56 protein-coding genes and 1 riboswitch (2 of these 57 cut by a window edge) are annotated in these 56,493 nt (G+C 52.5%); of the genes, 35 read left to right on the top strand and 21 right to left on the bottom strand.

What is annotated here, in order from left to right:
• From Q9J79_RS02430 to Q9J79_RS02380, 11 genes are all read left to right on the top strand, one after another.
• Positions 1-1,003: the 3' portion of a PglL family O-oligosaccharyltransferase gene (locus tag Q9J79_RS02430; RefSeq protein WP_301912448.1), read on the top strand. 812 nt of this gene lie to the left of the window's left edge; 1,003 of the gene's 1,815 nt are visible here — the last part of the coding sequence; the start codon falls outside the window, past its left edge; it ends in the stop codon at positions 1,001-1,003.
• A 189-nt stretch (positions 1,004-1,192) separates the two neighbouring features.
• Positions 1,193-1,870 carry a two-component system response regulator MisR gene (misR, locus tag Q9J79_RS02425; protein WP_301912447.1) on the top strand — a complete coding sequence of 226 codons (678 nt, stop codon included), beginning with the start codon at positions 1,193-1,195 and terminating at the stop codon, positions 1,868-1,870.
• Positions 1,871-1,882: 12 nt separating this feature from the next.
• Positions 1,883-3,289 carry a two-component system sensor histidine kinase MisS gene (gene misS / locus Q9J79_RS02420; RefSeq protein WP_301912446.1) on the top strand — a complete coding sequence of 469 codons (1,407 nt, stop codon included), beginning with the start codon at positions 1,883-1,885 and terminating at the stop codon, positions 3,287-3,289.
• Between the two features lie 117 nt (positions 3,290-3,406).
• Positions 3,407-5,836 (top strand): bifunctional acetate--CoA ligase family protein/GNAT family N-acetyltransferase, encoded by a 2,430-nt coding sequence (locus Q9J79_RS02415; protein ID WP_301912445.1) that lies wholly within the window; start codon positions 3,407-3,409, stop codon positions 5,834-5,836.
• Between the two features lie 45 nt (positions 5,837-5,881).
• Entirely contained in the window at positions 5,882-6,127 is a 246-nt protein-coding gene (gene rpsP / locus Q9J79_RS02410; protein ID WP_096107917.1) for a 30S ribosomal protein S16, read from the top strand.
• 15 nt (positions 6,128-6,142) lie between these two features.
• The gene (gene rimM / locus Q9J79_RS02405; RefSeq protein WP_301673467.1) at positions 6,143-6,652 is read left to right on the top strand and encodes a ribosome maturation factor RimM; all 510 of its coding nucleotides are present in this window, start codon (positions 6,143-6,145) and stop codon (positions 6,650-6,652) included.
• A complete protein-coding gene (gene trmD / locus Q9J79_RS02400) occupies positions 6,652-7,401 on the top strand; it encodes a tRNA (guanosine(37)-N1)-methyltransferase TrmD (RefSeq protein WP_301912444.1) in 750 nt (249 codons plus the stop codon). The genes rimM and trmD overlap by 1 nt, the downstream gene beginning before the upstream one ends.
• 15 nt (positions 7,402-7,416) lie before the next feature.
• Positions 7,417-7,782 carry a 50S ribosomal protein L19 gene (gene rplS / locus Q9J79_RS02395; protein WP_002217809.1) on the top strand — a complete coding sequence of 122 codons (366 nt, stop codon included), beginning with the start codon at positions 7,417-7,419 and terminating at the stop codon, positions 7,780-7,782.
• 319 nt (positions 7,783-8,101) lie between these two features.
• Positions 8,102-8,827 (top strand): metal ABC transporter ATP-binding protein, encoded by a 726-nt coding sequence (locus Q9J79_RS02390; protein ID WP_301912514.1) that lies wholly within the window; start codon positions 8,102-8,104, stop codon positions 8,825-8,827.
• Positions 8,828-8,861: 34 nt separating this feature from the next.
• Entirely contained in the window at positions 8,862-9,737 is an 876-nt protein-coding gene (locus Q9J79_RS02385; RefSeq protein WP_301912443.1) for a metal ABC transporter permease, read from the top strand.
• A gap of 76 nt (positions 9,738-9,813) precedes the next feature.
• The gene (locus Q9J79_RS02380; protein WP_301912442.1) at positions 9,814-10,725 is read left to right on the top strand and encodes a metal ABC transporter substrate-binding protein; all 912 of its coding nucleotides are present in this window, start codon (positions 9,814-9,816) and stop codon (positions 10,723-10,725) included.
• Positions 10,726-10,831: 106 nt separating this feature from the next.
• Here Q9J79_RS02380 and Q9J79_RS02375 read toward each other — a convergent pair whose 3' ends face one another.
• On the bottom strand, positions 10,832-11,020 hold the full coding sequence (locus tag Q9J79_RS02375) for a hypothetical protein (RefSeq protein ID WP_304711353.1): 189 nt from the start codon (positions 11,018-11,020) through the stop codon (positions 10,832-10,834).
• Positions 11,021-11,032: 12 nt separating this feature from the next.
• Here Q9J79_RS02375 and Q9J79_RS02370 point away from each other — a divergent pair, with 12 nt between their 5' ends.
• A complete protein-coding gene (locus tag Q9J79_RS02370; protein WP_301912441.1) occupies positions 11,033-12,694 on the top strand; it encodes an electron transfer flavoprotein-ubiquinone oxidoreductase in 1,662 nt (553 codons plus the stop codon).
• Between the two features lie 238 nt (positions 12,695-12,932).
• On the opposite strand, the gene Q9J79_RS02360 is transcribed toward Q9J79_RS02370, so the two are convergent.
• The 10 genes from Q9J79_RS02360 to gcvT all read right to left on the bottom strand — a co-directional run bounded on the left by Q9J79_RS02360 (position 12,933) and on the right by gcvT (position 24,990).
• A complete protein-coding gene (locus Q9J79_RS02360) occupies positions 12,933-13,427 on the bottom strand; it encodes a nitrous oxide reductase accessory protein NosL (RefSeq protein ID WP_301912440.1) in 495 nt (164 codons plus the stop codon).
• Positions 13,424-14,254, bottom strand: a complete 831-nt coding sequence (locus tag Q9J79_RS02355; RefSeq protein WP_003709598.1) for an ABC transporter permease — start codon at positions 14,252-14,254, stop codon at positions 13,424-13,426. The genes Q9J79_RS02360 and Q9J79_RS02355 overlap by 4 nt, the downstream gene beginning before the upstream one ends.
• Positions 14,251-15,147, bottom strand: coding sequence for an ABC transporter ATP-binding protein (locus Q9J79_RS02350; protein ID WP_301912513.1), 897 nt, complete (start codon positions 15,145-15,147; stop codon positions 14,251-14,253). The genes Q9J79_RS02355 and Q9J79_RS02350 overlap by 4 nt, the downstream gene beginning before the upstream one ends.
• Positions 15,148-15,204: 57 nt before the next feature.
• Positions 15,205-16,560, bottom strand: a complete 1,356-nt coding sequence (locus Q9J79_RS02345) for a nitrous oxide reductase family maturation protein NosD (RefSeq protein ID WP_301912439.1) — start codon at positions 16,558-16,560, stop codon at positions 15,205-15,207.
• Between the two features lie 172 nt (positions 16,561-16,732).
• Positions 16,733-18,694, bottom strand: coding sequence for a TAT-dependent nitrous-oxide reductase (nosZ, locus tag Q9J79_RS02340; RefSeq protein ID WP_301912438.1), 1,962 nt, complete (start codon positions 18,692-18,694; stop codon positions 16,733-16,735).
• 123 nt (positions 18,695-18,817) lie between these two features.
• Positions 18,818-21,124 (bottom strand): NosR/NirI family protein, encoded by a 2,307-nt coding sequence (locus Q9J79_RS02335; protein ID WP_301912437.1) that lies wholly within the window; start codon positions 21,122-21,124, stop codon positions 18,818-18,820.
• A 247-nt stretch (positions 21,125-21,371) separates the two neighbouring features.
• Positions 21,372-22,619 (bottom strand): glutamyl-tRNA reductase, encoded by a 1,248-nt coding sequence (gene hemA / locus Q9J79_RS02330; RefSeq protein ID WP_002241216.1) that lies wholly within the window; start codon positions 22,617-22,619, stop codon positions 21,372-21,374.
• A 145-nt stretch (positions 22,620-22,764) separates the two neighbouring features.
• Positions 22,765-23,151, bottom strand: coding sequence for a glycine cleavage system protein GcvH (gene gcvH, locus Q9J79_RS02325; protein WP_002241215.1), 387 nt, complete (start codon positions 23,149-23,151; stop codon positions 22,765-22,767).
• A gap of 51 nt (positions 23,152-23,202) precedes the next feature.
• Positions 23,203-23,820 (bottom strand): hypothetical protein, encoded by a 618-nt coding sequence (locus Q9J79_RS02320; protein WP_301912512.1) that lies wholly within the window; start codon positions 23,818-23,820, stop codon positions 23,203-23,205.
• Between the two features lie 69 nt (positions 23,821-23,889).
• Positions 23,890-24,990 (bottom strand): glycine cleavage system aminomethyltransferase GcvT, encoded by a 1,101-nt coding sequence (gcvT, locus tag Q9J79_RS02315; protein WP_301912436.1) that lies wholly within the window; start codon positions 24,988-24,990, stop codon positions 23,890-23,892.
• Between the two features lie 214 nt (positions 24,991-25,204).
• Positions 25,205-25,301, bottom strand: a riboswitch (glycine riboswitch).
• A 202-nt stretch (positions 25,302-25,503) separates the two neighbouring features.
• On the opposite strand from gcvT, the gene Q9J79_RS02310 reads away from it, so the two are divergent.
• The 13 genes from Q9J79_RS02310 to nqrM all read left to right on the top strand — a co-directional run bounded on the left by Q9J79_RS02310 (position 25,504) and on the right by nqrM (position 36,250).
• A complete protein-coding gene (locus Q9J79_RS02310; protein WP_107818519.1) occupies positions 25,504-25,986 on the top strand; it encodes an Lrp/AsnC family transcriptional regulator in 483 nt (160 codons plus the stop codon).
• Positions 25,987-26,032: 46 nt separating this feature from the next.
• Positions 26,033-26,638 carry a DUF1415 domain-containing protein gene (locus tag Q9J79_RS02305; protein ID WP_301912435.1) on the top strand — a complete coding sequence of 202 codons (606 nt, stop codon included), beginning with the start codon at positions 26,033-26,035 and terminating at the stop codon, positions 26,636-26,638.
• Positions 26,635-26,994, top strand: coding sequence for a YbaN family protein (locus tag Q9J79_RS02300; protein WP_002233620.1), 360 nt, complete (start codon positions 26,635-26,637; stop codon positions 26,992-26,994). Before Q9J79_RS02305 ends, Q9J79_RS02300 begins: the two co-directional genes overlap by 4 nt.
• Positions 26,995-27,321 carry a C4-dicarboxylate ABC transporter gene (locus Q9J79_RS02295; RefSeq protein WP_301912434.1) on the top strand — a complete coding sequence of 109 codons (327 nt, stop codon included), beginning with the start codon at positions 26,995-26,997 and terminating at the stop codon, positions 27,319-27,321.
• Between the two features lie 14 nt (positions 27,322-27,335).
• A complete protein-coding gene (locus Q9J79_RS02290) occupies positions 27,336-28,757 on the top strand; it encodes a sodium:proton antiporter (RefSeq protein ID WP_301912433.1) in 1,422 nt (473 codons plus the stop codon).
• A 244-nt stretch (positions 28,758-29,001) separates the two neighbouring features.
• The gene (locus Q9J79_RS02285) at positions 29,002-30,345 is read left to right on the top strand and encodes a Na(+)-translocating NADH-quinone reductase subunit A (RefSeq protein WP_301912432.1); all 1,344 of its coding nucleotides are present in this window, start codon (positions 29,002-29,004) and stop codon (positions 30,343-30,345) included.
• Positions 30,346-30,347: 2 nt separating this feature from the next.
• A complete protein-coding gene (locus Q9J79_RS02280; protein ID WP_301912431.1) occupies positions 30,348-31,580 on the top strand; it encodes an NADH:ubiquinone reductase (Na(+)-transporting) subunit B in 1,233 nt (410 codons plus the stop codon).
• A complete protein-coding gene (locus Q9J79_RS02275) occupies positions 31,573-32,349 on the top strand; it encodes a Na(+)-translocating NADH-quinone reductase subunit C (protein ID WP_002233618.1) in 777 nt (258 codons plus the stop codon). The genes Q9J79_RS02280 and Q9J79_RS02275 overlap by 8 nt, the downstream gene beginning before the upstream one ends.
• On the top strand, positions 32,349-32,975 hold the full coding sequence (locus tag Q9J79_RS02270; RefSeq protein WP_003709559.1) for an NADH:ubiquinone reductase (Na(+)-transporting) subunit D: 627 nt from the start codon (positions 32,349-32,351) through the stop codon (positions 32,973-32,975). The genes Q9J79_RS02275 and Q9J79_RS02270 overlap by 1 nt, the downstream gene beginning before the upstream one ends.
• Before the next feature lie 3 nt (positions 32,976-32,978).
• A complete protein-coding gene (nqrE, locus tag Q9J79_RS02265; protein WP_002223986.1) occupies positions 32,979-33,572 on the top strand; it encodes an NADH:ubiquinone reductase (Na(+)-transporting) subunit E in 594 nt (197 codons plus the stop codon).
• A gap of 13 nt (positions 33,573-33,585) precedes the next feature.
• Positions 33,586-34,803, top strand: a complete 1,218-nt coding sequence (gene nqrF / locus Q9J79_RS02260) for an NADH:ubiquinone reductase (Na(+)-transporting) subunit F (RefSeq protein WP_301912430.1) — start codon at positions 33,586-33,588, stop codon at positions 34,801-34,803.
• Between the two features lie 152 nt (positions 34,804-34,955).
• Positions 34,956-36,011: an FAD:protein FMN transferase gene (locus Q9J79_RS02255; protein ID WP_301912429.1), complete on the top strand. Its 1,056-nt coding sequence runs from the start codon at positions 34,956-34,958 to the stop codon at positions 36,009-36,011.
• 23 nt (positions 36,012-36,034) lie between these two features.
• On the top strand, positions 36,035-36,250 hold the full coding sequence (gene nqrM / locus Q9J79_RS02250; RefSeq protein ID WP_025457876.1) for a (Na+)-NQR maturation NqrM: 216 nt from the start codon (positions 36,035-36,037) through the stop codon (positions 36,248-36,250).
• 277 nt (positions 36,251-36,527) lie between these two features.
• On the opposite strand, the gene grpE is transcribed toward nqrM, so the two are convergent.
• The gene (gene grpE, locus Q9J79_RS02245) at positions 36,528-37,106 is read right to left on the bottom strand and encodes a nucleotide exchange factor GrpE (protein ID WP_025457875.1); all 579 of its coding nucleotides are present in this window, start codon (positions 37,104-37,106) and stop codon (positions 36,528-36,530) included.
• A gap of 182 nt (positions 37,107-37,288) precedes the next feature.
• Here grpE and cysE point away from each other — a divergent pair, with 182 nt between their 5' ends.
• A complete protein-coding gene (cysE, locus tag Q9J79_RS02240) occupies positions 37,289-38,107 on the top strand; it encodes a serine O-acetyltransferase (protein ID WP_002231927.1) in 819 nt (272 codons plus the stop codon).
• 203 nt (positions 38,108-38,310) lie between these two features.
• Here the strand turns inward: cysE and ubiB are convergent, their stop codons facing one another.
• The 5 genes from ubiB to Q9J79_RS02215 all read right to left on the bottom strand — a co-directional run bounded on the left by ubiB (position 38,311) and on the right by Q9J79_RS02215 (position 41,636).
• The gene (ubiB, locus tag Q9J79_RS02235; RefSeq protein WP_301912427.1) at positions 38,311-39,822 is read right to left on the bottom strand and encodes a ubiquinone biosynthesis regulatory protein kinase UbiB; all 1,512 of its coding nucleotides are present in this window, start codon (positions 39,820-39,822) and stop codon (positions 38,311-38,313) included.
• Positions 39,823-39,856: 34 nt separating this feature from the next.
• Complete coding sequence (locus Q9J79_RS02230; protein WP_002231924.1) at positions 39,857-40,321, bottom strand: hypothetical protein; 465 nt, start codon at positions 40,319-40,321, stop codon at positions 39,857-39,859.
• Positions 40,318-40,464, bottom strand: coding sequence for a hypothetical protein (locus Q9J79_RS02225; protein ID WP_003709540.1), 147 nt, complete (start codon positions 40,462-40,464; stop codon positions 40,318-40,320). Before Q9J79_RS02225 ends, Q9J79_RS02230 begins: the two co-directional genes overlap by 4 nt.
• Positions 40,465-40,480: 16 nt before the next feature.
• Complete coding sequence (gene erpA / locus Q9J79_RS02220) at positions 40,481-40,819, bottom strand: iron-sulfur cluster insertion protein ErpA (protein WP_002233615.1); 339 nt, start codon at positions 40,817-40,819, stop codon at positions 40,481-40,483.
• 130 nt (positions 40,820-40,949) lie between these two features.
• Positions 40,950-41,636, bottom strand: coding sequence for a S24 family peptidase (locus tag Q9J79_RS02215; RefSeq protein WP_196428741.1), 687 nt, complete (start codon positions 41,634-41,636; stop codon positions 40,950-40,952).
• A gap of 186 nt (positions 41,637-41,822) precedes the next feature.
• Between Q9J79_RS02215 and Q9J79_RS02210 the strand changes: the two genes are divergently transcribed.
• The 4 genes from Q9J79_RS02210 (at position 41,823) to Q9J79_RS02195 (ending at position 47,553) form a co-directional block, all read left to right on the top strand.
• Complete coding sequence (locus Q9J79_RS02210; RefSeq protein ID WP_002225570.1) at positions 41,823-42,095, top strand: hypothetical protein; 273 nt, start codon at positions 41,823-41,825, stop codon at positions 42,093-42,095.
• Positions 42,096-42,302: 207 nt separating this feature from the next.
• Positions 42,303-44,231: a molecular chaperone DnaK gene (dnaK, locus tag Q9J79_RS02205; RefSeq protein ID WP_301912426.1), complete on the top strand. Its 1,929-nt coding sequence runs from the start codon at positions 42,303-42,305 to the stop codon at positions 44,229-44,231.
• Between the two features lie 367 nt (positions 44,232-44,598).
• The gene (locus tag Q9J79_RS02200; protein ID WP_301912425.1) at positions 44,599-46,518 is read left to right on the top strand and encodes a TonB-dependent receptor; all 1,920 of its coding nucleotides are present in this window, start codon (positions 44,599-44,601) and stop codon (positions 46,516-46,518) included.
• Between the two features lie 57 nt (positions 46,519-46,575).
• A complete protein-coding gene (locus Q9J79_RS02195) occupies positions 46,576-47,553 on the top strand; it encodes an ABC transporter substrate-binding protein (protein WP_301912424.1) in 978 nt (325 codons plus the stop codon).
• A 118-nt stretch (positions 47,554-47,671) separates the two neighbouring features.
• On the opposite strand, the gene Q9J79_RS02190 is transcribed toward Q9J79_RS02195, so the two are convergent.
• On the bottom strand, positions 47,672-48,172 hold the full coding sequence (locus Q9J79_RS02190) for an SRPBCC family protein (RefSeq protein ID WP_301912423.1): 501 nt from the start codon (positions 48,170-48,172) through the stop codon (positions 47,672-47,674).
• A gap of 122 nt (positions 48,173-48,294) precedes the next feature.
• Between Q9J79_RS02190 and Q9J79_RS02185 the strand changes: the two genes are divergently transcribed.
• The 4 genes from Q9J79_RS02185 to Q9J79_RS02170 all read left to right on the top strand — a co-directional run bounded on the left by Q9J79_RS02185 (position 48,295) and on the right by Q9J79_RS02170 (position 51,962).
• Positions 48,295-49,194 (top strand): LysR family transcriptional regulator, encoded by a 900-nt coding sequence (locus Q9J79_RS02185; RefSeq protein ID WP_301912422.1) that lies wholly within the window; start codon positions 48,295-48,297, stop codon positions 49,192-49,194.
• Between the two features lie 188 nt (positions 49,195-49,382).
• Positions 49,383-50,180 (top strand): ABC transporter permease, encoded by a 798-nt coding sequence (locus Q9J79_RS02180; protein ID WP_301912421.1) that lies wholly within the window; start codon positions 49,383-49,385, stop codon positions 50,178-50,180.
• A complete protein-coding gene (locus tag Q9J79_RS02175) occupies positions 50,180-50,872 on the top strand; it encodes an ATP-binding cassette domain-containing protein (protein ID WP_301912511.1) in 693 nt (230 codons plus the stop codon). Before Q9J79_RS02180 ends, Q9J79_RS02175 begins: the two co-directional genes overlap by 1 nt.
• Positions 50,865-51,962: an NnrS family protein gene (locus Q9J79_RS02170; RefSeq protein WP_301912420.1), complete on the top strand. Its 1,098-nt coding sequence runs from the start codon at positions 50,865-50,867 to the stop codon at positions 51,960-51,962. Before Q9J79_RS02175 ends, Q9J79_RS02170 begins: the two co-directional genes overlap by 8 nt.
• Before the next feature lie 46 nt (positions 51,963-52,008).
• Here the strand turns inward: Q9J79_RS02170 and Q9J79_RS02165 are convergent, their stop codons facing one another.
• Positions 52,009-54,198, bottom strand: coding sequence for a primosomal protein N' (locus Q9J79_RS02165; protein ID WP_301912419.1), 2,190 nt, complete (start codon positions 54,196-54,198; stop codon positions 52,009-52,011).
• Between the two features lie 45 nt (positions 54,199-54,243).
• Positions 54,244-54,909 carry a hypothetical protein gene (locus tag Q9J79_RS02160; protein WP_308446935.1) on the bottom strand — a complete coding sequence of 222 codons (666 nt, stop codon included), beginning with the start codon at positions 54,907-54,909 and terminating at the stop codon, positions 54,244-54,246.
• A gap of 256 nt (positions 54,910-55,165) precedes the next feature.
• Here Q9J79_RS02160 and Q9J79_RS02155 point away from each other — a divergent pair, with 256 nt between their 5' ends.
• The gene (locus Q9J79_RS02155; RefSeq protein WP_301912417.1) at positions 55,166-55,957 is read left to right on the top strand and encodes a DsbC family protein; all 792 of its coding nucleotides are present in this window, start codon (positions 55,166-55,168) and stop codon (positions 55,955-55,957) included.
• Between the two features lie 101 nt (positions 55,958-56,058).
• Here Q9J79_RS02155 and Q9J79_RS02150 read toward each other — a convergent pair whose 3' ends face one another.
• On the bottom strand, positions 56,059-56,493 hold the end of the coding sequence (locus Q9J79_RS02150; protein ID WP_301912416.1) for a MacB family efflux pump subunit. 1,500 nt of this gene lie beyond the right edge of the window; the window shows 435 of its 1,935 coding nt (coding positions 1,501-1,935); its start codon lies beyond the right edge, outside the window; its stop codon occupies positions 56,059-56,061.

The raw sequence follows: 56,493 nt of genomic DNA, 5'->3' as shown, positions 1-56,493 counted from the left end.
CATTCTGGAAACCTTTACCGGCATCCGCTACGAAACTGCCGTCGAACGCGTTGCCAACGGCGGTTTCACAGACTTGCCGCGCCAAATCGAATGGCGCAAAGCCCTTGCCGCCTTCCAGTCCGCCCCGATATTCGGGCACGGCTGGAACAGTTTTGCCCAACAAACCTTCCTCATCAATGCCGAACAGCACACCATACACGACAACCTCCTCAGCAACTTGTTCACCCATTCCCACAACATCGTCCTCCAACTCCTTGCAGAGATGGGAATCAGCGGCACGCTTCTGGTTGCCGCAACCCTGCTGACGGGCATTGCCGGGCTGCTGAAACGCCCCCTGACCCCCGCATCGCTTTTCCTGATCTGCACGCTTGCCGTCAGCATGTGCCACAGTATGCTCGAATATCCTTTGTGGTATGTCTATTTCCTCATCCCCTTCGGACTGATGCTCTTCCTGTCCCCCGCAGAGGCTTCAGACGGCATCGCCTTCAAAAAAGCCGCCAATCTCGGCATACTAACCGCCTCCGCCGCCATATTCGCAGGATTGCTGCACTTGGACTGGACATACACCCGGATGGTTAACGCCTTTTCCCCCGCCACTGACGACAGTGCCAAAACCCTCAACCGGAAAATCAACGAACTGCGCTATATTTCCGCAAACAGTCCGATGCTGTCCTTTTATGCCGACTTCTCCCTCGTAAACTTCGCCCTGCCGGAATACCCCGAAACCCAGACTTGGGTGGAAGAAGCAACCCTCAAAGCACTAAAATACCGCCCCTACTCCGCCACCTACCGCATCGCCCTCTACCTGATGCGGCAAGGCAAAGTTGCAGAAGCAAAACAATGGATGCGGGCGACGCAGTCCTATTACCCCTACCTGATGCCCCGATACGCCGACGAAATCCGCAAACTGCCCGTATGGGCGCCGCTGCTGCCCGAACTGCTCAAAGACTGCAAAGCCTTCGCCGCCGCGCCCGGTCATCCGGAAGCAAAACCCTGCAAATGACCCGCGCCGGCGGATGCGTATGCCGTCTGAAATATAAAGACCCTTGCAAAGCATTGCAAAAAACAGCAAACACGCAGAAAAATACGCTATCAAAAAACATTGCAGCCGTGTTAAGATAAACCGTTAGACACTTGTTTCATGCCCGTCCCAAACCTAGCGGGCGCATACCACCACGGAAAAGGAAACACCATGAGCCGCGTATTACTCGTAGATGACGATGCCCTGCTGACCGAACTGCTGACCGAATACCTGAGCGCCGAAGGTCTGAACGTCCACAGCGTTCCCGACGGCGAAGCAGGCGTACAGGAAATCCTGAGCGGGCAATACGATGTAGTCGTATTGGATTCCATGATGCCCAAAATGAACGGCTTGGATGTCTTGAAAAACGTACGCGCCCAAAGCACCGTCCCCATCATCATGCTGACCGCCAAAGGCGACGACATCGACCGCATCATCGGCTTGGAAATGGGTGCGGACGACTATGTCCCCAAACCCTGCACACCACGCGAACTCTTGGCACGCATCAATGCCATCCTCCGCCGTACACAACACAGCGGCGAACAAAACAACGCACCCAACAGCATCTCCGTCAGCGATGTCGTCCTGTACCCCGCCAAACGCCAGGCATCCGTCAAAGATACTCCGCTCGAACTGACCAGCACCGAATTCAACCTGCTCGAAGTCCTGATGCGCCATGCCGGACAGGTAGTCAGCAAAGAAACCCTGTCCGTCGAAGCACTCGACCGCAAGCTGGCAAAATTCGACCGCAGCATCGACGTGCACATTTCCAGCATCCGGCACAAGCTGGGCGATGCCTCCCTGATTCAAACCGTACGCGGCTTGGGCTACCTGTTTGTCAAAAACTGAAGCAGCGGGCAAATGAAACTGTTCCAACGCATTTTCGCCACATTTTGCGCGGTTATCGTCTGCGCAATCTTTGTGGCGAGTTTTTCTTTTTGGCTGGTGCAGAACACCCTTGCCGAAAACCAGTTCAACCAACGCCGCACCATCGAAACCACATTGATGGGCAGCATTATTTCCGCATTCAAGACACGGGGCGACAACGGCGCACGCGAAATCCTGACCGAATGGAAAGACAGCCCCGTCTCATCCGCCGTTTACGTCATACAGGGCGACGAGAAAAAAGACATCTTAAACCGCTATATCGACAATTACACCATAGAACGCGCCCGGCTGTTTGCCGCCAACAACCCCCATTCCAACCTTGTCCGCATCGAATACGACCGTTTCGGCGAAGAATACCTGTTCTTCATTAAAGGCTGGGACAACCGCCAGGCACAACGCCTGCCCAGCCCGCTGTTTATCCCGGGCCTGCCGCTTGCCCCGATTTGGCACGAATTCATCATCCTCTCCTTCATCATCATCGTCGGACTGCTGATGGCATATATCCTTGCCGGCAACATTGCCAAACCCATCAGAATCTTAGGCAACGGCATGGACAGGGTGGCAAACGGAGAACTTGAAACCCGCATCTCCCAACAGGTCGACGACCGTGATGACGAATTGTCCCATCTTGCCCTCCAATTCGACAAAATGGCGGAAAAACTCGAAAAACTTGTCGCCAAAGAACGCCACCTGCTCCACCACGTTTCCCATGAAATGCGTTCTCCCCTTGCACGCATGCAGGCAATTGTCGGATTAATTCAGGCACAACCCCAAAAACAGGAACAATACCTAAAACGACTCGAAGGCGAGCTGACCCGCATGGATACGCTGGTCGGCGAACTCTTAACCTTGTCCCGGCTCGAAACCTCCAATATGGCTTTGGAAAAAGAAAACCTGAAACTCCTACCCTTCCTAAGCAACCTTGTAGAAGACAACCAAAGCATTGCCCAGAAAAACGGGCAAACGGTTACCCTGTCTGCCGACGGGAAAATTCCCGAGAACGCCACCCTATATGCCAATGAAAGTTACCTGTACCGCGCCTTCGACAACGTTATCCGCAACGCTGTCAATTACAGCCCGGAAGGCAATACCATCCTGATCAACATCGGACAAGACCACAAACACTGGATTATCGACGTTACCGACAACGGACCGGGTGTAGACGAAATGCAGCTTCCCCACATATTTACCGCCTTCTACCGTGCCGACTCCAGTGCCAACAAGCCCGGAACGGGACTGGGGCTTGCATTGACCCAACATATTATTGAACAGCACTGCGGAAAAATCATCGCCGAAAACATCAAACCAAACGGGCTGCGGATGCGCTTCATCCTACCCAAGAAAAAAACCGGTTTCAAAACAGAAAAAAGTGCGAACTGACCATAATGCCGTCTGAACCCGCTTCAGACGGCATTGCACAAACAGTTACCCCAAAACAAACACACAGTGAGTGCATCTCCAACAATCACGCACATACCGTCCGCAAAGGAATATATCATGCCGACACAAACCGATCCCGGCTACTTCTTCATGCCCAACCACATCATCCTGATAGGCGCGAGCGAACGTCCGTACAGCCTGGGCGAACGCGTACTCAGCAACCTGCTGAGTACGCCCTTTCAAGGAAAAATTACCCCCGTAAACCCGCGCCACCACACCATAGCCGGACTGCCCGCCTACACCAGCCTCAACAAAATCCCCGGCAGTGCAGACCTGATTATTGCCGTTACCCCGCCCGACAGTTACGACACCCTCTTCAAAACCTGCCGCAAAAAGCAGCTCCGACACATCATCCTCATACAGGACTGGGACAGCCTGTCTACCTCAGAACTGCACACCGCCGAAACTGCCATCCGCAAACACCACGTCAACGGACTCAACATCACCGCCTGCACCACCGCAGGCATCCAACTGCCCTCACTCGGACTCAACATCAGCACCCAAGACGGATACGCCGCAGGCCATACCGCCATACTGACCGGCAATGCCGCCGTCAGCCGCCAAATCGACAACATCCTGAACAAACTCCGTCAAGGCACATCCCGCCACATCAGCCTGCATCCCGGCATCAGCCCCATCACATCCGCCGATTGGCTCAACCGCTTCGGACACAGCCTGCACACCAAAACCGCCGTCCTACACCACAACCCTGAAGAGGATCAGCGCAAACTGTTCAGCGCAATCCGCCAATTTACCCGCCATACGCCGCTGATTCTCCACATCACCTGCCGCACGACAGAAACCGACCGTGCCGTACTGCACTGCCTTGCCCGACACTGCAACTTCCTCATCAGTTTCAACGCCGACGACCTTGAAGCCGCACTGCGCGCCCAACTGTCCGACCTTCCACCCCTGTCCCGACTCGACATTCTGTCCGACACGCCTGCCGAATGGCTGAACGCGCACGCGCCAAAAAACCTCGCCCTCCACTTTCCCAACCTTCCCCATCACATCCGCAACGGACATCTGACCGGCACACCCACACCCTCAATCTGCCACGACATCGCCTCACGTCAGCTTGCCCGCCCCGACACCCAAGCCGTCCTGACCATCCTCAGCCCCTACGGACACGAGGATTACAAAAAAACAGCACGCGCCCTTATCCGCCTGTCCGAACAGACCGCCAAACCCCTGCTCGTCAGCAGCCCCTTTTCAGACGGCATAACCCATTTCGACACACCCACACAGGCAATCCGCACCCTTTCCTACAGCAACACCGCCGCCGCCCTGAAGCAGGCACAGCTCGACATTGCACCGCCGCAGCCATGCCGTCTGAAAACACCGCAACCCCAAAACATCAAAAAAGCCCTTACAGCGGCAAACCCTTCCCTGCTCGCCGAAGCCCTGCACCTTCCACCCTATCGCCCTTCCACCCACAACGCCGTACAATTCCAATTCGACAGCCATCCCCTCTATGGCGACATCCTGACCGCACACTGCAACGGACAAACCACTGCCGTACTCCCGCCGTTTACCACACTCGACAGCCGCCACCTTGCCCGCTTTGCCGAACTCGACGACACACAAACCCTCGATCAGTTCCTGCACACACTGACCGTCATTCCCGAATACCGCCAACACATTCTCGGCATCACCCTCAACCTCAACGGCGGACAATACAGCAGCGATTTCATCTTAAAGGCACCCGAAACACACGACACGCCCAAACGCAAGAACACAGGCAAAGCCGCCCAAACCCTCGAACATGCCGCCGCAAAAATGCAGAGTGCCGCCGCATACCTGAAACACAAAAACCCGACAGCCGCCGAATTTCTCCGCCACACAAGCGAAGCCGCCGCAGAACTGCTCGGCAGCAAAACCGAAACCGGAGCAGCCGTACCCAACGTACTTGCCCCCTATCCCGCAGCACACCCCAAAACACTGTCCCTAAAAAACAACACAACCGTTACCATTACCCCCCTTTTGCCCGAAGACGCAGAAGTCAAACAGCAGTTCGTCCGCAGCCTCAGCCCCGAAGCACGGTACACACGCTTCATGACCCACACCAACGAACTTCCTGAAGGTACATTGGCACGCTTATGCAACCCGGACTACTACTGCGAAGCCGCATGGACAGCAAAAGATAATAACGACAACATCGTCGCCGTCGTCCGCCACAGCCGCTTGAACCGCAACGAATGCGAGTTCGGCATCACATTGGCAGAAAATATGCGCGGCAGCGGGCTGGCACAGCAAATGATGAACCTCGCCATCCATACCGCAACACAACAAGGCTACCTGAGCATGAGTGCCGACATCCTCAAAACCAATACCCCCATGATCAAACTTGCTGAAAAATCAGGATTTACCCTCAAAGAATCAGACACCGAAAAAAACCTATACCGTGCATACCTTCACCTCGTGCCCGACAAAACAACAACAACAAAAACAAATAAAAACTTGCGCACCAACCACAAAATACCCTAAAATTAGCAGTTTCCATATATCCGATTTTCTCAAAAGGACCTAAAGATGGTAGTTATCCGTTTGGCACGCGGCGGCTCAAAACACCGCCCTTTCTACAACGTCATCGTTACTGACTCACGCAACCGCCGCGATGGCCGCTTCATTGAACGCGTAGGCTTCTACAATCCCGTAGCCAACGAAAAACAAGAGCGCGTACGCCTCAACGCAGACCGCCTGAACCACTGGATTGCACAAGGTGCGCAGGTTAGCGACTCTGTTGCAAAACTGATTAAAGAACAAAAAGCCGCCTAATCCGTATTTTCCGACATGACAGACACTCAAAACCGGGTAGCCATGGGCTACATCAAAGGTGTATTCGGCATAAAAGGCTGGCTAAAAATTGCTGCCAATACCGAGTATTCCGACAGCCTTTTGGATTACCCCGAGTGGCAATTGGTTAAAGACGGAAAAACTGTCGTCGTTACCCTTGAGGAGGGTAAAGTTGTCAACGGTGAGCTCCAAGTCAAATTTGAAGGCATAAACGACCGCGACTTGGCATTCTCATTGCGCGGTTACACCATCGAAATCCCCCGTGAAGCATTCGCACCGACGGAAGAAGGAGAATACTACTGGGCCGACTTGGTGGGCATGACCGTTACCAATAAAGACAATACCATCCTGGGTAAAGTCAGCAACCTGATGGAAACAGGTGCAAACGACGTATTAGTGGTTAATGGAAAATACGGGCAAATCCTGATTCCGTTCGTTTCCCAATATATCGAAACCGTCGATACCGGCAGCAAGACCATTACTGCCGACTGGGGTTTGGACTACTGATGCTTATCCAGGCAGTTACCATTTTCCCCGAAATGTTCGACAGCATTACCCACTACGGCGTAACGGGACGCGCAAACAGACAGGGAATCTGGCAGTTTGAAGCAGTCAATCCCCGAAAGTTTGCCGACAACAGATTGGGCTACATCGACGACCGCCCGTTCGGCGGCGGTCCGGGAATGATTATGATGGCTCCGCCGCTTCATGCGGCGATAGAACACGCCAAAGCACAATCTTCCCAAACCGCAAAAGTCATCTACCTCAGCCCGCAAGGGAAACCGCTGACACATAAAAAAGCGGTAGAACTGGCCAAGCTCCCGCATATGATTTTATTGTGCGGACGGTATGAGGGCATAGACGAAAGGCTGCTGCAAAGCAGCGTCGATGAAGAAATCAGCATCGGAGATTTTGTTGTTTCCGGCGGAGAGCTTCCCGCCATGATGCTGATGGATGCGGTATTGAGGCTCGTACCCGGTGTATTGGGCGATATGCAGTCTGCCGAACAGGATTCGTTCTCAAGCGGCATTTTGGACTGCCCACACTACACCAAACCCTTAGAATTTCAAGGCATGGCTGTTCCGGAAGTATTGCGTTCCGGCAATCATGGCTTGATAGCGGAATGGCGGTTGGAACAATCGCTGCGCCGCACCTTGGAGCGCAGACCCGATCTTTTGGAAAAGCGCGTTTTAATCCCAAAGGAATCCCGCCTCTTGGAAACTATCCGGCAAGAGCAACGGGAAATCCAATCATAATTTAGGAAAAAAACAATGAACCTGATTCAACAGCTCGAGCAAGAAGAAATTGCCCGCCTGAACAAAGAAATCCCCGAATTCGCACCGGGCGACACCGTAGTCGTATCCGTACGCGTCGTAGAGGGTACACGCAGCCGCCTGCAAGCCTACGAAGGCGTGGTTATCGCCCGCCGCAACCGTGGTTTGAACAGCAACTTCATCGTCCGTAAAATTTCCAGCGGCGAAGGTGTGGAACGTACTTTCCAACTGTACTCTCCGACCGTCGAAAAAATCGAAGTCAAACGCCGTGGTGACGTACGCCGTGCCAAACTTTACTACCTGCGCGGCCTGACCGGCAAAGCTGCACGCATCAAAGAAAAACTGCCTGCACGCAAAGGTTGATTCAAACCGTTTTCCCCAATGCCGTCTGAACCTTCAGACGGCATTTCTTATTGCCGCGATGCCGGCAAGGCAGCGATATGCCTGACCCTCATCCACCTTGATTAACAATCACTCCCACCTATTCAAGCAGAATTTACAGACCAAACGTTATACAGTATCATATCAGCCATATAACGATAAACGCTTTACCGCCTTCCCTTTTAAAACCGCAAATCATCATGACACCTTCTCTTTTACTATCAGGATTGACCTTCCGCCTCATCCTTGCCCTGATTGCCGTATCCCTTTTATGGGGCGTTTACTTTTGGGCAGTATCCGCATGAGCATCATTGTCGAAAACCTGACCGTCAGCTACCGCCGCCGTCCTGCCGTACACCACGTTGACATTACTTTTGAAGAACATAGTATGTGGGCGGTTTTCGGGCCGAACGGCGCGGGGAAATCCACCTTTCTTAAATCCCTAATGGGATTGCAGCCTATCGATACGGGCAGCATCCGGTTGGACGGATTGACCCGTCAAAACATCGCCTACCTCCCCCAACAGTCCGACATCGACCGCTCCCAGCCTATGACTGTTTTCGACTTGGCGGCAATGGGGCTGTGGTATGAAATCGGTTTTTTCAAAGGGATAAATACCGCTCAAAAACAACGCGTTCACGAAGCCTTGGAGCGTGTAGGAATGCGGCAGTTTGCACGCCGCCAAATCGCCCACCTCTCAAACGGACAATTTCAGCGTGTCCTTTTTGCCCGAATGCTGGTTCAAAACGCCAAATTCCTACTTCTGGACGAACCCTTCAATGCCGTTGATGCACGGACAACCTACGAGCTTCTCGACGTATTGCAAAAATGTCATTGCAACGGACACGCTATCATTGCCGTTTTGCACGATTACGAACAAGTCCGCGCCTACTTTCCCAATACCCTGCTGCTCGCCCGCGAAAAAATTGCGGCAGGTGCAACCGAGACCATTCTGACAGAACCCTACCTCGCCCAAGCCAACGCCAAAATGCAGCAACAGGAAAGCCCCGACTGGTGCGCCTCATAAATACTGCCCGAAACCACGCCCCACACCAGACACCATGAACCTCTACGACCTGCTCCTTGCCCCCTTTGCAGAATTCGACTTCATGCGCTATGCCCTCGCATCCGTCTTCTGCCTGTCCCTCAGTGCCGCACCCGTCGGCGTATTCCTCGTCATGCGCCGTATGAGCCTGATAGGCGACGCATTGAGCCACGCCGTCCTGCCCGGCGCCGCCGTCGGCTACATGTTTGCCGGCTTGAGCCTGCCCGCCATGGGCTTGGGCGGCGTAGTTGCAGGCATGCTGATGGCGCTGCTTGCCGGACTCGTCAGCCGCTTTACCACCCTGAAAGAAGATGCCAACTTTGCCGCCTTTTATCTCAGCAGCCTCGCCATCGGCGTCGTCCTCGTCAGCAAAAACGGCAGCAGCGTCGATCTGCTGCATCTGCTTTTCGGCTCCGTACTTGCCGTCGACATCCCCGCCCTACAGCTCATCGCCGCCGTATCCACCCTCACACTGCTTACCCTTGCCGTCATCTACCGCCCGCTCGTACTCGAAAGCATCGACCCCCTGTTTCTCAAATCCGTCGGCGGCAAAGGCGGGCTTTGGCACGTCCTCTTTCTCGTCCTGGTCGTCATGAACCTCGTATCCGGCTTTCAAGCCCTCGGCACACTCATGTCCGTCGGACTCATGATGCTGCCCGCCATTACCGCCCGCCTGTGGGCGAAGCACATGGGCGCACTCATCCTTCTGTCCGTTCTGACAGCCCTGCTATGCGGCTTGAGCGGACTGCTCATTTCCTACCACATCGAAATTCCTTCCGGTCCCGCCATCATCCTCTGTTGCAGCGTCCTTTATCTCTTTTCCGTCATACTCGGCAAAGAAGGCGGCATTCTGACCAAATGGCTCAAAAACCACCGCCACCACACCACCTGACCCCGCAAGCCGCTTGAACAAACAGACGGCTTGTTTTACCATAACAGATGTTACGTTATATCACAGGAGAACAGTTATGAAACACCTCAAACTCACCCTTATTGCCGCATTGCTGACCACTGCCGCAACTGCCGCCCCCCTGCCCGTCGTAACCAGCTTCAGCATTTTAGGCGACGTTGCCAAGCAAATCGGCGGAGAGCGCGTATCCATACAGAGTTTGGTCGGAGCCAACCAAGATACTCATGCCTATCACATGACCAGTGGCGACATTAAAAAAATCCGCAGTGCAAAACTCGTCCTGCTCAACGGCTTGGGACTTGAAGCCGCCGACATCCAACGTGCCGTCAAACAGAGCAAAGTATCCTATGCCGAAGCGACCAAAGGCATCCAACCCCTCAAAGCCGAAGAAGAAGGCGGACACCATCACGACCACGATCATGACCACGAAGGACACCACCACGACCACGGCGAATACGACCCCCACGTCTGGAACGACCCCGTCCTTATGTCCGCCTATGCCCAAAACGTTGCCGAAGCCCTGATAAAGGCCGATCCCGAAGGCAAAGTTTATTATCAACAACGCTTGGGCAACTACCAAATGCAGCTTAAAAAACTGCACAGCGACGCACAAGCCGCATTTAACGCCGTCCCTGCCGCCAAACGCAAAGTCCTGACCGGGCACGATGCCTTTTCCTATATGGGCAAACGTTACCATATCGAGTTCATCGCCCCGCAAGGCGTGAGCAGCGAAGCCGAGCCTTCGGCCAAACAAGTCGCCGCCATCATCCGGCAAATCAAACGCGAAGGCATCAAAGCCGTATTTACCGAAAACATCAAAGACACCCGCATGGTTGACCGCATCGCCAAAGAAACCGGCGTCAACGTCAGCGGCAAACTCTACTCCGACGCACTCGGCAGAGCGCCCGCAGACACCTACATCGGCATGTACCGCCACAATATCAAGGCAATGAGCGAAGCGATGAAATAACCCTCAAACCCGAATGCCGTCTGAAGCCTTCAGACGGCATTTTGGCATCAATACACAAACCGACTGCTTCCAAAACGCCGCCGTTTTTTAATCCAATCTGACAAAATCAGCAAAATATCCCGCCACCTTCCCAACCCGAAAAGTATGGATGCAAACCGCCAATAAAAAACATTTCTGCCCGCATCGGGGCAAATGCCTTCCGAATGCCGTCTGAAGCCTTCAGACGGCATTGTTTTATTTGGTAAGCGACTGTCTGCGTTGTATAATTGCCCGTTTTAAAATCGATAACAAACATACAGGAACCGCCATGACAGAATCCATCACCCGCGACAGTATGCAATACGATGTCGTGATTGTCGGCGCAGGCCCGTCGGGTTTGTCTGCTGCCATCAAACTCAAGCAGCTTGCCGAACAGAACGGGCGCGAAATCAGCGTTTGCGTGGTGGAGAAAGGTTCGGAGGCGGGCGCGCATTCGCTGGCGGGCGCGGTTATCGATCCGATTGCGCTGAATGAGCTGATTCCCGACTGGAAAGAAAAAGGTGCGCCGCTGACGCGCACGGTAACGCAGGACAAAGTGTTGTTCCTGACGGAGAAAAAAGCGTTCAATCTGCCCGTTACCCCCAATTTCGACAATCATGGCAACTACATCGCCAGCTTGGGCGAAGTCGTGCGCTGGTTGGCGGAGCAGGCGGAGAATATGGGCGTGGAAATCTATCCGGGCTTTGCCGCCGCCGAGGTGCTGTATCACGAAGACGGTTCGGTCAAAGGCATTGCAACCGGCAATATGGGCGTGGGCAAAAACGGCGAGCCGACCGATTCATTCCAGCCCGGCATGGAGCTTTGGGCACAGCAAACCCTGTTTGCCGAAGGTTGCCGAGGTTCGCTTTCCAAGCAAATCATCGAACGTTTCCAACTCGACCAAAACAGCCAGCCGCAAACTTACGGCTTGGGCATTAAAGAAGTTTGGGAAGTGCCGTCCGAACAGCATCAGCCCGGTTTGGTGATGCACAGCGCAGGCTGGCCGCTGGACAGCAAAACCTACGGCGGCGCGTTTGTTTACCATTTCGACGACAACAAAGTTGCCGTCGGCTTCGTGGTCGGTTTGGACTATCAAAATCCTTATCTGTCGCCGTTTGAAGAGTTCCAACGTTTCAAAACCCATCCCGAAATCCGCAAAACCTTTGAAGGCGGCCGCCGCATTGCTTACGGTGCGCGTTCGCTGATTGAAGGCGGTTTGCAAAGTTTGCCGAAGCTCTCGTTCAAAGGCGGCGTTTTGGTCGGCGATGCGGCGGGTTTCCTCAATATGCCGCGCATCAAAGGCATTCATACCGCGATGAAATCCGCCATGCTCGCCGCCGAAGCCGTGTTCCCCTTGTTGGAAAACCTTGAAGAAGTGGAGGGTTTCGACAGCGGCAAAGAGGCGGCGGATTATCAGCAACGTTTTGAACAAAGCTGGCTGTATCAAGAGCTTTACGCCGCGCGCAATGTCCGTCCGTCATTCAAATGGGGCGTTTACCTCGGCTCAATCTACACCGGCATCGATCAGATGATTTTCAGAGGCAAAGCCCCGTGGACCTTGAAACATCACGGCAAAGACAACGAGCAGCTTAAAAAAGCCGCCGCGTGCAAGCCGATTGATTATCCGAAACCCGACGGCGTGTTGACCTTCGACCGCTTGAGCAGCGTCTTCCTTGCCAATCTCGCGCACGAAGAAAACCAGCCCGACCATTTGGTGCTGAACAATCCGCAAACGATGATAGACGTGAACTACAAAGAATACGCCTCGCCCGAAACGCGCTATTGTCCGGCCGGCGTGTACGAAATTGTTGAAGAAAACGGCAATCCGCGCCTGCAAATCAACGCGGCAAACTGCGTGCACTGCAAAACCTGCGACATCAAAGACCCGACGCAAAACATCACTTGGATTTGCCCTGAAGGCGCGAGCGGGCCGAATTACGGCGGGATGTAAACCTTATTCCGCCGTTACGTCCGGTCAGGAATAAGGAATGGGGCAGTTGTTCAAACCTGCCCCGTTTGAACCCATAATATAGTGGATTAAACTTAAATCAGGACAAGGCGACGAAGCCGCAGACAGTACAAATAGTACGGCAAGGCGAGGCAACGCTGTACTGGTTTAAATTTAATCCACTATAAAAAATGCCGTCTGAACCTTGGCTTCAACGTTCAGACGGCATTTTTGTTTGGATTTATTTGAAAATATAGGTATCAGGCATATCGTCGAAACCGACGACCTTACCGCCTTTATCCTTTGCAAATTTCTCAGCCTGCTCTTTGTTGCCGAACGGCAGCGCGTCTTCCGCACCCATACCGCCGATAAAGCCGCTGTCAATGACATAAAAGGCTTTTTTCGCATCTATCCACTCCGTGTCGGCATTGGGGTTCGTCCAATCGGTAACATTGCCCATATCGGTAACGTAAATCACGCGGATGCCTTTAGGCTCTTCGGGCAGCTTGGTATAGCCGAACATCTGCTTGATGGTGGAGAACCAAACCGGCTGATCGGGTTTGCCGTTCAAGAAAATCTGGGCTTTAGGACCATTGTGTTCGGTCAGATTCATACTGCAATAGTGTCCGACCGAACGATCGCTAATCTGCTGGGGTAAAGGAGACGCCGCCTCTTCCGCCTGCCGGCAGGCACTTAAGGCGAAAACGGCAACAATTGCCAACAGGGTTTTCTTCATATTTGTCGCTTTCTAAAAATTCCGGCTGCCAAAACAAGCGGAATGATAACCCATAAAACCTGCGCGGTCAGCAAAACGGGGACGGTCAGGCTGATTTGTCCGCTCAAACCCGCCATACCCGCATACATAGCCGTATTTTCATAACCGGTCAGGTTGAGCAGGCGGTAAATATCGGTGGGATTAAACAGCAGCACCGTTTCAACGACGGGCGCGGTAATGACCTGTTTCGAGTCGGCAACCAGAATACCCAAAAGCGCCATATCAAAGATGACGACGAAAAACAACCACACACCGATGGAAATACCGGCCGCCGTACCCCGCTCTTTGACCTTTGCACTAATCAAGTAGCCCATAGACAGAAAAGCCGCACCCAAAATCACGCTGGCGGCAATCAACAATGCAAAGGGTTTCCAAGCGGCAATATCAAAGCTGCCGTTGGCAAGTTGCAGCGTAATGCCTGCCAATCCGTAGCCTGCCGTGGTGGCGAGGGCGAGGATGATGAGGTGTCCGACAAACTTGCCGGCAAGTATTTGATTGCGCGAAATGGGATAACTCAACAGCAACGCCATCGTACCGCGTTCGATTTCGCCGATCAGTGCGTCATAGGAAAGCAGCATCGCAATCAGCGGAATCAGGAAAATAGACAGGCTCGACAGGCTGACGACGGTAACGGTCAGCGGATCGACCTTGACCGAACCGGTGGGCGAGCTGCCGAGAAAACCCAAAGAAAGGGCGAGTGCGGCAAGCAAGAGGGCGGCGGCAAGCACCCAGCGGTTGCGCAGGCTGTCGCGGACTTCTTTTCCAGTAATAATCCAAACAGGATTCATACGTCCTCCCTTTTCAAGAACTGTGCATACATTTCGTCAAGCGTCGGGGTGTGGATATCAAGATAGGTAAGGTCGGACAGGCTGCCCAGCTCGCCCAACAGTTCCATACGTTCTTCCGCCTGACATTGTGCCCGATAGGAAATGCCGTCTGAAAGCGGCTGCCAGCGGCTGCTCAAGGTGCGCGGTGCATTGAGGCGGATATTGACGGTCAGCGGCAGTCCGCTTTGGACGTGCAATTCGTCCATACTGCCGTCGGCAACCTTAACGCCGTTTTTCATCACGACAATGCGGTCGGCGTGCCCGTCCAACTCGGCAAGGGCGTGGGTACTGAGCAATACGGTCGCGCCGCGCCCGTTGAGTTCGCGCACGACTTCGTAAAACATTTGTCGTGATGCAGGGTCAAGACCGGTTGTCGGTTCGTCAAACAGCAGGACTTTGGGCTCGCCCAGCAGGGCTTGTGCCAAGGCAAGGCGTTGGCGCATACCTTTAGAATAAGTGCCGACGCGGCGGTGTGCCGCCTGTGAAATACCGACGCGCTCAAGCAGCCCCCTGTTTTGGGTGAGCGGCTGTTTCTTAAGTTTCGCGTAAAAGTCCAGCGTTTCGATGCCGGTCAGCGAAGGGTGCAGCGCAACGGTTTCGGGCAGGTAGCCGATTTGGCTGCGAAGCCGCGCCCCCGCTTTGCTGCCGGTACGTTCGCCCAAAAGCATCACTTCGCCTTCGGTCGGGGTAATCAGCCCGAGTATCAGCTTCATAATGGTGGACTTGCCCGCGCCGTTGTGTCCGGCAAGCCCGACGCTTTCTCCTGCCTTCAAAACCAAATCGACTTGGTTGACGGCTTTTTGCGCCCCGAAGCGTTTGGTTACCTTCCTCAATTCGACATGATGTGTGGTCATGGTTGTTCCTTTTGTGTTTTCAGACGGCATTTGAATCCGGATGCCGTCTGAAGCAGACTAGTTCAAAGCACCGTTTTCCGCCCTGCCCCATTCCGACTGCCGCGTTTCGGCTTCTTTGAGCAGTTCGTCCCTCATCGCCTGATAACGGGTTTGAATTTTGGGGGCATAAGGCTTCATCAGCGGTTTGCTGTCCACCACGCCGCCGGGCAGAACGGCGGGAAACTGCGCCTGCGCCCATTTGACGATACTGATTGCGGGACTGTTCATCAGAAGGCGTGCAACCGGCGCGCGCCAGATGATTTGGTCGATGATGCCGTTGGGGCGGTACGCGCTGTCGCCGACGCCGTCGCCGTTCAAATCGAACGCGCTGTTGTCGCTCCAATAGTTGCCGTGTCCGCCCTCGCTCCAGTCGAGAAAGCGCGTGCTGACGTATTTGACCTGGCTTTCGTTGTTGATAAAGGAATTGTCGTGCAGGGACGTGCCTTCGATGGCGGCGGTAAAGTGTATGCCGATTTGGCAGTTTTCAAAATGATTGGCGGACAGTTTGTCGTAGTTGGCATTGTAGGCAAAAACGCACTTGCCCGCCTTGTTGATAATATTGTCGTGAATATCGGAATAGTTGACATAGTTGAGCATAATGCCCTGGTCGCGGCTGCCGACGGCGATATTGTCAAACACTTTGAGCCGCTCGGAAAACATCAGCACATAGCCCATATTGTTGCCCACGGAAATATTGCCGCTGACTTCGCTGTCGTTGGTGTACATATAGTGGACGGCGAAACGCAAATCGCTAAAGCGGTTATTTTTATAGGTGTTGTGCGTGCTGGTGTTGGAAAAAATGCCGTCCCGCCCTTTGGAAATGTCGTTGCCGACGACCTGCGCGCCGGGTGCGTTCCAAACGGTAACGCCGTTGCCGCGCTCGTTCACGCGCAAAGTCGCATCGCCGACAATTTTGTTCTCGCGCACCATCGCATCGGCAGAACCATGCAGATATACGCCGACCGAATTATCCAAAATATTGTTGTGTTCAATCAGGGCGCGCGGAGCGGTTTCTTCGAGATAAATACCGGCATCCATTGCCGGCAGGCTCATACCGGAACGGGTAACGGTCAGGTTGCGGAGCGTTACGTCCGGCGCGTGTACGGCTATGGTACGCCCGCTCCTGTCCCCTTCCACGGTTGCGGAACGGTCGGCAGGCCCTTCAATCGTAATCGGTTTGTCGATATAAAGTTTGGTTTGATATACGCCGGAAGCCAGTTTAAGCGTATCGCCCGCCCGGGCGCGGGCAAAAATTTCGGCAAGGTTGTCTTGCGGGGAAACGTGGACGACAGCTGCCGATGCCGTCTGAAAAATGCTGCCGGCGGCAAGTATCAGCACGGCCTTCAGCCATATACGGAGCGCGGATGTGTGCATAGTGTCCCTCTGTTTCGTTCGGTATGGCCGAACAAAATAAAGCATCATTCAAATGTGCCTGTTTTTATAGCGAAACCGCCTGAAACGGTACGGCAAGCGGTTTGGCTATAAATGCCGTCTGAAGACCTGTTGCCTTCAGACGGCATTCTCCATATTCAGCCGTCAGGCCGCATTATTTGGGATGAACAATCATCTGACCGGACATTTCCATGTGCAATGCGTGGCAGAACCATTGGCAGTAGTACCAGTGTACGCCCGGACGGACAGCTTTAAAGGTTACGGAAGAAGTGGCTTGCGGGCCGATTTCCATAGCGATGCCGTAGCCTTCCAATGTGAAGCCGTGAGTCAAGTCCTCGATGGTCTCGACGTTGGTAACGTAAACGGTTACTTCGTCGCCTTGGTTCACTTCAAACTGCGGAATGCTGAATGCAGGTGCGACGGCAGTCATATACACGCGTACTTTGTTGCCTTCGCGTACGACTTTGGCGGCTTTTTCCAGCTCGACACCGTCTTTTTTCGCCTGTTCCAAAGCATCCTGCCAGAACCAAGGGTCTTTACGGTCCCAAGTTTTACCCGGGTTCAGTTTGGACGCGGCAACCAAACACAAGTCGTGCGGTTCGGCAAAAGTCGGGTTGTCGTGTACCAGACGCATTTCGTCGCCGGAGATGTCGATCAATTGGTCGCACTCGGGTTTCAACGGACCGGCATTCAGGAAGCGGTCTTTGGAGAATTTGTTCAAAGACACCAGCCATTGGCCGTCGGCTTCCTTGGTTTCGCCCATAGTCGTATGGTTGTGGCCCGGTTGGTAGTGAACGTCGAGTTTTTGTTTGATCGGATCGACTTTGTCGCCTTTGTAGGCTTTGATTGCGTCGTCGATGTTCCATTTCACCATTTGGCTGTCGATAAACAATGTCGTATAAGCATTGCCTCGGCCGTCAAATGCGGTGTGTAACGGGCCGAGGCCCAGTTGCGGTTCGGCTACGACGACATCGCGCTCTTTGATTTTGCCGGCGAACAAATCGTCCAGCTTGCTGACATCCAATACGGTAACGGTCGGAGACAGCTTGCCGTTGAGCATAATGTATTTGCCGTCGGGAGAAGCATTACAGCCGTGCGGAGAGTTCGGCACGGGGATATAGCGCGTGTATTTGGATTTGGCTTCCGCGCGGCCGTCCAGCATTTTCACGCCGTTCACTTCTTTGAAGTCGCCTGCTTTGATGCCTTCTTCAATAGCTTTCAGATCGAATACGACACACCAGTCCTGCTCGTTGGAAGACGCACCTTGTACGGTCAGTGCGCGCTCGGAGTTGTAGCAGGTGGCAAAAGAATATTTGCCTTGATAGTCGGCATCGCCGTTGTCCAGGTTACCGTCAACCAATACTTGCCATGCAATCTCCATGGTTTCGCCGTCGATGGCGGTGTACACGGCATTCCAAGTTTTTGCATCATCCAGTTTGCCTACGCCACTAACAGGAGTAATGTGTTCGCCGTTGGCAAAGACATAACCGGTTTTCGGATAACGTTGCGGACGCAGACCGTGAATACCCGAGGCATTGGGGATGTCGATGATTTTGTCGGCCTTCATCACATCCAGACGCACGCGGCAGACGCGGTTGTTTGCCTTATCGTTGGCATAGGCATAGCGGCCGTCATAAGTTTGGTCGGTAAAGGACAGGTGCGGGTGGTGCAAGTCGCCGTTGGGGTAGCAACGCAGACCACTATCTTGTAAGAATTTACGTGTTTCTTCGGTGATATTTCCGTTGAGGACTTTCAAGCTCTCATTGGTGCGCCCCCAGCCGGTCGCGCTGTCCATATTGAACACGGGGATACGCATCAGTTCGCGCATAGAAGGCAGGCCGATCAGGCGCATCTCGCCAGACTGACCGCCGGAAAGGAAGCCGTAATATTGATCGAGTTCGCCCGGACCGACTTCGGAAGACAGTTGACCGGGTTTGGATTCCCCTTGCGCCTTGGCGGCAGGGGCGGTGCCAGAAGCGGCAGCCTGTTCGCCGTCTTTAGAGCAACCCGCCAAACCCAACAGGCCCGCACCGGCAATACCTGCACCGGAAGCAGCGGCCGTACCTAAGAATGAACGACGGCTCAAGCCGTTTTGTTCTAATTTTTCGTCTGACATACAACACTCCTTGGATAAAATACGGCAAACCGGTTTTCAGACGGCAAGCCGATGGGAAAAAATTTTATTATCCTTCCGGGGAAACCCTGCCTGACACTTTGGCTTCAGGCTTCCCCCGTATGCTTATTCTTCAGATTGCGCCGTTTCGGGTTTGACAAAATGGACAACCTGTTCTTGCGGCTGCTTGGAGACACTCTCCAATTCCCCTGATTTTGCAGCAGCCTGTTTTTGTTTTTTCTTATTCACTGCCACAACTTGCGGACAGCGTGTATCGTGGTGGTACATCACTTGGCAGTGCAGGCACTGGATACACTCGTTCGGATGGATGTCGCCCTCGGGCGCGATTGCCTGAACGGGGCATTCGTGCGTACAGATTTGGCAGGGGTTGCCGCACATTTTGTAGCGGCGCAGCCAGTCGAACACGCGGAATCTGCCCGGCAGCGCGATGCCCGCACCCAAAGGACACAGATAACGGCAGAAGAAGCGTTCGATAAACAGCCCCGCAATCAAAAGTGCCACGGCAAAGGCGACAAACCACCAATCGCGCATGAATTTCAAGATAATCGCGGTTTTGAACGGTTCGACTTCGGCAAATTTTTCCGCCGTACCCAAATCATACAGCGAAATTGCCAAAAGCCCAAAGAAAATCAGGTATTTGATGACGCTCAAACGGGTATGCAGCATATGCGGCACGGTAATCTGTTTCACCCCCAGTTTTTTGGCAATCCTGTTGGTCAATTCCTGTAATGAGCCGAACGGACACAACCAGCCGCAAAACGTCCCCCTGTTCCACAACAGCATGGTCGCCGCCGTGAACAGCCAAAGGATGAACACAATCGGATCCATCAGGAAGAATTCCCAATGAAATTCGGTAAGGATGGCAGAAAACAGCGTCAGCGTATTGACGACCGAAAGCTGTGCCTGCGCATACCAGCCGATATAGAAGAGCGTGAAGGTCAAAAAGGCGAGGCGGAAACGGTCGTACCATTTTTCGTAACGCACAATCCAATCTTGGAACAAAAACACCAGTAACAATATGGTCAGTGCAATGCCGACAACGACAATCTGCCCCTGTTTCGCTTTCCAAATCTGTTTCCATAATTGATTGGATACACCGTTTTCAGCTGACGCATCTTCGGCAATGCCGTCTGAAGCGGTATCGGATGCCGCGGCAGGTACGGCTTCGACAGGCGCGCTGATTTCCACGGGCGGTGCTTTAGGATCATCGACATAATAACCTTGAGGCAATTCGTAATCCAAATCGGCGGTAACGAAGGCTTTATCGTTCACGCTCAAAACGCGCTGAACCATTAATTGCAGACGCCACGGCTCCGCACCGTCAAACTCTACGCCTTCAGGGATGGTAAACCAAGAAACTTCTTTAAAACGCGGCGAACCGGCGGCAGACAGCGCGACGACGCGTTCATGTTGGGCATCGGTAAAACGGAAGCTGTTCTCCCCCTGAATCATCTCGATACGGTCGAAAATACCGCCGCGCACATAGCCCGAACCTTTCCAAGAATAACGGCCCTCTCCGGCAACCAAAACCGCCTGCTGACCGGGTTTCAGCCGTTTTTGCAGATGTGCCCAGCCGTCCTCACCCAGCAGGCTTTTACCGATGGAAGGCTGGCTGACCAAGGCAACATACAAATCAATAAAGGTATCGTCAGGATCGCCCTGTTCGGCGTGATCGGCCACGCCGGCCTTGCCGCCTTTCTCAAACAATTTGTTAATTTGATCGAGCGTGATATGCAGATGGCCGACGGCCTTTTGTTTCAAAAGTTCGTCCCAAGACAAAATATCCTGCTTGTCGGGATTTGCCATACGGCGCGGACGGGTTTCTGCCGCAGGCGCAGCTTCCCGGACATCGGAAGCGGATGCCGTCTGAAGGACCTTATCCGAACCCAGACGGTATTGGTTGGCAATGACCTTGTACGAACGCTGGATGCTGTCGTTAATCACCATCAGCGTAACAGTCGCACCGCTGATAATGTCGCCCGGCGCCACGCCCGGAGTCGGCGGATTTTTAATAAAATTCAGACCGATATATTTGTCGATGAATTTGTCCACGCGCGACTGCGGGATACCGATCAGCATAATCGGTTCGTGATGATCGACCAGTTTTGCCCCGGCTATCGTGCCGTCGTTTGCCAAAGCCATCAGCGTATCGATCGGTTTGCTCGAATAACCGCGCGTATTGACCACGTCGGTCGTGATATAGACCAAACCGAGCTGCTCGTCGCCTTTGTAAACGCGGGCGACCATAGGCTTGCCTTCCGGCTTGCCGTAACGGTCCGCCCCCGGAAAAATTTCCGAAGGCTGTATTTTCGCCAGAAAATCAGGCAGACGCTCCGCATAAGCGGGCAGTGCCGCCGTCAAAAAGACAAAGGCGGCAAAAAACGCCGTTATCCGCGCCCGAAACGCAGACATACGCCGGATTGAAAAACAGGACATAGCTATCCCCGATATACCGATACTCTTTAATATTGATATTATATGAATCATCTATCGGCGATTTTTTGATGCAAATCAAATTTACAAATCTTAAAACCAATCCGCATACGGGATAATACTTTGTAATTACATCGATATAATGTGGGATTTCACGATGTTGTCAGGCGGCACAAAAATATGCCGTCTGAAACCCCTTCAGACGGCATCCTTTTCCGGCGCACCGTTATTTGTCCAAATGATAAATCTGCGCGACGGCATGAACCAAATCTTTATCTTCTTCCCCCGCCTTATTCAAGGTTTGGGTCGGCGAATGCAGCAGCTTGTTGGTCAGTTGGACGGACAGCCGTTCCAAAACCTCTTCTGCCGTTGCGCCTTTGGCAAGCTGTTTCATCGCATTTTCCAACACCTGCTTGCGCGCTTTCTCGCCCTCGTCCCGCAAGGCTTTAATCAAGGGGACACTCTGCCTGCCCTGCTGCTGCCGGACAAATTCGGCAACTTTCTCGGACACCAGCGTTTCGGCGGCGGCGGCGGCCTTCTGCCTTGCCTCCTTGCCGCTTTGGACGATATTGACCATATCGTCCACAGTATAAAGATAGGCATCATTCAAATCGCCGACTTCCGCCTCAATGTCGCGCGGCACTGCCAAATCAAGCATGAACAACGGCATACTCTGCCTTTGTTTCAATGCACGCTCCACCATGCCTTTGCCGACAATGGGCAACTGGCTCGCCGTCGAAGAAACCACCACGTCGTAATCGTGCAGAATGGCAGGCAGATCGGACAGCAGGCACGGTTCGGCGTTGACACCGAGCTTGTCGCACAACTCCTGTGCACGCGCCAGCGTCCGGTTGGCAACCGTCATCAATCTGGGGTTTTTAGCAGCAAAATAAGTAGCAACCAACTCAATCATTTCGCCTGCGCCGATAAACAAGACATTCAAATCGCCGATGTCGGGAAAAATCTGTTCCGCCAATTTGACGGAAGCTGAAGCCATGGAAACCGAGTTTTCGCCGACGGCAGTATCGGTACGGACTTCCTTGGCAACAGAAAAGGTTTTTTGGAACAGGGCATTGAGTTTCTTACCCATACTTTCCTGCTCTTGAGCAACTCTGACCGCATCCTTAATCTGTCCTAAAATCTGCGGCTCGCCCAACACCATCGAATCCAAGCCGCAGGCAACGCGGAAAGCATGGCGCACAGTCTCCTGCATCCCCAAAGTATAAAGGTAGGGGCTGATTTCTTCTATAGGAAGGCTGTGGTAGTCTGCGAGCCAACGGATGATTTCTTCCGAATCGCCTACACAGTAAAGCTCGGTGCGGTTGCAGGTAGAAAGGATTACCGCCTCCGTTGCCGCATTGCTTCGGGCAAGATTGCGGACGGCTTCGGGCAGGCAGGCAGCGGCAAACGCCAGCTTTTCCCGTATGCTTAAAGGTGCGGTTTGATGATTGAGTCCGACAGCGGTAAGTTGCATGAAAAAATCGGTGAAGATGGATATAGACCGTTATTATAGCCTAACTGACCTTGAAGACACAGACAAAAACTGCACTTCCAAACGCATCCTTGCCGTCTGAAAGTGCAGTTCCTTAAATAAGGCATCCTATTATCAGGATAGGAATTTAATCCACTTCGCCTGCGTATTGTTCGGCAGTCAAAAGACCGTCGTAGTCGGCAGGATTGGCAGGTTTGATTTTGAAGAACCAGCCTGCGCCGTAAGGATCACTGTTGGCAGTTTCCGGTGCGCTGGGCAAGTCATCGTTGACGGCAACGACTTCACCTGCAACCGGCGCGTACACGTCAGATGCGGCTTTTACAGACTCAACCACACCGGCTTGCTCTTCAGCGGCAAGGTTTGCGCCGACTTCAGGCAGCTCGACAAACACGATGTCGCCCAACAGCTCTTGCGCGTGGTGGGTAATGCCGACGGTAATCGTACCGTCTTCTTCAAGGCGCAGCCATTCGTGGCTGGCAACGTATTTCAGTTCTGCTGGGATGTTGTTGCTCATGGTTTGATTCTCCATTGGTAGGGGGTTATTTTCAGACGGCATCTGCACAACTTAGCGTACGCAGATACCTCGTGCGATTAATTCTTCCAAGCGTCCGTAATGGACGGCAATCATATTGTTTTTATCTTGTTCCAATTCTTGCTTTTGGGCGAAAGGCAGTTTAGAGGATGCAGAATAATCCAAATATGCTTCGTTTATCTTGCGCTTGTTACTTGCCATTACGCCGCTTGCACGGAATACAACGATTTCTTGTTTGGACCTCATATTGTCTGCAACGGCAACCTTCAGGCCTTTGCTGCGGTAATCCGCACAAATGCCTGTAACAGCCGATACTTTATCCACTTCAACTGTACCCGCATAACGGCTGAACGCAATCAGGGTAAATGATTTCGCTTGCGACAATGCTTCCAGGTCGGAAGCACGGCTTCTACCCTTATTATCTTGCACGGCAATACTCAAATCATCATTCATGCGGACAATATCAAGAGCATATTCCCCGTCTATCACCACCTCGCCGGCAATCTTTCCATTGCCGCCAACGATTTTCATAAATATTGCAGTATGGGATTTTCCTTCTGTATCGAAAAACATCAATCCGCGCTCGTCGGCAGACGAAGCGCAAGCCGATAACATCAATAACAACAATAAACTGCCAAAGTTTGCTTTCATAGGAAACAACAATTCCTAAAAACCTGCTTTCAGACGGCATATGAAATGAAAATGCCGTCTGAACCGATATTAATCAAACTGTTTTTGACCGTTGCGGACGAACGGCAGCTTCAGTACGCGCACGTCCGCTTCTTTGCCGCGAATCAGCACTTTGGCGGTATCGCCGTCAAAGTCTTTCGGTACGCGGGCGATGGCGATGGATTGTTTCAGGCTTGGAGAGAACACGCCGCTGGTGGTTTCGCCTTTGCCTTTGTCGGTCAACACTTCCATATGCGCGCGCAGGATGCCGCCTTTATCGAGCAGCAAACCGACTTGTTTGACGGCAACGCCTTTTTCTTTCAATGCCAGCAAGGCGGCTTTACCGACGAAATCGCGGCTTTCGTCTTTCAAATCAACGGTCCAACCCATGCCTGCTTCGAGCGGGCTGGTGTCGTCGTCCATATCGTTGCCGTAAAGGTTCATACCGGCTTCCATACGCAGAGTGTCGCGCGCGCCGAGACCGCAGGGCTGTACGCCGACTTGTTGCAAGGCTTTGAAAAATGCGACGGCTTCTGTGCCGGGCAGGATGACTTCGACTCCGTCTTCGCCGGTATAGCCGGTGCGTGCGACAAACCAGTCGTTGCCCAAGTCTGCACCTTGGAACGGTTTGAGGCTGTGAATCACGTCCGCCCATTCGGGTTTGACGGTCAGGAGTTTTTCAATGGCTTTAGGGCCTTGCACGGCAAGCATGCCGAGGTCGTAGCGCGGATTAAAGGCAACGCCGAACTCTTGTCCGACTTTATGGAACTGGGCGGTGTCTTTTTCGCGGGTCGCGCCGTTGGACACGATGCGGTATTGGGTTTCGGCTTCATTGGTACGGTAAACGATCAAGTCGTCAATCACGCCGCCGTTGTCGTTGAGCAAAGCGGAATAAAGGGCTTTGCCGACGAAGGCGAGTTTGGCAACGTCGTTGGCAATCAGTTTGCGGAAAAAGGCTTTGGCATTTGCGCCTGCTACGTCGGTAACAAGCATGTGTGATACGTCGAACATACCTGCATCGGTGCGCACGGCTTCGTGTTCGGCGATTTGCGAACCATAATGGATGGGCAGCTCCCAGCCGGCAAAATCAACCGGCTTCGCGCCTGCATCTTGATGGGCTTGATGAAACGGGGTGGTTTTCAGAGCAGTCATTCTCAAGTTTCTCCGGATTTTTTGTTCAGATGCCGCCCGCGCACCTGTGCGCGGATGACCCTATCTGTCCTTGAACCTGAGATTTTCGGCCGTATCCGCATGATGGCAAACCAGTCTGCTCACTGCTTTGCGCGGTTGTCTGAATGGTGGTTCAGACGGCCTTCTCCCCTTCGGTGGGCGTATCTTTGGGAAACGCCGCTCTCCAGATGTTTTATTTCAATGTGCAGTCCCTGTTGCCTGAGCGATTTAAGGGCATCTGCGCCTTCGGCGGCTACGCGTAATCGGGTGTAGCTCTCTCCTGCACATTTCCCGATTATGTCTTGAATCGGCGGTTTGGGCAAGCCGTCTTAAAGAGATGCAAACCGACCGCCTCTGTTTTCACATGATTTTCCGAAAACAAAATTTGTCCCGGATGACGGTATAACTTTTTATATGTTAATATGGTCTCCATCTATGCGGATTGCCGCAAACATACGGACAGACAATCCGAATTCCTTAAAACGGAACGCAAATATGCCCCAACTCACTTTAGACAAAACCGATATTAAAATCTTACAGGTTCTCCAGGAAAACGGCAGGCTGACCAATGTCGAACTGTCCGAACGTGTCGCACTTTCGCCTTCTCCGTGCCTGCGCCGTCTGAAGCAGTTGGAAGATGCCGGCATCGTCCGCCAATATGCCGCGCTGCTGTCTCCGGAATCTGTCAACTTGGGACTTCAGGCATTTATCCGCGTTTCCATCAGCAAAGCAAAAGACGCGCGGGAAGATTTTGCCGCATCGGTTCGAAAATGGCCGGAAGTTTTGAGCTGCTTCGCCCTGACCGGCGAGACCGACTACCTGCTTCAGGCATTTTTTACCGATATGAACGCGTTTTCCCATTTTGTTTTGGATACGCTCCTGTCCCACCACGGCGTACAGGATGCCCAATCGAGCTTTGTTTTAAAAGAAATCAAACACACCACCTCCCTGCCACTCAACCACCTGCTGAAGGAATAGTGCCCTTCCCGATTTTCCCGCACGTGCAATCTGCAAACACATTTACATGACAATAATGAATATCAATACTTCCGAAAATAAAGATGCTGTTGCCGAACACACCGGACAATGGTTGGAAAAAGCCGTCATCGGTCTGAACCTGTGTCCCTTTGCCAAAGCCCCCCACGTTAAAAACCTTGTCCGCATCGCGATCAGCGAAGCCAAACACCTTGACGGTTTTTTGGAAGACTTGGACGAAGAACTGCAGCGACTGGGCAATACACCCGCCACCGAACTGGAAACTACCCTGCTGGTTCACCCGACCCTATTCCCCGATTTCGACGTATTCAACGATATGCTCGACATTGCCGATGCCGCCGTTGTCGAAAACGGCTTGGAAGGCATCGTCCAAATCGCCCCGTTTCATCCCGATTTCCAATTTGAAGGCACGGATTCAGACGACATCGGCAACTACACCAACCGTTCTCCCTATCCGACGCTGCACCTTATCCGCGAAGACAGTATTGCCAAAGCCGCACAAGCCTTTCCCGACGCTTCGGCAATATTCGAACGCAATATCGCCCTGCTGGAAAAAATGGGACATGAAGGCTGGGCAAAACTCGGTATCACATCCTGCCCTTATCCGCACAATAAGAAAAATACTTCAAAATGATACGTTATCTTTTAATTGCCTGCGGCGGCATCTCCCTGCTGCTGGGAATCATCGGCATTTTTCTGCCGCTGTTGCCGACCACGCCGTTCGTACTGCTCTCCGCCGCCTGCTGGGCAAAGGCATCCCCGCGCTTTCACCGCTGGCTGCACCGGCACCGCTATTTCGGTCCGATGGTTCATAACTGGGAACAAAACGGCGCAGTGCCGCGCAAAGCCAAGATTTTCGCCATCAGTATGATGACCGCATCCTGCCTGATAATGTTTTGGCAGTTTCCCCAACGCTGGTGGGTCGGGGCGGTTTCATCGGTTTTTTGTTCCCTTGTCGCCATATGGATGTGGCGCAGGCCCGAATCTTGAATGCCGTCTGAAAGGGATAAGGGCAAACCCGCTTCATTGCAAATATATGTTAAAATAAATTCATTTTTCGTTTTCGATAGGTTATTTATTAAAGACATATATTTATTTGTTTTAAATAAAATTATTTATCAAAAAGAATATATATTCCCAAGCACGGCAATCCGCCTTCCCGCCGCCTTCCGGTTTGGGAAACTGGTTTATCCTGATTATTTACTTTACAATCAATCGGAAAACTTTTTTCAAAAACAAACAGGCAGCACAGTCCGCCTATGTCCGGGCGGCACGAAGCCTGTATCACTCCCGCGCGCCGCACAAGGCAGTGCTTGAATCGAGGAAACACGATGCGCCACCTACCCCTGTTTTCACTAATGCTTTTCCCGGCATCGGTTTACGCCGCAGATTTGGACGGCGCAAACCTAAACCTGCTGTGGGGCCTGCCCTTTGCCCTGATTTTGCTGTCTATCGCATTGGGTCCCTTGTTTTTTTCGCATACCTGGCATCACCATTACGGCAAAATCACCGCCTTTTGGACATTGCTGTTCCTCATCCCGTTCAGTTTGGTTTTTGGCGCGTCCGCCGGTATCCATACCGTCGCACACGCACTCGTTGAAGAATACATCCCCTTCATCCTGCTGCTGCTTGCCCTGTACACCATTTCAGGCGGCATTTTGGTTTGGGGCGACTTGAACGGCACACCCAAGCTCAACACCGCCCTGCTTGCCGTCGGCACGGCACTGGCTTCAATTATGGGCACGACCGGCGCGGCAATGCTGATGATTCGTCCGCTGCTGAAAGCCAACCAAAACCGTGCCCACCGCGTGCACATCGTCATCTTCTTCATTTTCTTGGTTGCAAACATCGGCGGCGGCCTGACCCCTTTGGGCGACCCCCCACTCTTCCTCGGCTTTCTTAAGGGTGTAGATTTTATGTGGACGGTCAAACATATGCTTGCCCCTGTCCTAATCAGCACCGCTGTCCTGTTGACCGCCTTCTATTTCATCGACAACCGTTTCTTCAAACAGGAAAGCATTGCACAAGATACGCCGGCACAACAGGAAAAACCCGAAAAAATCGCCATCTTCGGCAAATGGAACTTCCTCCTGCTGGCGGGCGTGGTTAGCGCGGTTCTAATGTCCGGCCTTTGGAAACCCGAACACCCGGGATTTGAAATCCTCGGCAGCCGTTACGCCCTGCAAAACCTCGTCCGCGATGTCATCCTGATTGTATTGACCGCCGTATCTATGGCAATCACGCCCAAACAAGTCCGCGCAGGCAACGAATTCAACTTTGAACCCATCGCCGAAGTGGGCAAACTCTTCCTCGGCATCTTCATCACCATCTTCCCCGTCCTGAGCATTCTGAAAGCAGGCGAGGCAGGCGCGCTGGGCGGGGTGGTATCGCTGGTTCACGATACGGCAGGTCATCCGATTAATACGATGTATTTTTGGATGAGCGGCATATTGTCGGCATTCTTGGATAACGCGCCCACTTATCTCGTGTTTTTCAATATGGCGGGCGGCGATGCCCAAGCCTTGATGACGGGGCCTCTGTTCCATACCCTGCTGGCCGTCTCTATGGGTTCGGTATTTATGGGCGCACTGACCTATATCGGCAACGCGCCGAACTTCATGGTCAAAGCCATTGCCGAACAGCGCGGCGTACCGATGCCGACTTTCTTCGGCTATATGATGTGGTCGGCGGGTTTTCTGATTCCCGTCTTCATCATCCACACCCTTATCTTTTTCGTTTTCAAACTGCTGTAAGCACCATGCCGTCTGAACATTCAGACGGCATTTTAAATTCCGGCATAATCAAATCAATATCCCCCCTTCCGACAATTAAAAACGGCTTCCGCAAGGAAAAAAGCAGCAAATCTGACAAACAGGTACAATTCCTGATAAAATCTAACACTTTGCTACATTAATTTATTCAATGCTTTTGATGCCCCGCGACACCGTATCAAAAACACGCCGTTTTTACCTTAACCATCACAAGTAATGCAAATCTATGATTAAAATCAAAAAAGGTCTAAACCTGCCCATCGCGGGCAGACCGGAGCAAGTCATTTATGACGGGCCGGCCATTACCGAAGTCGCGTTGCTTGGCGAAGAATATGCCGGTATGCGTCCCTCGATGAAAGTCAAGGAAGGCGAAGCCGTCAAAAAAGGCCAAGTGCTGTTTGAAGACAAAAAGAATCCGGGCGTAGTATTTACTGCTCCGGCTTCAGGCAAAATCGCCGCGATTCACCGTGGCGAAAAGCGCGTACTTCAGTCAGTCGTGATTGCCGTTGAAGGCAACGACGAAATCGAGTTTGAACGCTACGCGCCCGATGCGTTGGCAAAATTGAGTAGTGAAGAAGTGCGCCGCAACCTGATTCAATCCGGTTTGTGGACTGCGCTGCGTACCCGTCCATTCAGCAAAATCCCTGCCGTCGATGCCGAGCCGTTCGCCGTTTTCGTCAATGCGATGGACACCAATCCGCTGGCGGCAGACCCTGTGGTCATCATCAAAGAAGCCGCCGAAGATTTCAAACGAGGTCTGCTGGTGTTGAGCCGCCTAACCGAACGCAAAATCCATGTGTGTAAAGCAGCCGGTGCGGACGTGCCGTCTGAAAACGCTGCCAACATCGAAATACATGAATTTGGCGGCCCGCATCCTGCCGGTTTGAGCGGCACGCACATTCATTTCATCGAGCCAGTCGGTGCAAACAAAACTGTTTGGACCATCAATTATCAAGATGTAATTGCCATTGGCCGTTTGTTTGCAACAGGCCGTCTGAACACCGAGCGCGTGATTGCCTTGGGTGGCTCTCAAGTCAACAAACCCCGCCTCTTGCGTACCGTTTTGGGTGCGAAAGTATCGCAAATTACTGCGGGCGAATTGGTTGACGCAGACAACCGCGTGATTTCCGGCTCAGTATTGAACGGCGCGATTGCACAAGGCGCGCACGATTACCTCGGCCGCTACCACAATCAGATTTCCGTTATCGAAGAAGGCCGCAGTAAAGAGCTGTTCGGCTGGGTTGCGCCGCAGCCGGATAAATACTCGATTACGCGTACGACCCTTGGTCATTTCCTGAAAAACAAACTCTTCAAGTTCACGACAGCCGTCAACGGCGGCGACCGCGCCATGGTTCCCATCGGCACTTACGAGCGCGTGATGCCCTTGGATATCCTGCCTACCCTGCTCTTGCGCGATTTAATCGTCGGCGACACCGACAGTGCGCAGGCTTTGGGTTGCTTGGAATTGGACGAAGAAGACCTCGCTTTGTGCAGCTTCGTCTGCCCGGGCAAATACGAATACGGCCCGCTGTTGCGCAAGGTGCTGGAAACCATTGAGAAAGAAGGCTGATTATGGGCTTGAAACATTTTCTTGAAAAAATCGAACCGCACTTCCTGCCGGGCGGCAAACATGAAAAATGGTATGCCCTCTACGAAGCTGCGGCGACGATTTTCTATACATCCGGCGCGGTAACGCGCAAAGCGGCGCACGTCCGCGACGCGCTCGACTCCAAACGCATGATGATTTTGGTGTGGCTGGCTTTGTTCCCCGCCATGTTCTACGGTATGTACAACGTCGGCGTACAGGCATTCGGTGCGTTAACGCCTGATTTGCTGCAACAAAGCATCGCCAACGACTGGCATTACGCCCTTGCCAACGCTTTGGGCATCCATATGTCGTCTGAAGCGGGCGTGTTGGGCAAAATGCTGTTCGGCGCGATTTTCTTCCTGCCGATTTACGCGACTGTATTTGTTGTGGGTGGCTTCTGGGAAGTCTTGTTCGCCACCGTCCGCAAACACGAAATCAACGAGGGTTTCTTCGTCACTTCGATTCTGTTCGCCTTAATCGTTCCGCCCACGCTGCCTTTGTGGCAGGCGGCTTTGGGTATTTCTTTCGGCGTTGTGGTTGCGAAAGAAGTATTCGGCGGTACGGGTAAAAACTTCATGAACCCTGCGCTGGCAGGCCGCGCCTTCCTGTTCTTCGCCTACCCAGCCAACCTGAGCGGCGATGCGGTTTGGACGGCGGTTGACGGCTATTCCGGTGCAACCGCGCTGGCGCAATGGGCGGCACACGGTGCAGACGGCCTGAAAAACGCCGTAACCGGTCAAACCATCACTTGGATGGACGCGTTTATCGGCAAACTGCCCGGCTCCATCGGCGAAGTCTCCACTTTGGCACTCTTAATCGGCGGCGCGTTTATCGTGTTTGCCCGCATCGCTTCTTGGCGCATTATTGCCGGCGTGATGATCGGTATGATTGCCATGTCTTCGCTGTTCAACTTCATCGGTTCGGACACCAACGCTATGTTTGCTATGCCTTGGTACTGGCACTTGGTGGTCGGCGGCTTCGCCATCGGTATGCTGTTTATGGCGACCGACCCCGTTTCCGCTTCCTTTACCAATGTCGGCAAATGGTGGTACGGCGCGCTGATCGGCGTGATGTGCGTGTTAATCCGCGTGGTCAACCCTGCTTACCCCGAAGGCATGATGTTGGCGATTCTGTTTGCCAACCTGTTTGCCCCGATTTTCGACTATTTCGTCGCACAAGCGAACATCAAACGCAGAAAGGCGCGCAGCAATGGCTAAGAAATTCGATAAAGACAGCTTCAGCGGCACGCTGATTGTGGTATTGGCGGTCAGCCTGATTTGCTCGGTCATCGTTGCCGGTGCGGTCGTCGGCTTGAAACCCATCCAAGAAAAACAAAAACTCCAAGATAAACAAGGCTATATCTTGAGCGTTGCCGGTTTGATGGATAAAGACACCGACATCGGCAAAACCTTTGCCGAGCGTATCGAGCAACGTGTCGTGGACTTGGCGACCGGCGAATATGTGAAAGACGCGCCGAAAGACTTCAGCGCGCGCATCGCAGGCAAAGACCCCGCGCAAAGCATCCGCATCAAACCTGAAGACGATTTGGCAGGCATCAAAAGCCGTGCCAAATACACCGAGGTTTATTTGGTAAAAGGCGAAGACGGCAAAATCGGGCAAATCATCCTGCCGATGCACGGCAACGGTTTGTGGTCTGTTATGTACGGCTTTGTCGCCATTCAACCCGACGGCAACACCATCAACGGCATTACCTACTACGAACAAGGCGAAACCCCGGGCTTGGGCGGCGAAATCGGCAATCCGTTGTGGCAGCAAAAATTCGTCGGCAAAAAACTGTTTGACGGACAAGGCAAACTTGCACTGCACGTCGGCAAAGGCGCGGGTTCGGACAAAGAACACGGCGTAGATGCCCTCTCCGGCGCGTCGCTGACTTCCAAAGGCGTGCAAGGTTCGTTCGCCTACTGGTTCGGCGAAAACGGCTATATCCCCTACCTGAACAAATTGAAATCAGCAGGAGCGCAATAATGGCTGATATGAAACGCTTAAAACATTTGATGTTTTCACCCTTTATCGACAACAACCCGATTGCCTTGCAGGTTTTGGGTATTTGTTCGGCTTTGGCGGTTACCACCAAACTTCAGACGGCCATCGTGATGGGTATTTCCGTCAGTTTGGTAACCGGTTTTTCCAGCTTCTTCATTTCGCTGGTACGCAACTACATCCCCAACAGCATCCGCATCATCGTGCAAATGGCGATTATCGCGTCGCTGGTTACGCTGGTCGACCAACTCTTACAGGCATTTGCCTACGAATTGTCCAAACAGCTTTCCGTATTCGTCGGCCTGATTATTACCAACTGTATCGTGATGGGCCGCGCCGAAGCATTTGCGATGAAAGAGCCGCCGCTGGAAAGCCTGATCGACGGCATCGGCAACGGCGCGGGCTACGGGATGATGCTGCTTGTCGTCGCCACTGTCCGCGAACTGATCGGCTCGGGCAAGCTCTTGGGCTACACCGTTTTCCAAACTGTGCAGGACGGCGGCTGGTATCAGACCAACGGCTTGTTCCTGCTCGCCCCCAGCGCGTTCTTCATCATCGGCTTTTTGATTTGGGGGCTGCGTACTTGGAAACCCGAACAGGCGGAGGAATAAGCTATGGAACACTATTTGAGCCTCTTTATCAAATCCGTCTTCATTGAAAATATGGCGCTATCCTTCTTTTTGGGTATGTGCACGTTTTTGGCGGTATCCAAAAAAGTATCCACCGCATTCGGTTTGGGTGTGGCGGTAATTTTCGTACTCGGGCTGTCCGTCCCAGCCAACCAATTGGTTTACTCGCTGCTCAAAGACGGCGCGATTGTCGAAGGCGTGGATTTGACCTTTTTGAAATTCATCACCTTCATCGGCGTGATTGCCGCTTTGGTACAGATTTTGGAAATGTTCTTGGACAAATTCGTCCCTGCCCTCTACAACGCGTTAGGCATCTACCTGCCGCTGATTACCGTAAACTGCGCGATTTTCGGTGCCGTATCGTTTATGGCGCAGCGCGAATACAACTTCGGTGAATCCGTCGTGTACGGCTTCGGCGCGGGTTTGGGCTGGATGTTGGCGATTGTCGCTTTGGCGGGCATTACCGAAAAAATGAAATATTCGGACGCTCCCAAAGGCCTCAAAGGCTTGGGCATTACCTTTATCGCCGCCGGCCTGATGGCGATGGCGTTTATGTCGTTCTCCGGCATCCAGTTATAAGAAAGGGACCGGTATGGAGATTATTTTAGGTATTGTGATGTTTACCGTCATCGTCTTAGCTTTGGCACTGATGATTCTGTTTGCCAAATCCAAGTTGGTGAGCGAAGGCGACATCACCATCAAAGTCAATGATGAAAAAGAACTGACGATGCCCGCCGGCGGCAAACTGTTGGGCGCGCTTGCCAGCCAAGGTATTTTCGTTCCTTCCGCCTGTGGTGGCGGCGGCTCGTGCGGACAATGCCGCGTTGTCGTGAAAAGCGGCGGCGGCGACATTCTGCCGACCGAGTTGTCCCACATCAGCAAACGCGAAGCGCGCGAAGGCTGCCGGCTGTCGTGCCAAGTCAACGTCAAAACCGATATGGAGATTGAAGTACCCGAAGAAGTGTTCGGCGTGAAAAAATGGGAATGCACCGTCATTTCCAACGACAACAAAGCAACGTTCATTAAAGAACTCAAGCTTGCCATTCCCGAAGGCGAAGAAGTCCCCTTCCGTGCCGGCGGCTACATCCAAATCGAAGCCCCGCCGCACACCGTTGCCTACAAAGACTTTGACATTCCCAAGAAATATCACGAAGACTGGGACAAATACAATCTGTGGCAATACGTTTCCAAAGTGGACGAACCGATTTTGCGCGCTTACTCCATGGCTTCGTATCCTGAAGAAAAAGGCATCATTATGCTGAACGTGCGTATCGCCACGCCGCCCCCGCGCGTACCCGATGCGCCTCCGGGACAAATGTCTTCCTACATCTGGTCGCTCAAACCCGGCGACAAAGTTACGATTTCCGGTCCGTTCGGCGAATTTTTCGCCAAAGACACCGATGCCGAAATGGTATTCATCGGCGGTGGTGCGGGCATGGCTCCGATGCGTTCCCACATTTTCGACCAGCTGAAACGTTTGAACTCCAAACGTAAAATTACCTTCTGGTATGGTGCACGTTCTAAACGCGAGATGTTCTATGTCGAAGACTTCGACCAACTCGCAGCAGAATTCCCGAACTTCACATGGCACGTCGCCTTGTCCGACCCGCTGCCGGAAGACAACTGGGACGGCTACACAGGCTTCATCCACAACGTGGTTTACGAAAACCACCTGAAAAATCACGAAGCACCGGAAGACTGCGAATTTTATATGTGCGGCCCGCCGATTATGAACCAGTCCGTCATCAAAATGCTTAAAGACTTAGGCGTGGAAGACGAAAACATCCTCTTGGACGATTTCGGCGGTTAAATATTCGGCTTCAAATACAAAAGGAAGAAACCTCGGTTTCTTCCTTTTTCTATGCTAATGCCGCCCGAACACCCTTCAGACGGCATTAGCATAAAAACATATCGGCCGTTTTGCGATATAATTCAAGCCATTTGCCAAGACTATCAAACACTATGCCGTCTGAAACACGCCTGCCGAACTTTATCCGCGCCTTGATATTTGCCCTGAGTTTTATCTTCCTGAACGCCTGTTCGAAACAAACCGCGCAAACCGTTACCCTGCAAGGCGAAACGATGGGCACGACCTATACCATCAAATACCTTTCAAATAATCGGGACAAACTCCCCTCACCTGCCGAAATACAAAAGCGCATCGATGACGCGCTTAAAGAAGTCAACCGGCAGATGTCCACCTATCAGCCCGACTCCGAAATCAGCCGGTTCAACCAACACACAGCCGGCAAGCCCCTCCGCATTTCAAGCGACTTCGCACACGTTACCGCCGAGGCCGTCCGCCTGAACCGCCTGACACACGGCGCGCTGGACGTAACTGTCGGCCCCTTGGTCAACCTTTGGGGATTCGGCCCCGACAAATCCGTTACCCGTGAACCGTCGCCGGAACAAATCAAACAGGCGGCATCTTATACGGGCATAGACAAAATCATTTTGAAACAAGGCAAAGATTACGCCTCCTTGAGCAAAACCCACCCCAAGGCCTATTTGGATTTATCTTCGATTGCCAAAGGCTTCGGCGTTGATAAAGTTGCGGGCGAACTGGAAAAATACGGCATTCAAAATTATCTGGTCGAAATCGGCGGCGAGTTGCACGGCAAAGGCAAAAACGCGCGCGGCGAACCGTGGCGCATCGGCATCGAACAGCCCAATATCGTCCAAGGCGGCAATACGCAGATTATCGTCCCGCTGAACAACCGTTCGCTTGCCACTTCCGGCGATTACCGTATTTTCCACGTCGATAAAAGCGGCAAACGCCTCTCCCACATCATCAACCCGAACAACAAACGCCCCATCAGCCACAACCTCGCCTCCATCAGCGTGGTCGCAGACAGTGCAATGACGGCGGACGGCTTGTCCACAGGATTATTTGTTTTAGGAGAAACCGAAGCCCTGAAGCTGGCAGAGCGCGAAAAACTCGCCATTTTCCTGATTGTCAGGGATAAAGGCGGCTACCGCACCGCCATGTCTTCCGAATTTGAAAAACTGCTCCGTTAAACACACACCGATTGGGAAACACTATGAAAACCCTGCTCCTCACCTTCGGCATCTTCCTGACCGTCATCATCGGTATGGCGGTCGGCTATATTTTCTCCAAACGCACCATCAAAGGCAGTTGCGGCGGCATTACCGCCTTGGGTATGAAAAAAATGTGCGACTGCGACACGCCTTGCGACACCCTGCAAAAGAAACTGGATAAAGAAAAACAGGCAGGCGGCATACGGGTTGACCGTTAACGCCGAAATATAGTGGATTAAATTTAAACCAGTACAGCGTTGCCTCGCCTTAGCTCAAAGAGAACGATTCTCTAAGGTGCTGAAGCACCAAGTGAATCGGTTCCGTACTATTTGTACTGTCTGCGGCTTCGTCGCCTTGTCCTGATTTTTGTTAATCCACTATAAAATGCCGTCTGAAGCCCGACAGGCGGGTTCAGACGGCATTGCCGCTTTACTTCGATCGGTTTATACGCAAAACGCGCTTCAGGAAATAAATCAGATTATTCCCCAGACGCCTTCAGGCTTCCTTCTGTGCCACCGTAACCATAGCCGGGCGCAGCACGCGGTCGGACAGCGTATAACCCTTCTTCATCACGCCGACCACGGTATTGGGTTCCTGCTCACTGGCCACCGCCTGCATCGCCTGATGGATATTCGGATTGAGCTTGTCGCCCGCTTTAGGGTTGATTTCCTTGATTTGCGTGGCATCAAATGCTTTCTGCAACTCGTTCAAAGTCATCTGCACGCCCATTTTCAGCGCATCGAAATTGCCGCTCTGATCCAAAAGCGCCATTTCCAGATAATCCTTGACCGGCAGCATTTCCACGGCAAACTTCTGTCCGGCGAACTTGTGCGTATCGGCAATTTCCTGCTGATGGCGGCGGCGCAGGTTTTGCTCGTTTGCCAAAGCACGCAGCTGCTCGTCTTTCAACTGCGCTTCCAGCTCGGCAATCCGCGCCTGCAAATCCTCATAAGCCGGCTCGGCGGCAGCCTGTTCCTGCACACCGTCCGCATTTCCTACTGTCTCGACGGTTTCCACCGCCTCCACATTTTCAACCGCTTCTTCACTGTTTTGCTGCTGTGTCTGTTCGCTCATATCGTATCCCTTAAAACAAATTGGAAATCAAAATCCGGTTATTACCCGCGCAAGATAAGGACATTTTCAAGAAACTTCAAGCAAAGGCAGGAAATTTCACATCCGCCGCCGAATACCCTACCGCAAAAACCATATAAACGGTAAGATACCGCCGACCTTATGCTTTTCAGACGGCATCCATTATGAAAAAAAACCATTTGAACACAAACGGTTTCGACCTTTGGCACACCATCCGCGAAGAAACCGCTGCTGCTGCCGCCGCCGAACCGATGCTGGCAAGTTTTTTGCACCAAACCGTGTTGCGCCACGAGTCCCTCGGCTCCGTCCTTGCCTACCACCTTTCCAGCAAACTCGGCAGCCCGATTATGGACGTGCGCGCGCTGTTTGAAATCTACCAGCAGGCATTGGGCAGCGATGAGCAAATCAGCAAATGCGTCGAGGCAGACTTAAAAGCCATCTACGAACGCGATCCCGCCTGCGACGAATATTCGCTGCCGCTTTTATATTTCAAAGGTTTTCACGCGATTCAGGCACACCGCATCAACCACTGGCTATACTTAAACGGACGTAAAACGCTGGCCTATTTCCTGCAAAACCGGATGTCTGAAGTATTTGGGGTGGACATCCATCCCGCCGCGCATTTCGGACACGGACTGATGCTTGACCACGCCACCGGCTTTGTTGCCGGCGAAACCGCCGTGTTGGGCAACAATATTTCGATTTTGCACGGCGTAACGCTCGGCGGTTCGGGCAAAGAAGGCGGCGACCGCCACCCTAAAATCGGCGACGGCGTGATGATCGGCGCAAACGCCTCGATATTGGGCAATATCCGCATCGGCAGCAATGCCAAAATCGGGGCGGGCAGCGTCGTGGTTTCAGACGTGCCGCCGTCCATCACGGTTGTCGGCGTACCCGCAAAACCCGTGGCGCGATCGCTCAAAACCCCGTCGGCGGATATGGATCAAAATATCCAGTTTGCCGAAATCGACTTTATGATTTGAATATCCGCACCAATGCCGTCTGAAACGCCAAACGGGCTTCAGACGGCATTGCCCGCTTCAAGCCTGCGCCTTGATATGCCGCCGATGCCGGCACTTGCCAGTCGGACAAAATGCCTTTTATTCGATACACCCGATTCCCACGCAACCGGAAATAACCGGTTTCCTTATAAACGGGCGGAGTCGGGCGATGATTCGGACAAAGCCTATTTCAAAATCAAAATCAGCAGCAAAACAAACGCGATTGCCGCCAGCCACAGGCTTTGCCGTTGCTGCACTTTGACCAAATGAATATAAGCATCACGCATTTCCTGCCGGCGCGCCTCATCGACCAAGTCATTGATTTTGCGTGGCAATGAAGGAATGATTTGCGCCCAGTCGGGGGCTTCGTTTTTGAGGTTGCGCCAAAGGGCTTTGGGACCGACCTGCCCGTTCATCCATTTCACCAAAAACGGTTTGGCGGTTTTCCACAAGTCCAAATCGGGATCGAGTTGTCGGCCCAGACCTTCGATGTTGAGCAGCGTTTTTTGCAGTAGCACAAGCTGCGGTTGGATTTCGACATTGAAGCGGCGGCTGACTTCAAACAGGCGCATCAGCACCAAGCCGAAGGAAATCTGCGAAATCGGTTTGTTGAACACCGGTTCGCACACGGCGCGGACGGCGGCTTCCAACTCTTCCGCACGCGTGTCGGCGGGCACCCAGCCCGATTCGATGTGGGCGGTGGCGACACGCCGGTAATCGCGGTTGAAAAAGGCGAGGAAGTTGATGGCGAGATAGCGTTTGTCGTAATCGGTCAGCGTGCCGACAATGCCGAAATCAAGGGCGATGTAGCGGTTGTCGGCGGCAACCAGAATATTGCCGGGGTGCATATCCGCATGGAAAAAACCGTCGCGGAAGACCTGCGTGAAAAAGATTTCCACGCCGTAATCGGCGAGTTTGTGCAAATCGATGCCGTCTGCTTTGAGTTTGGCGATGTCGGCAACCGGCGTGCCGTCCATCCATTCGATTGTCAGCACGTCGCTTGTGCAGTAGTCGTAAAACACCTTGGGCACAATCAGCATATTGCTGTTTTGGAAATTGCGTCCGAGCTGTCCTGCATTGGCGGCTTCGCGCATCAAATCCAACTCGTCGTGCAGATATTTGTCGAACTCCGCCACCACTTCGCGCGGCTTCAGACGCCTGCCGTCTGAAAACAAGCGTTCGACCCAAGCCGCACCGAAACGCATCAGCGACAAATCCTGTTCTATAAGGGGCAAAAGGTTGGGGCGCAAAACTTTGACAGCCACTCGTTCGCCCGAATGCAGGCGGGCTTTGTGTACTTGGGCGATGGATGCGCTGGCGACGGGCTCGGTTTCAAATTCCGCATACAGCTTTTCGATGGGCTGGCCCAGCGATTTTTCGATTTGTTCACGCGAAAGCCGCGCGTCAAAAGGCGGCACTTTGTCTTGCAACTTTGCCAGTTCGACGGCGTAATCGTGCGGAATCAAATCGGGGCGTGTGGACAAAACCTGTCCGAATTTGATGAAAATCGGCCCCAGGCTTTCCAAGGCAAGGCGCAGACGGACGGCAGGCGGTTCGTTTTTCAATTTGGACGACTGCGGCATCATTTTCAGCAGAGCGCATATCCAACCGCTACCCATCAGTGAAGCGCACAGACCTGCCAGCCGATAGCGGTAAAAAGTCCCGACAATGACCGTCAGGCGTTTCAACCATTTCATATATAAAATCCCGAATACAGCATTTATCGGACAATCAAAAAATCTTACCGAGCAGATAGCTCAAAAAGGCAATCAGCAGCCCAAAAACCAGCGGTTTGATATTGCGGGGCGGCGGTTCGGGTTGCGAAGGTGCGGAAATATCATCTTCCCGCCCGCCATGAAGTTCAAGATATTCGGGCATTTCCCCATCCGCTCCTTCTCCTTCGCCCTCCCCTTCCTCCGGTGGCACGACCGTTTCCAACTCCATATATCTCCGGGTAATAATATCCAAACCCAAATAGCTGAAATAATCATGCAACTCTTCCCGTTTCGCCCAAGTGCATTTTTCCTCAACCAGCACTTGAGGTTTGGAATCGAGCGATTCGATCAATCCTTCCGCCTTTTCTTCGCCGAGATTCTCCTTAAGGCACTCCCGGATAAGCCCGCGATCCACTTGGGGCGGGTAGGAAACATATACATCGTACAAATCATTTCGGTAATCTTTACTCATCTCAATCATAAGGGAACAAATACGCCTGATACCGTTCCGCCCGTTCCTTTCGGGAAACCCGATTCATCTTCAAACAATCGGATTATATGTGAATTCATCCCGATAATATATTTTCCAAAAGTAAAAATGCCGTCTGAACGTTCAGACGGCATCACACAAACCAAGCGGTCATACGGAAAACGACGATCCGCAACCGCAGGTTGTTTCCGCATTCGGATTGCGGATGACGAATTGCGAACCCTGCAAACTTTCCGTATAGTCGATTTCCGCACCGACCAGATATTGATAGCTCATCGGATCGACCAAAAAGACCAAACCGTTTTTCTCGATTTCAAAATCGTCGTCGTTCTTAATTTCATCAAAAGTAAATCCATACTGGAAACCCGAGCAGCCGCCGCCGTTGACAAAAACCCGCAATTTCAAATCGGGGTTGTTTTCTTCGGCAATCAAATCGGCAACTTTCGTACAGCAGCTGTCAGTAAAGATAATAGGGCTTTCGTCCGACATGGTGTGATTCCTTAATATAATATTTACGCATTCTCTCTCAAACCCCTTGCAAAGGCAAGCGGGGGCTTGTTCCCTGAAAAGAAACTGCCTTACAGATAAGTTTGACCGCTCCCGATTTCAAGCCCCGGACTCAAACCGCCCTGCCGAACCACTCGACCCGCCCGATGATTTCCACATCATCGGCAGGATGATTCAAATTAATTTCAAAAGCAGGGTAAGCCTCGTTGGCGGAAATAACGTTGATTATCCCGCCGGGGACGATTTGCAGGCGTTTGACCAACAGGTTTTCATTAATCCGCAACACATACAGTCCGTCCCTCGGCGTATTCTCGCTATGGTTGACCAAAATCGAATCGCCGTCATTCAAAACCCCCTCCATAGAATCCCCCTTGACGGAAATTACAGACAGGTTTTTCGTATCGCGGGTAACATAATTCTCAATCCAATGCCGTCTGAACGCCATTGTAAATACCGGTTCCTCATGATCGACAAACTGCCCGTATCCCGCAGCCGCCCGAATATCATATCTCGGCACGAAAACAAACTCGTCCGTATCGACTTCATTACCCAAAGTATCGTAAGCAAGGGATTTTTTTGGGGCTTCATCCGGAAACGGATTACCCTCCCCGGTCAACAGCCAATCGATACTACACCCCTTCAACTGCTTGATTTTTTTTAATGTTTCAGACTTCGGCAAACCGCCTTCATTCCATATCCTGCTGAAGCCCGCAATCGTCATTTCAATATCGGATGCGATTTTTGCCTGCTTCGCTTCGCTTTTCCATAAAAAAACCAGTCTGTCTTTAAAGGTTTCCATAAATATCCTTCCGCTCCCCTTCATTCAATCATCTAAAGTAAACATGAAATATATTTTACCTTAGCTATCCCAAAAACGGAACAACTATGATAAACTAAATTTAAATTATGATTTTTCTTACTTAATACATAATTTTTCAGATTTTCCATAGGTTTAATCCTTAATTGACAGAAAAAGGATAGAAAAATGAAGAAAACCGGCAAATATCTTATCTATACTGCGGCATTTACCGCATTCTGCTTTGCCTTCCAAGAAAACCGTTCTGAAGCCAAACAGCCCGACATCACTTTATCCGCATCCCTGTGCGAACAATTCAACATACTGAACGCCAAAGATATGGATGCAGAACAAGTCTCCCTTTCCAAAGAATGCGACATCATCGAGTCTTCACACGACTGGGAAAAAGAGTACGGCAACTTGAACGAACAGGAAATGCTCGCCGGCATTGTCTATGAATAAACCTGCCTGCCATTTGAAATATTATGCTTGAATGCATTGGAGCCAAATGTATTAAATCAAATATAAAACCAATATATTCATAAAGTTATATAATTATAACCATGCTGTAGCTTGAAACAGCCCGCCGCCCGCCCTATTTACAGCCCATCGGGACAAAATGTTCCAACATATTTCTCAAAATAAGCAAAATCAAATAGGAGTATCCACATGGCAAAAGTAATCGGTATTGACTTAGGTACAACCAACTCTTGTTTGGCCATTTCCGAAAACGGTCAAACCAAAGTTATCGAAAACGCAGAAGGCGCACGCACCACGCCGTCCGTTATCGCTTATTTGGATGGTGGCGAAATCCTCGTTGGCGCGCCTGCCAAACGCCAAGCCGTAACCAACGCTAAAAACACTATTTACGCCGCCAAACGTTTGATTGGTCACAAATTTGAAGACAAAGAAGTCCAACGCGACATCGAATCCATGCCTTTTGAAATCATCAAAGCCAACAACGGCGACGCATGGGTAAAAGCACAAGGCAAAGAGCTGTCTCCTCCTCAAATTTCCGCAGAAGTCCTGCGTAAAATGAAAGAAGCCGCCGAAGCTTACTTGGGCGAAAAAGTAACCGAAGCCGTGATTACCGTCCCTGCCTACTTCAACGACAGCCAACGTCAAGCCACCAAAGACGCAGGCCGCATCGCCGGTTTGGACGTAAAACGCATCATCAACGAGCCGACCGCTGCAGCTTTGGCATTCGGTATGGACAAAGGCGACAACAAAGACCGCAAAGTAGCCGTATATGACTTGGGCGGCGGTACTTTCGATATCTCCATCATCGAAATCGCCAACCTTGACGGCGACAAACAATTTGAAGTTTTGGCAACCAACGGCGACACCTTCTTAGGCGGTGAAGACTTCGACCAACGCTTGATCGACCACATCATCGCCGAGTTCAAAAAAGAACAAGGCATTGATTTGAAACAAGACGTGATGGCATTGCAACGCCTGAAAGAAGCTGCCGAAAAAGCCAAAATCGAATTGTCCAGCGGCCAGCAAACCGAAATCAACCTGCCGTACATCACCATGGACGCAACCGGTCCGAAACACTTGGCGATGAAAATTACCCGCGCCAAATTCGAGAGCCTGGTTGAAGACCTGATTGCCCGCTCTATCGAGCCTTGCCGCACCGCATTGAAAGATGCCGGCTTGAGCACCGGCGACATCGACGACGTGATTTTGGTCGGCGGTCAGTCCCGTATGCCGAAAGTACAAGAAGCTGTTAAAGACTTCTTCGGCAAAGAACCGCGCAAAGACGTGAACCCTGACGAAGCCGTTGCCGTAGGCGCAGCGATCCAAGGTGAAGTATTGAGCGGCGGCCGCAGCGACGTATTGCTGCTGGACGTAACCCCTCTGTCTTTGGGTATCGAAACCATGGGCGGCGTGATGACCAAGCTGATTCAGAAGAACACCACCATCCCGACCAAAGCGTCGCAAGTGTTCTCTACCGCCGAAGACAACCAAAGCACAGTAACCATCCACGTACTGCAAGGCGAACGCGAACGCGCTTCTGCCAACAAATCTTTGGGTCAGTTCAACTTGGGCGACATCGCACCCGCACCGCGCGGTATGCCGCAAATCGAAGTAACCTTCGACATCGACGCCAACGGTATCCTGCACGTTTCCGCCAAAGACAAAGGCACTGGCAAAGCAGCCAACATCACCATCCAAGGTTCTTCAGGTTTGAGCGAAGAAGAAATCGAACGCATGGTGAAAGATGCCGAAGCCAATGCCGAGGAAGATAAAAAACTGACTGAATTGGTCGCTTCCCGCAACCAAGCCGAAGCCCTGATTCACTCCGTGAAAAAATCTTTGGCGGACTACGGCGACAAACTTGACGCAGCCGAGAAAGAAAAAATCGAAGCCGCGCTGAAAGAAGCCGAAGAAGCCGTGAAAGGCGACGACAAAGCAGCTATCGATGCCAAAGCTGAAGCTTTGGGTGCAGCCAGCCAAAAACTGGGTGAAATGGTTTACGCTCAAGCGCAAGCTGAAGCCCAAGCAGGTGAAAGTGCACAAGCCAATGCTTCTGCAAAGAAAGACGATGATGTCGTAGATGCTGACTTTGAAGAAGTTAAAGACGACAAAAAATAATTGATGCCGTCTGAAAAAAGCGCGAACCGTTTGGTTCGCGCTTTTTTAGGCTGTGTTTTAATATAGTGCCGACAGGCATACTCGGCTTCAAGGTATTTAATAGGATAGGTTTCTACCCAACCGGGAAAATAATTTTCTTTTCCCTGACAAGTAGTTGTAATCAACGGATTATTAAAATACAGCCTTTTTTTATCAGCCGCCGCAAAAACGACAGTATGGCAACAGTTCCAAATCAATCTGCCGCAACGCTCCAAAAATCAAGTTTCGACCGATGTATCACGCTCTAGGCGTTTTCATATCATTTTCTTGTTTACTTAAATTTTTTTTAATAGGATAATAAATAATAATTATTATTATGAGCTAAAAAATGAAACTAAATACTCTCACATGGGCTTTGATGACCGTTTTTTCCGTTGCTCCATCTTGGGCAGAACAACTGGCAAATACTGAAGAAATACAATCCGTCAAAACCTTCTCCCCTCCCAAACCGATTGCACCGACCGCAGCGCAAGGCTATTTCCCCGAAAACCAATTCGACCGCACCGACCGCAGCGATTATTACTTTGTTACTGAAAACATAGACCAAGCCTTCCGTCCGCTGAAGGCAAACAGCGGTTTTTACGGCAAAAGCTTTTACAACTCCATTACCGCACAAGCACGTGGGGCGAAGGTATACGGCGTAGCCAACCTCAATCACACCAAGGCAAACGGCTACAAAGATGGCGGTGGGCACGACACCGATTGGAAATACAGCCGCTTCAATCAGGCTTTGGTACTCGGTTTCGTGCCATCTGAAAATCAGGAATACCGCCTCACCTACCTGCACGACGACATCAACAACGACCGCCAGCCGCAGTTCGTCAACGACGCATTGGACACCGAACGCCACATCGCCAAACTCAACGCGCGTTGGGGCAATGCCGATTTGAGCAATACGGTCAACGCAGAAGCTGGTGTCATCAAACTCAAACGCCATGCCGACAATTACTCCCTGCGTCAAAACAATACGCAGCAGAAAGTGTTCGTAGAGCTTGACCGCAAAGTGTATGATTTCTCGCTCAAACACGATGCGGATTTCGGCAAGTTCCACAACAACGCCGCCGTCAGCTACCGCAACGACAGCCAAAACGGCGAGCGCAATGCCCACACCGCCATGCGCGATTTCCTCAACGGCTACCGTTTCGCCGATGTACACATCGACCGCTGGCGCATTGCCGATACCCTGTCTTACAAGTTTGACGACCGACACAAACTGGGCTTGGGCTTAAGCTACGAAATCAACGAAGCGGACGTTCGCAAAAATACGGCGCAACCCGCCCATCCGATGAACCGCAACCTTGCCTTTGCCTCGGCGCAGCAAATCTGGAAAACCCATTACGGCTACGACTTCAACGGCAAAGTGCGCCGTCATGCCTTCTCAGGCGAACTCAAATACGATTTCACGCCGTCTGAAACGCAAAAATACAGCGTTTCCCTTGCTCACTTAGAACGAATCGGCGACAACACCGAACGCTTCAACTCACTTGCCGCCATCGTGCAAAACCGCATGAACGGCGCGCTGATGAACCCAAACCCAACCGCTGCCATCGCAGGCAATCCCCTGCTGAAAACCGAAAAACACAACCGCATCAAGCTCACCGCCGACAGCCGCAACGACTACTACAACGGCTACATGAACTCTCTGGCAGGCGCGGGCTGGAACGTGGGCGGCACGCTTGTGGCGGACAAAGTCAAAGACCTGATTATTTTTGACCGAGCACACGGACAAAGCGGCACAGCTTCCAAAGGCGGCGGTATCATCACACGCAACGTGGACGCGCGATTGTTTACCGCACAGGCCTACGCGCGTTACAACTTCAATCCGCACTGGGCGGCAGGCATCAAAGCCACCTACAACTACGGGTACAACGAAACCGACGGCAGGCCGCTCTATCAAATCCGTCCGTTTGAAGCCGCCGTCCAAGCCGACTACAAAAACTACTTTGCCCACGGCAGCTACAATATCGGCGCGGCAACACGCTTTGTCGCCAAACAAACGCGCGGCGATTTTGATATGGCAAGCGGTCTGGGCATAGATAAACGCGAAGCTGCCAAAGGCTTTACCGTTGCCGACGTGTATGCCGGCATGAACATCAAAGACAAATACGGCTTGCGCTTGGGCGTGAACAACGTGTTCAACAAAAAATACGCCGAACACATCAGCGGCGACCACGTCCTAGCTCTATCCCCCAGTGTCGTGTATGCACCGGGCAGGACATATTGGTTGAGTTTGCATGCGGCTTTTTAAAATCAGGCCGTCTGAAAGAATGCCTACACTGGCTTATTAAGAATTAGGAGATAAAAAATGGACATGAAAAGACGTGATTTCTTAAAAATGACCGCCGCGCTGGCAGCCGCAGGCGTTTCGCCTTCATTGTTGGCAGCAGGTAAAGAGCAATTTACCGTATACGGCGCACCGGCAATGCCCAGCGTAACCATTGCCGTAGCGGCGTTGCAAGGCAAGCTGGCGAAACAGGCGGATGTGTCGCTAAAAATTTGGCGTTCACCCGACCAGCTGCGTGCAGGCGTAGCGAGCGGACAATTTAAAGTCATGATGAGTCCGAGCAATGTCGGCGTAAACCTGCGCAACCAAGGGCAGAAAGTCGGCATGGTGAATATTTTAACCAACGGCATCACGCAGCTGATGTGCAAAGGCAGCGCGATTACCTCGCCGCAGGATTTGGTCGGCAAGAAAATCCTTGTGCCGTTTAAAAACGATATGCCCGACATCGTGCTTCAAGCTTTGTTGAAAAAACTAAAAATCGACGCACACAAAGTCGGCATCACTTACACCGCCACGCCGCCCGAAGCAGTCGGACTGTTTTTAAGCAAGGACTACCACGCCGCCATCCTGCCCGAACCGATGGCAACCGCCAGCCTGCTTAAAGGCAAAACCATGGGCATAAACGTCGTGCGCGGCTTTGATTTAGTGAAAGCATGGGGGCAGGCATTTGATACCAAACCGCTGATTCCGATGGCAGGCATCATCGCCAACGAAGAATATTTCCACGCACACAAAGCGCAGTTCGACATCTTCCATCAGGATTTGAAAAACGCACTCAACTGGATACTGGCTAACCGCCAAAGCGCGGCGAAAATCGGCAAAAACTACCTCCCCGCCCCCGAACCCGCCCTAGTCATGGGCTTGGACGGCGCGCGACTGACGGTAACTAAAGGCAGCGAAGTGAAGAACGAGATTTTGAAGTTTTACGAAATCCTGATGCAGTTCAACCCGAAAATTTTGGGCGGCAAGCTGCCGGATAACGGGTTCTTCTTGGCTTAAAGGGAAAGAGGCCGTCTGAAAGTGTAGAATAGTTGTAAATATTCAATCTTCTATTTTTCAGACGGCCTATCAGGACATTATCAGCAGTTCTCAAACTGTATTGAAGGCAGACAATCGTTTATTTTGCGGCGGCAACCATGCTGTCCAGCCATTCCTGATGGCCGTTAATCATCGGATTGGGTTTGGCTTTGGCCAACTCTTTTGCCGGTTCGACATTCTGCGTTTCCTGCGTCAAAATCCGCACACGGCCTCCGTCCAATTCTTCCAGCAGCCAAGCGTGGTGCACGTCCAAACGTGTTTCGCCTTCGCCCGCCCAACCATGCCAGGCAATACGGCCTGCCTGTCCGTTTTTCGGCTCCACCAGTTCCACCACTTCGGCATCGACAGAGAAACCGAAAGTTTCAAAGTAAAACCGTTCGCCTTGTTCCAAATATGTTTTACCGTAGCGGATATTGGCAGAATTGGCGTAATAGGTCGGCCATTTGTGCGGATTAACAAGCAGTTCCCATGCTTCTGCCAAAAGAATGCCTTTTACGATGACTTCGTTGGAACAGAAATTGTCGGTTTCACCGGGGATGTAACCTTGCGGAAAAATGATGGCAGATTGGGTGTGACTCATAGTTATGTCCTTTCTCAACAAGAAATATATCGGATGGCAGCATTATCGGATTAGGAGTATTATTTGTCTAATCGATAGTTTGAATATAAGATATTCTTGATGCAAATATCTTAGGAATAAAGATGCAAGAACTGCGCCGTTTGGATTTGAACTTGTTGAAAGCCCTGTCCGTACTTTTGGACGAACAGAACGTCAGCCGAGCTGCCGAAAAAATGGCATTAAGCCAGTCAGCAATGAGCGCGATTTTGGCGAAGCTGCGCGACAGTTTTACAGACCCGTTGTTTGTCCGCACCCAATACGGACTGTCGCCAACGGAGAGGGCAAAATCGCTGCACCAACCGTTAAAACAAATACTTGCCGACATCAATGCGCTGTGGCAACCGCCGGATTTTGACCCCTTGCATGCAGAACTGACGGTAAGAATCGGCTTGACGGATTACGGCATGCACGCTGTGGGCTTGCCGTTTTTGCGCCAAATCAGACCGCTTGCACCACGCATCAAGCTTGCCTTCCTGCCGATACATGCCGGCGACGTTTCGCAGCGGCTGAATAAGGGCGAGCTGGATTTCGCACTGATTACCCAAGGTGAAACCCTGCCCGACTTTCATACCAAGGCATTGTTTGAAGAACATTATCTGTGCTCCTTGCGGCAAGGGCATCCATTAAGTGGGGGTGTGGATTTGGAGGCATTTTGCCAAGCCGAACACGCAATGGTTTCCTACCACGGCGGGCAGTTTCACGGCTTGGTAGACGACGAACTTGCCAAATTGGGTAAAAAACGCCACGTTGCCGTGTCCGTCAGCAGCTTCCTCTCCCTGCCAAAATTATTAGCAAGCAGCAACCTGATTGCCACCGCGCCCGCACGCCTGCTGCAAAACCAGCCTGGATTATCCGTTTGCCAACCGCCGCTAGAAATCCCCACTTTTACCAAACTGCTCGCTTGGCACGAACGCACCCACCACAGCGCAGCATTCAAATGGTTTCGTGAGCAGATGGCGAAAGCGGTTAGACAAGAGAAATGAACCAGATTGGCTGACCATAGATGTAATCCAATCAAACTATGAAATACCAAATCAAGGTAGCCTGAAAACCACTATTTTGAGAAACCCAAACCGTTTCTTTGATTTACAATATTCACTATAACTCAATCAATTATTTTTTCAGACGGCCTTCCCTTTCCAAAACATAACAACAAACCAATATTCAAACCATGATTAAAACCGACAAAATCCGCAAACCGCAGCCTGCGCTGTTTTACATCATCGACTACCTTTGGAGCGGCTTTGCCGGTCTGGGCGTGGCGATGGTGGTGGTGGCGTTGTGGGAGTGGGGCAGTGCCGTGTTCGGCGGATTTATGCTGCCTGCGCCGGTCGAGGTGTTTCAAAAGTCGTTTGATTTATTGAAACATTTTCAGGAAAACGAAATCGGGATTTCGCTGTGGCGGTCGGTGGTGGGCATTTCGGTTGCTTTGATAGCGGGATTGGCGGCGGGGCTGGTGGCGGGCAGTTTTAAGACGGCGATGGCGTTGCTCAAGCCTGTGATTACGGTTTTGTTGGCGATGCCGCCGATTATTTGGGTGGTGATGGCTCTGTTTTGGTTCGGTTTCGGCAATCCGAGCGTGTTGTTTACCATCATTGTGTTGGTTGCACCGCTGACGTTTGCGAGTGCGGCAGTCGGGATGGCGAGCGTGAACAAGCAGCATGAGGAATTGTTTGATGCTTATAAATTAGGCCGTCTGAAAAAAATCCGCTATCTGTATATCCCGCATCTGACGGGCTATGTGATTTCCAGCATCGGCGTGGCGGTGGCGATGGGGGTGAAGGTGGTGATTATGGCGGAACTTTTGGGCGCGAGCGAAGGCGTGGGCGCGCGGATTGCGGACGCGAGGGCGATGCTGGAGACTTCGACGGTGATGGCTTATGTGGTGTTGGTCATCGTGTTTGTGTCACTGTTTGAATACCTGATTACCAAGCCTTTGGAAATTTTGTTTATGCCGTGGAGAAGATGATGCTCTGTCTTGAAAACGTGCGTTTTGAAATTCTCCGCGACCCCATCGTGCGCGATTTCAGTTTGAACCTGCAACATGGCGAAGTGAAAGCCTTGTTCGGGCCGAGCGGCTGCGGCAAGACGACGGTTTTGCGGCTGATTGCGGGCTTGGAAACGCCAAAATCGGGCACGATACGCAATACTTTCCGCAAAACGGGTTTTCTGTTTCAGGAAAACCGCCTGCCGGAAAACTTGACCGCGATGCAGAATATCGCCATTTTTATGGACAAACCCGATGAAGGCGAAATCATCGCACTGGCGGCGAAAGTCGGGCTGACTGCGGGCGATTTGAACAAATATCCGACCGAGTTGTCCGGCGGCATGGCGAAACGGGTGGCGTTTCTGCGCCTGCTGCTGTGCGGCTGCGACCTTGCCTTGCTGGACGAGCCGTTTGTCGGGTTGGACCGCGATTTGCGCGATATTTTAGCCGCCATGCTGGTGGAAAAAATCGAGCGGCAGGGCATGGCGTGTATGCTGGTCACGCACGACCGCTTTGAAGCCGCGCGCCTGAGCCATGAAATCATGCTGCTTTCCACTAAGGGCATGAACGTGCAAAACGTGATTACCCTGCCCACGCCACTGTCCGAACGCGATTCGGCTTTTGAAGAAGCAGTGGTGGCTAGGGAGTTTCAGGGGATTCATTATTATGAATAAATTTTTCACCCACCCTATGCGGCCGTTTTTCGTCGGTGCGGCGGTGCTTGCCATACTCGGCGCGTCGGTGTTTTTCATCAGTCCGTCTGCCGTCGTCCTGCACCGCCAAATTTTCTTGGAACTTATGCTGCCGGCGGCATACGGCGGTTTTTTGACTGCCGCTTTGTTGGATTGGACGGGTTTTTCGGGCAACCTGAAACCTGCCGCTACTTTGATGGCGGTGTTGTTGCTTGTTGCGGCTGTTTTATTGCCGTTCTTACCGCAACTTGCCGCATTTTTCGTTGCCGCCTATTGGCTGGTGTTGCTGCTGTTCTGCACTTGGCTGATTTGGCTCGACCGCAACACCGACAACTTCGCCCTCTTAATGCTGCTCGCCGCGTTCACTATTTTTCAGACGGCATATGCCGTCAGCGGCGATTTGAACCTGTTGCGTGCGCAAGTACATCTGAACATGGCGGCGGTGATGTTTGTATCCGTGCGCGTCAGCATTCTTTTAGGCGCGGAAGCCCTCAAAGAATGCCGTCTGAAAGACCCCGTATTCATCCCCAACGCCGTTTATAAAAACATCGCCATCACCTTCCTGCTGCTGCACGCCGCCGCCGAACTTTGGCTGCCCGCGCAAACCGCCGGTTTTACCGCGCTCGCCGTCGGCTTCATCCTGCTTGCCAAGCTGCGTGAGCTTCACCATCACGAACTCCTGCGCAAACACTACGTCCGCACTTATTACCTGCTCCAACTCTTTGCCGCCGCAGGCTATTTGTGGACAGGCGCGGCGAAACTGCAAAATCTGCCCACCTCCACCCCATTACACCTGATTACCCTTGGCGGCATGATGGGCGGCGTGATGATGGTGTGGCTAACTGCCGGACTGTGGCATAGCGGCTTTACCAAACTCGACTACCCCAAGCTCTGCCGCATTGCCGTTCCCCTGCTCTTTATGGCCGCCGTTTCGCGCGCTGTTTTAATGAACGTGAACCCGATATTCTTCATCACCGTCCCCGCGATTCTGACCGCCGCCGTGTTCGTGCTTTACCTGCTGACGTTCGTACCGATTTTTCGGAAGAACGCGTTTACAGGCGACCCGGAATAAAAATGCCGTCTGAAACGGTTTTCAGACGGCATCGGATTGCCAATAATCAAGCCTCCTGCGGATCGACATCCACCGACCATCGGATTTTTCCGTCGCGGTTTTGCTGCAACACCTGCACCCACAAACTCACGGCGCGGTGCAAATCCTGTCGGGATGTTGATTCGAGGAAAACTTGCGCGCGTTCGCGTTCGGCAAGGCGCACCATCAGCATCGGGGCCGCGCCAAACTGGGAAACGCTTTCGGGCAACAGCGGGGCGAGGCTTGCTTTGGCGGCGTTGAGAAATTCCATCGCATCGGCAACGCGCGGCGCGTCGGCGCGGACGGCGGTCTGGAAACCGAAGGGCGGCATCGCGAACATTTGCCGCTCGTTCAATTCGTTTTCGGCAAACACGGCGTAATTTTGCGCTTTGACGGCGGCAAAAACGGGATGTTCGGGCAGCTGGGTCTGTATCAGCACCTTGCCGGGTTTGTCGGCGCGCCCCGCCCTGCCGGACACCTGCATCAGCTCGGCGAACAGCCTTTCCGGCGCGCGAAAGTCCGCGCTGTACAGGCTGCCGTCGGCGTTCAACACGATAACGAGGTTGAGCCGCGCGAAATCATGGCCTTTGGCGAGCATCTGCGTGCCGACCAGAATGTCGATTTCGTTGTCGGCGATGCGGCGGTACAAATCCGCCCAGTCGTTTTTGTGCGCGGTGCTGTCCCTGTCGACACGGACGACGGCGGCCTTTGGCAGGAAGGCGCGCAGGGTTTCTTCGACGCGCTGTGTGCCGTGGCCGACGGCGGTCAGGTCTTGGTTGCCGCAGTCGGGGCATTTGAACGGGATGGGTTCGCGGTGGTCGCAGTGGTGGCAGCGCAGTTGGCGGGCGCGTTGGTGCAGCACCATTTTGGCGGAGCAGTTCGGGCAACCGAAGGTATGACCGCAGTCGCCGCAAAACAGCGCGGGCGCAAAACCGCGCCGGTTGAGGTACACCAGCGACATGCCGCCTGCTTCGAAGTTCTGTTTCAAAAGCTGCAAAGCCTGCGGCGAGAAGCCGTTGTCGAGTTTCAGACGGCCTACGTTGAGTATCTCCACTTGCGGCAGTTGCGCGGCGGTATGGGCGCGTTCGGTCAGTTGCAGCAGGCGGTACGCGCCGCTTTGCGCCTTGTGCCAACTCTCCAAGCTGGGCGTGGCACTGCCCAACACGACGGGGCAGCCGCTCTGCTTCGCCCGCCACACCGCCAAATCGCGGGCGTGGTAGCGCAATTCGTTGTCTTGTTTGAACGAGCCGTCGTGTTCCTCATCGACCACAATCAGCCCGACATTATCCATCGGCGTGAACACCGCCAGCCGCGTGCCGATGACCAACTTCGCCTGCCCTAACATCGCGCGCAGATAATCCTGCGTGCGCCTGCCTGCCGCCATCTGGCTGTGCAACACGGCAGTCGGCACGTCGGCAAACCGGTTTTCCACCCGCTTCAAAAGCTGCGGCGTGAGGTTGATTTCTGGCAACAGAAACAACACCTGCCGCCCCTGCGCCAACACTTTCGCCATCGCATCGAAATACACTTCGGTCTTGCCGCTGCCGGTGATGCCGTACAGCAGAAACGGCTGAAAGCGTCCCAATGCCGTCTGAATCTCATCGGAAGCCTGTTGCTGGTCGGCGTTCAACACAAATTCAGAGTGCGAAGCCTGCCCGTAGCACGACCTTAAAACGGGTTTTGCCGCTTCCGCCGTTTCAATCCAACCTTGCTCCGCCCAATCCTCAATCAATTTCGCCGCCTGCGCGTTTACCTGCTTTAACCCCGCCATCGTCATCCCGCCCGAAAGCAGCGCGTTCCACAAAGCCGCTTTTTTGTTGAACCGCTCCGGCGGCGGCGTTTGCGCCATGCCCGCTTCGTTCAACGCATAAAACAACGGCGGCTGCGGCATTTCCACCGCGCGCGTTTCCTTCAAACCTTGCGGTAATGCGGCAAACACCGCCTGCCCGGTCGGATAGTGGTAATAACGCGACGTAAATGCCAACAAATCACGCCAGCTTTGAGGCAACGGCTTTTCTTCCACAAAGACCGTCTGAACGCTCAAAATCCGCGCCGTATCCATATCCGGCGCAATATCCGTTTCCCACACTATCCCGACCACGGTCTTGTTGCGGAAAGGCACAAGCACCCGCATTCCCTGCGGCAGCGGCTCGGAATGGGAATAAGTCAAAAGGCCGTCTGAAAGCGGCACGTTTACGGCAATACGGTGGTAGATCATAGCGTGGTCGGAAAAATGGTTTGAGACCGTCTGAAGAGACGAAAGTTATTTGCACAAATACAAACAGTCCTTATCTAAAGTAAAGCCGTAACCCTGTTTCCACAAATCGAAATAAGGACGGAGAAAATCGCTGTCGGGCTTGGTGCGGTAAAGCGGATATTGCAGATAGGCGGACAGGTAATAATCGCAATTTATAGAATAATAGGCTTCGTCCAACACTTGTTCGGGGCTGTTGTCATCTGTATTACTAATCCGCCATTCATCAAATGCTTCTCCAAACAAATCCCGAGTATCGTCAAACTCTTCCGCAGGCTCGCCAAAACGTATCTGTTTAATCGCTGCCAAGGCTGCAATCAGCTCTTCGTCTTCAACAAAGCGGGCAAATTCGCGCAACCCTTCCAACAAACGCTCACCCGTCTGTCTCACTTCTGCCTCATCTTGCGCAGGCGGGCAGAAATAGCCGGGAATATAGCCGCCGTCGAGGATTTCTTGGTTGTGTTCGGCAGTGTTTTGATACACAGGCATAATGCGCGCCAGCAATTCCTGTCCCTTTTCCAAAGGTTCAAACACCGCAGCCACGCCTTCTCCGTCGGGCATAAAACCTTGAAACAAACCGTAGAAATAATCTTCCCAGCCATTATATTTATCTGCTGCCTGCGGCTCTTCGCCCAGCAGCTTAAACAGATATTCAGCGTATTCTTGTTGGTTCATCATTTTTCTCAAAGTATCGGTAAAATCTTTCAGTTGCCCGCAGCAAATCTTTCAGACGACCTCAAGCGGCACTAAAGTCCGCCCAGCCATATGTTTACGGCGATGCGGTGGTAAATCATACAAACAAGCAAATCATTTTTTGCGTATTTTAACAGCCGGAAGCTATTTTCAGACGATAAATTGAGCCTCGGCGCAATGCAGGCGCAACAGAGGTTTGATACAATGCCCTCTTTTCCAACACGCGCAATCATCTGATATGAAAACCAAGTTAATCAAAATCTTAACCCCCTTTACCGTCCTCCCGCTGCTGGCCTGCGGGCAAACGCCCGTTTCCAACGCCAACGCCGAACCCGCCGTCAAAGCCGAGTCCGCCGCCCCCATACAAGGAAAAGTCGGCGAAGCCTTGAAAGCACGCCTCGAAAAAATTTACGAATCCCAAGACCTGAAAGTCATCAGCGTCAGCGAAACACCGGTCAGAGGCATTTACGAAGTCGTCATCAGCGGAAGGCAGATTATCTACACCGATGCAAACGCCGATTATCTATTTTCCGGCGAACTTCTTGACATCAACAACCGGAAAAACCTCACCGAACAACGTATGGCAGATTTGAACAAAATCGACTTCGCTTCCCTGCCTTTGGACAAAGCCATCAAAGAAGTACGCGGCAACGGCAAGCTGAAAGTCGCCGTCTTCTCCGACCCCGATTGTCCGTTCTGCAAACGCTTGGAACACGAGTTTGAAAAAATGACCGACGTGACGGTTTACAGCTTTATGATGCCCATTGCCGGCCTGCACCCCGATGCCGCACGCAAGGCGCAAATCTTATGGTGCCAGCCCGACCGCGCCAAAGTGTGGACGGAATGGATGCGTAAAGGCAAATTCCCTGCCGGCGGCGGCATCTGCGACAACCCCGTCGCGGAAACCACTTCCTTGGGCGAACAGTTCGGATTCAACGGCACGCCGACCCTCGTCTTCCCCAACGGGCGCACCCAAAGCGGTTACAGCCCGATGCCCCAACTGGAGGAAATCATCCGCAAAAATCAATAACCCATCCGCAAAACAAAAGGCTTGGAACCGTGTTCCAAGCCTTTTTCAAATGCCGTCTGAAGCCTGTCGCGGCAGCTTCAGACGGCATCTTTGTGCCAACCTCAATCCTGCGCCAATGCGTCTATCGGATTGAGTTTGGCTGCCTTATTGGCGGGCATAAAGCCGAACGCGATGCCGATTCCGGTCGAACAGGCGACCGCGCCGATGACGGACATGGCGGAAATGTCCATCGGGAAGTCGGTTACAAAATGATTGAACACGAGGCTGACGGCGGCGGACAAACCCACGCCCGCCAAACCGCCGATGACGCAGATTAACACCGCCTCAATCAAAAACTGCTGCAAAATATTGCCGCGCCGCGCGCCGATTGCCATCCGTATGCCGATTTCTTTGGTGCGCTCGGTAACGGACACCAGCATAATGTTCATTACGCCGATGCCGCCGACTACCAATGAAATCAGGGCAATGGAGGAAATCAGCAGCTTCATCGTGCCGGTGGTGCTTTCGACCATCTGCCTGATGCTGTCGCTGTTGTT

It is taken from the genome of Neisseria viridiae (assembly GCF_962747995.1).
GTDB classification, from domain to species: domain Bacteria; phylum Pseudomonadota; class Gammaproteobacteria; order Burkholderiales; family Neisseriaceae; genus Neisseria; species Neisseria viridiae.
Note: the sequence above shows the minus strand (reverse complement) of the source record. Positions and strands in the feature narration are given on the sequence as shown.

Excerpts from the sequence above, each read along its gene's own strand:
- grpE (WP_025457875.1), bottom strand. The coding sequence starts at position 37,106 with ATGAGCGAACAGACACAGCAGCAAAACAGTGAAGAAGCGGTTGAAAAT.
- Q9J79_RS02385 (WP_301912443.1), top strand. The coding sequence starts at position 8,862 with ATGAACCTCTACGACCTGCTCCTTGCCCCCTTTGCAGAATTCGACTTC.
- Q9J79_RS02345 (WP_301912439.1), bottom strand. The coding sequence starts at position 16,560 with ATGCACACATCCGCGCTCCGTATATGGCTGAAGGCCGTGCTGATACTT.
- Q9J79_RS02320 (WP_301912512.1), bottom strand. The coding sequence starts at position 23,820 with ATGAAAGCAAACTTTGGCAGTTTATTGTTGTTATTGATGTTATCGGCT.
- misR (WP_301912447.1), top strand. The coding sequence starts at position 1,193 with ATGAGCCGCGTATTACTCGTAGATGACGATGCCCTGCTGACCGAACTG.
- Q9J79_RS02160 (WP_308446935.1), bottom strand. The coding sequence starts at position 54,909 with ATGAACCAACAAGAATACGCTGAATATCTGTTTAAGCTGCTGGGCGAA.
- Q9J79_RS02210 (WP_002225570.1), top strand. The coding sequence starts at position 41,823 with ATGAAGAAAACCGGCAAATATCTTATCTATACTGCGGCATTTACCGCA.
- nqrE (WP_002223986.1), top strand. The coding sequence starts at position 32,979 with ATGGAACACTATTTGAGCCTCTTTATCAAATCCGTCTTCATTGAAAAT.
- Q9J79_RS02300 (WP_002233620.1), top strand. The coding sequence starts at position 26,635 with ATGATACGTTATCTTTTAATTGCCTGCGGCGGCATCTCCCTGCTGCTG.
- ubiB (WP_301912427.1), bottom strand. The coding sequence starts at position 39,822 with ATGAAATGGTTGAAACGCCTGACGGTCATTGTCGGGACTTTTTACCGC.
- Q9J79_RS02275 (WP_002233618.1), top strand. The coding sequence starts at position 31,573 with ATGGCTAAGAAATTCGATAAAGACAGCTTCAGCGGCACGCTGATTGTG.
- hemA (WP_002241216.1), bottom strand. The coding sequence starts at position 22,619 with ATGCAACTTACCGCTGTCGGACTCAATCATCAAACCGCACCTTTAAGC.
- trmD (WP_301912444.1), top strand. The coding sequence starts at position 6,652 with ATGCTTATCCAGGCAGTTACCATTTTCCCCGAAATGTTCGACAGCATT.
- erpA (WP_002233615.1), bottom strand. The coding sequence starts at position 40,819 with ATGTCGGACGAAAGCCCTATTATCTTTACTGACAGCTGCTGTACGAAA.
- Q9J79_RS02370 (WP_301912441.1), top strand. The coding sequence starts at position 11,033 with ATGACAGAATCCATCACCCGCGACAGTATGCAATACGATGTCGTGATT.
- Q9J79_RS02200 (WP_301912425.1), top strand. The coding sequence starts at position 44,599 with ATGAAACTAAATACTCTCACATGGGCTTTGATGACCGTTTTTTCCGTT.
- Q9J79_RS02225 (WP_003709540.1), bottom strand. The coding sequence starts at position 40,464 with ATGCCGTCTGAACGTTCAGACGGCATTTTTACTTTTGGAAAATATATT.
- Q9J79_RS02295 (WP_301912434.1), top strand. The coding sequence starts at position 26,995 with ATGCCGTCTGAAAGGGATAAGGGCAAACCCGCTTCATTGCAAATATAT.
- nosZ (WP_301912438.1), bottom strand. The coding sequence starts at position 18,694 with ATGTCAGACGAAAAATTAGAACAAAACGGCTTGAGCCGTCGTTCATTC.
- Q9J79_RS02350 (WP_301912513.1), bottom strand. The coding sequence starts at position 15,147 with ATGACCACACATCATGTCGAATTGAGGAAGGTAACCAAACGCTTCGGG.
- Q9J79_RS02165 (WP_301912419.1), bottom strand. The coding sequence starts at position 54,198 with ATGATCTACCACCGTATTGCCGTAAACGTGCCGCTTTCAGACGGCCTT.
- Q9J79_RS02360 (WP_301912440.1), bottom strand. The coding sequence starts at position 13,427 with ATGAAGAAAACCCTGTTGGCAATTGTTGCCGTTTTCGCCTTAAGTGCC.
- Q9J79_RS02290 (WP_301912433.1), top strand. The coding sequence starts at position 27,336 with ATGCGCCACCTACCCCTGTTTTCACTAATGCTTTTCCCGGCATCGGTT.
- Q9J79_RS02230 (WP_002231924.1), bottom strand. The coding sequence starts at position 40,321 with ATGATTGAGATGAGTAAAGATTACCGAAATGATTTGTACGATGTATAT.
- Q9J79_RS02155 (WP_301912417.1), top strand. The coding sequence starts at position 55,166 with ATGAAAACCAAGTTAATCAAAATCTTAACCCCCTTTACCGTCCTCCCG.
- Q9J79_RS02335 (WP_301912437.1), bottom strand. The coding sequence starts at position 21,124 with ATGTCTGCGTTTCGGGCGCGGATAACGGCGTTTTTTGCCGCCTTTGTC.
- Q9J79_RS02415 (WP_301912445.1), top strand. The coding sequence starts at position 3,407 with ATGCCGACACAAACCGATCCCGGCTACTTCTTCATGCCCAACCACATC.
- gcvH (WP_002241215.1), bottom strand. The coding sequence starts at position 23,151 with ATGAGCAACAACATCCCAGCAGAACTGAAATACGTTGCCAGCCACGAA.
- rplS (WP_002217809.1), top strand. The coding sequence starts at position 7,417 with ATGAACCTGATTCAACAGCTCGAGCAAGAAGAAATTGCCCGCCTGAAC.
- Q9J79_RS02375 (WP_304711353.1), bottom strand. The coding sequence starts at position 11,020 with ATGTTTGTTATCGATTTTAAAACGGGCAATTATACAACGCAGACAGTC.
- Q9J79_RS02280 (WP_301912431.1), top strand. The coding sequence starts at position 30,348 with ATGGGCTTGAAACATTTTCTTGAAAAAATCGAACCGCACTTCCTGCCG.
- Q9J79_RS02190 (WP_301912423.1), bottom strand. The coding sequence starts at position 48,172 with ATGAGTCACACCCAATCTGCCATCATTTTTCCGCAAGGTTACATCCCC.
- Q9J79_RS02195 (WP_301912424.1), top strand. The coding sequence starts at position 46,576 with ATGGACATGAAAAGACGTGATTTCTTAAAAATGACCGCCGCGCTGGCA.
- cysE (WP_002231927.1), top strand. The coding sequence starts at position 37,289 with ATGAAAAAAAACCATTTGAACACAAACGGTTTCGACCTTTGGCACACC.
- Q9J79_RS02390 (WP_301912514.1), top strand. The coding sequence starts at position 8,102 with ATGAGCATCATTGTCGAAAACCTGACCGTCAGCTACCGCCGCCGTCCT.
- Q9J79_RS02310 (WP_107818519.1), top strand. The coding sequence starts at position 25,504 with ATGCCCCAACTCACTTTAGACAAAACCGATATTAAAATCTTACAGGTT.
- Q9J79_RS02305 (WP_301912435.1), top strand. The coding sequence starts at position 26,033 with ATGACAATAATGAATATCAATACTTCCGAAAATAAAGATGCTGTTGCC.
- Q9J79_RS02170 (WP_301912420.1), top strand. The coding sequence starts at position 50,865 with ATGAATAAATTTTTCACCCACCCTATGCGGCCGTTTTTCGTCGGTGCG.
- nqrF (WP_301912430.1), top strand. The coding sequence starts at position 33,586 with ATGGAGATTATTTTAGGTATTGTGATGTTTACCGTCATCGTCTTAGCT.
- Q9J79_RS02255 (WP_301912429.1), top strand. The coding sequence starts at position 34,956 with ATGCCGTCTGAAACACGCCTGCCGAACTTTATCCGCGCCTTGATATTT.
- misS (WP_301912446.1), top strand. The coding sequence starts at position 1,883 with ATGAAACTGTTCCAACGCATTTTCGCCACATTTTGCGCGGTTATCGTC.
- Q9J79_RS02285 (WP_301912432.1), top strand. The coding sequence starts at position 29,002 with ATGATTAAAATCAAAAAAGGTCTAAACCTGCCCATCGCGGGCAGACCG.
- rpsP (WP_096107917.1), top strand. The coding sequence starts at position 5,882 with ATGGTAGTTATCCGTTTGGCACGCGGCGGCTCAAAACACCGCCCTTTC.
- Q9J79_RS02270 (WP_003709559.1), top strand. The coding sequence starts at position 32,349 with ATGGCTGATATGAAACGCTTAAAACATTTGATGTTTTCACCCTTTATC.
- Q9J79_RS02380 (WP_301912442.1), top strand. The coding sequence starts at position 9,814 with ATGAAACACCTCAAACTCACCCTTATTGCCGCATTGCTGACCACTGCC.
- nqrM (WP_025457876.1), top strand. The coding sequence starts at position 36,035 with ATGAAAACCCTGCTCCTCACCTTCGGCATCTTCCTGACCGTCATCATC.
- gcvT (WP_301912436.1), bottom strand. The coding sequence starts at position 24,990 with ATGACTGCTCTGAAAACCACCCCGTTTCATCAAGCCCATCAAGATGCA.
- dnaK (WP_301912426.1), top strand. The coding sequence starts at position 42,303 with ATGGCAAAAGTAATCGGTATTGACTTAGGTACAACCAACTCTTGTTTG.
- rimM (WP_301673467.1), top strand. The coding sequence starts at position 6,143 with ATGACAGACACTCAAAACCGGGTAGCCATGGGCTACATCAAAGGTGTA.
- Q9J79_RS02180 (WP_301912421.1), top strand. The coding sequence starts at position 49,383 with ATGATTAAAACCGACAAAATCCGCAAACCGCAGCCTGCGCTGTTTTAC.
- Q9J79_RS02215 (WP_196428741.1), bottom strand. The coding sequence starts at position 41,636 with ATGGAAACCTTTAAAGACAGACTGGTTTTTTTATGGAAAAGCGAAGCG.
- Q9J79_RS02355 (WP_003709598.1), bottom strand. The coding sequence starts at position 14,254 with ATGAATCCTGTTTGGATTATTACTGGAAAAGAAGTCCGCGACAGCCTG.
- Q9J79_RS02175 (WP_301912511.1), top strand. The coding sequence starts at position 50,180 with ATGCTCTGTCTTGAAAACGTGCGTTTTGAAATTCTCCGCGACCCCATC.
- Q9J79_RS02185 (WP_301912422.1), top strand. The coding sequence starts at position 48,295 with ATGCAAGAACTGCGCCGTTTGGATTTGAACTTGTTGAAAGCCCTGTCC.